Source organism: Arthrobacter sp. 18067 (genome assembly GCF_902706295.1).
In the GTDB taxonomy this organism is placed as follows: Bacteria; Actinomycetota; Actinomycetes; order Actinomycetales; family Micrococcaceae; genus Arthrobacter.
This window is the reverse complement of record NZ_CACSJJ010000016.1, coordinates 1-55,407: the sequence shown is the minus strand read 5'-3', so window position 1 is coordinate 55,407 and position 55,407 is coordinate 1. Positions and strand designations below refer to the sequence as shown.

At 63.9% G+C, this 55,407-nt stretch carries 57 protein-coding genes and 1 pseudogene (1 of these 58 only partly in view); 34 read left to right on the top strand and 24 right to left on the bottom strand.

What is annotated here, in order from left to right:
* From GVL04_RS16075 to GVL04_RS16065, 3 genes are all read left to right on the top strand, one after another.
* Positions 1–57: the end of a GlsB/YeaQ/YmgE family stress response membrane protein gene (locus GVL04_RS16075; protein ID WP_159706385.1), read on the top strand. It extends 213 nt beyond the left edge of the window; 57 of the gene's 270 nt are visible here — the last part of the coding sequence; the start codon falls outside the window, past its left edge; the stop codon is at positions 55–57.
* Positions 50–310: a hypothetical protein gene (locus GVL04_RS16070; RefSeq protein ID WP_159706383.1), complete on the top strand. Its 261-nt coding sequence runs from the start codon at positions 50–52 to the stop codon at positions 308–310. The genes GVL04_RS16075 and GVL04_RS16070 overlap by 8 nt, the downstream gene beginning before the upstream one ends.
* Positions 311–471: 161 nt before the next feature.
* Positions 472–1,335 (top strand): AraC family transcriptional regulator, encoded by an 864-nt coding sequence (locus GVL04_RS16065; RefSeq protein ID WP_159706381.1) that lies wholly within the window; start codon positions 472–474, stop codon positions 1,333–1,335.
* Positions 1,336–1,353: 18 nt separating this feature from the next.
* Here GVL04_RS16065 and GVL04_RS16060 read toward each other — a convergent pair whose 3' ends face one another.
* From GVL04_RS16060 to GVL04_RS16050, 3 genes are all read right to left on the bottom strand, one after another.
* A complete protein-coding gene (locus GVL04_RS16060; RefSeq protein ID WP_235036325.1) occupies positions 1,354–2,157 on the bottom strand; it encodes a DUF1206 domain-containing protein in 804 nt (267 codons plus the stop codon).
* A gap of 119 nt (positions 2,158–2,276) precedes the next feature.
* A complete protein-coding gene (locus GVL04_RS16055) occupies positions 2,277–2,471 on the bottom strand; it encodes a hypothetical protein (protein WP_159706377.1) in 195 nt (64 codons plus the stop codon).
* Positions 2,472–2,592: 121 nt separating this feature from the next.
* Positions 2,593–4,494 (bottom strand): DUF2264 domain-containing protein, encoded by a 1,902-nt coding sequence (locus tag GVL04_RS16050; protein ID WP_159706375.1) that lies wholly within the window; start codon positions 4,492–4,494, stop codon positions 2,593–2,595.
* Positions 4,495–4,690: 196 nt separating this feature from the next.
* Here GVL04_RS16050 and GVL04_RS16045 point away from each other — a divergent pair, with 196 nt between their 5' ends.
* The 13 genes from GVL04_RS16045 (at position 4,691) to GVL04_RS15985 (ending at position 14,201) form a co-directional block, all read left to right on the top strand.
* The gene (locus GVL04_RS16045) at positions 4,691–5,185 is read left to right on the top strand and encodes an Asp23/Gls24 family envelope stress response protein (RefSeq protein ID WP_159706373.1); all 495 of its coding nucleotides are present in this window, start codon (positions 4,691–4,693) and stop codon (positions 5,183–5,185) included.
* Entirely contained in the window at positions 5,182–5,373 is a 192-nt protein-coding gene (locus GVL04_RS16040) for a DUF2273 domain-containing protein (protein ID WP_159706372.1), read from the top strand. The genes GVL04_RS16045 and GVL04_RS16040 overlap by 4 nt, the downstream gene beginning before the upstream one ends.
* Positions 5,370–5,762: a hypothetical protein gene (locus tag GVL04_RS16035; protein ID WP_159706370.1), complete on the top strand. Its 393-nt coding sequence runs from the start codon at positions 5,370–5,372 to the stop codon at positions 5,760–5,762. The genes GVL04_RS16040 and GVL04_RS16035 overlap by 4 nt, the downstream gene beginning before the upstream one ends.
* The gene (locus GVL04_RS16030; protein ID WP_159706368.1) at positions 5,759–6,340 is read left to right on the top strand and encodes a hypothetical protein; all 582 of its coding nucleotides are present in this window, start codon (positions 5,759–5,761) and stop codon (positions 6,338–6,340) included. The genes GVL04_RS16035 and GVL04_RS16030 overlap by 4 nt, the downstream gene beginning before the upstream one ends.
* Entirely contained in the window at positions 6,337–6,942 is a 606-nt protein-coding gene (locus tag GVL04_RS16025; protein WP_159706367.1) for a hypothetical protein, read from the top strand. Before GVL04_RS16030 ends, GVL04_RS16025 begins: the two co-directional genes overlap by 4 nt.
* A gap of 75 nt (positions 6,943–7,017) precedes the next feature.
* Entirely contained in the window at positions 7,018–7,602 is a 585-nt protein-coding gene (locus tag GVL04_RS16020; RefSeq protein WP_159706365.1) for an RNA polymerase sigma factor, read from the top strand.
* The gene (locus GVL04_RS16015) at positions 7,599–8,192 is read left to right on the top strand and encodes an Asp23/Gls24 family envelope stress response protein (RefSeq protein ID WP_159706363.1); all 594 of its coding nucleotides are present in this window, start codon (positions 7,599–7,601) and stop codon (positions 8,190–8,192) included. The genes GVL04_RS16020 and GVL04_RS16015 overlap by 4 nt, the downstream gene beginning before the upstream one ends.
* Positions 8,189–8,572, top strand: a complete 384-nt coding sequence (locus GVL04_RS16010; protein ID WP_235036324.1) for a hypothetical protein — start codon at positions 8,189–8,191, stop codon at positions 8,570–8,572. Before GVL04_RS16015 ends, GVL04_RS16010 begins: the two co-directional genes overlap by 4 nt.
* 84 nt (positions 8,573–8,656) lie before the next feature.
* Positions 8,657–9,757, top strand: coding sequence for a substrate-binding domain-containing protein (locus GVL04_RS16005; protein ID WP_159706361.1), 1,101 nt, complete (start codon positions 8,657–8,659; stop codon positions 9,755–9,757).
* A 201-nt stretch (positions 9,758–9,958) separates the two neighbouring features.
* Positions 9,959–11,272 (top strand): sugar ABC transporter substrate-binding protein, encoded by a 1,314-nt coding sequence (locus tag GVL04_RS16000; protein WP_159706359.1) that lies wholly within the window; start codon positions 9,959–9,961, stop codon positions 11,270–11,272.
* 60 nt (positions 11,273–11,332) lie between these two features.
* Positions 11,333–12,289 carry a carbohydrate ABC transporter permease gene (locus tag GVL04_RS15995; protein WP_159706357.1) on the top strand — a complete coding sequence of 319 codons (957 nt, stop codon included), beginning with the start codon at positions 11,333–11,335 and terminating at the stop codon, positions 12,287–12,289.
* The gene (locus GVL04_RS15990; protein ID WP_159706356.1) at positions 12,286–13,200 is read left to right on the top strand and encodes a carbohydrate ABC transporter permease; all 915 of its coding nucleotides are present in this window, start codon (positions 12,286–12,288) and stop codon (positions 13,198–13,200) included. The genes GVL04_RS15995 and GVL04_RS15990 overlap by 4 nt, the downstream gene beginning before the upstream one ends.
* A complete protein-coding gene (locus GVL04_RS15985; RefSeq protein WP_159706354.1) occupies positions 13,197–14,201 on the top strand; it encodes a hydroxyacid dehydrogenase in 1,005 nt (334 codons plus the stop codon). The genes GVL04_RS15990 and GVL04_RS15985 overlap by 4 nt, the downstream gene beginning before the upstream one ends.
* Positions 14,202–14,339: 138 nt before the next feature.
* On the opposite strand, the gene GVL04_RS15980 is transcribed toward GVL04_RS15985, so the two are convergent.
* The 5 genes from GVL04_RS15980 to GVL04_RS15960 all read right to left on the bottom strand — a co-directional run bounded on the left by GVL04_RS15980 (position 14,340) and on the right by GVL04_RS15960 (position 17,906).
* The gene (locus GVL04_RS15980) at positions 14,340–14,837 is read right to left on the bottom strand and encodes a hypothetical protein (RefSeq protein WP_159706352.1); all 498 of its coding nucleotides are present in this window, start codon (positions 14,835–14,837) and stop codon (positions 14,340–14,342) included.
* A gap of 78 nt (positions 14,838–14,915) precedes the next feature.
* On the bottom strand, positions 14,916–15,821 hold the full coding sequence (locus GVL04_RS15975) for a cation transporter (protein WP_159706350.1): 906 nt from the start codon (positions 15,819–15,821) through the stop codon (positions 14,916–14,918).
* Positions 15,821–16,915, bottom strand: a complete 1,095-nt coding sequence (locus GVL04_RS15970; protein ID WP_159706348.1) for a DUF998 domain-containing protein — start codon at positions 16,913–16,915, stop codon at positions 15,821–15,823. The genes GVL04_RS15975 and GVL04_RS15970 overlap by 1 nt, the downstream gene beginning before the upstream one ends.
* Positions 16,912–17,295 carry an STAS/SEC14 domain-containing protein gene (locus GVL04_RS15965; RefSeq protein ID WP_200846868.1) on the bottom strand — a complete coding sequence of 128 codons (384 nt, stop codon included), beginning with the start codon at positions 17,293–17,295 and terminating at the stop codon, positions 16,912–16,914. The genes GVL04_RS15970 and GVL04_RS15965 overlap by 4 nt, the downstream gene beginning before the upstream one ends.
* A gap of 257 nt (positions 17,296–17,552) precedes the next feature.
* The gene (locus GVL04_RS15960) at positions 17,553–17,906 is read right to left on the bottom strand and encodes a hypothetical protein (RefSeq protein ID WP_159706346.1); all 354 of its coding nucleotides are present in this window, start codon (positions 17,904–17,906) and stop codon (positions 17,553–17,555) included.
* Between the two features lie 128 nt (positions 17,907–18,034).
* Here GVL04_RS15960 and GVL04_RS15955 point away from each other — a divergent pair, with 128 nt between their 5' ends.
* Positions 18,035–18,661, top strand: coding sequence for an isochorismatase family protein (locus GVL04_RS15955; protein WP_159706344.1), 627 nt, complete (start codon positions 18,035–18,037; stop codon positions 18,659–18,661).
* Here the strand turns inward: GVL04_RS15955 and GVL04_RS15950 are convergent.
* The gene (locus GVL04_RS15950) at positions 18,658–20,070 is read right to left on the bottom strand and encodes an MFS transporter (protein WP_159706342.1); all 1,413 of its coding nucleotides are present in this window, start codon (positions 20,068–20,070) and stop codon (positions 18,658–18,660) included. The genes GVL04_RS15955 and GVL04_RS15950 overlap by 4 nt on opposite strands.
* A 77-nt stretch (positions 20,071–20,147) precedes the next feature.
* Between GVL04_RS15950 and GVL04_RS15945 the strand changes: the two genes are divergently transcribed.
* The gene (locus tag GVL04_RS15945; protein WP_159706340.1) at positions 20,148–21,377 is read left to right on the top strand and encodes a GAF domain-containing sensor histidine kinase; all 1,230 of its coding nucleotides are present in this window, start codon (positions 20,148–20,150) and stop codon (positions 21,375–21,377) included.
* Positions 21,378–21,463: 86 nt separating this feature from the next.
* The gene (locus GVL04_RS15940; RefSeq protein ID WP_235036323.1) at positions 21,464–22,933 is read left to right on the top strand and encodes a polysaccharide deacetylase family protein; all 1,470 of its coding nucleotides are present in this window, start codon (positions 21,464–21,466) and stop codon (positions 22,931–22,933) included.
* 63 nt (positions 22,934–22,996) lie between these two features.
* On the opposite strand, the gene GVL04_RS15935 is transcribed toward GVL04_RS15940, so the two are convergent.
* Entirely contained in the window at positions 22,997–24,328 is a 1,332-nt protein-coding gene (locus GVL04_RS15935; RefSeq protein WP_159706338.1) for a serine/threonine-protein kinase, read from the bottom strand.
* 224 nt (positions 24,329–24,552) lie between these two features.
* Positions 24,553–25,194, bottom strand: coding sequence for a TetR/AcrR family transcriptional regulator (locus GVL04_RS15930; protein ID WP_159706336.1), 642 nt, complete (start codon positions 25,192–25,194; stop codon positions 24,553–24,555).
* Positions 25,195–25,306: 112 nt separating this feature from the next.
* Between GVL04_RS15930 and GVL04_RS15925 the strand changes: the two genes are divergently transcribed.
* Genes GVL04_RS15925 through GVL04_RS15905 form a run of 5 tightly spaced genes read left to right on the top strand, consistent with a single transcriptional unit; the run spans position 25,307 to position 31,249 of the window.
* Positions 25,307–26,764: a cytosine permease gene (locus GVL04_RS15925; protein WP_235036322.1), complete on the top strand. Its 1,458-nt coding sequence runs from the start codon at positions 25,307–25,309 to the stop codon at positions 26,762–26,764.
* The gene (locus GVL04_RS15920; protein ID WP_159706334.1) at positions 26,761–27,969 is read left to right on the top strand and encodes a serine hydrolase; all 1,209 of its coding nucleotides are present in this window, start codon (positions 26,761–26,763) and stop codon (positions 27,967–27,969) included. The genes GVL04_RS15925 and GVL04_RS15920 overlap by 4 nt, the downstream gene beginning before the upstream one ends.
* Positions 27,966–29,645, top strand: a complete 1,680-nt coding sequence (locus GVL04_RS15915; RefSeq protein ID WP_159706332.1) for an amidohydrolase — start codon at positions 27,966–27,968, stop codon at positions 29,643–29,645. Before GVL04_RS15920 ends, GVL04_RS15915 begins: the two co-directional genes overlap by 4 nt.
* 16 nt (positions 29,646–29,661) lie before the next feature.
* On the top strand, positions 29,662–30,618 hold the full coding sequence (locus tag GVL04_RS15910; RefSeq protein ID WP_159706330.1) for an alpha/beta fold hydrolase: 957 nt from the start codon (positions 29,662–29,664) through the stop codon (positions 30,616–30,618).
* 37 nt (positions 30,619–30,655) lie between these two features.
* Positions 30,656–31,249, top strand: a complete 594-nt coding sequence (locus GVL04_RS15905) for a histidine phosphatase family protein (RefSeq protein WP_159706328.1) — start codon at positions 30,656–30,658, stop codon at positions 31,247–31,249.
* A gap of 31 nt (positions 31,250–31,280) precedes the next feature.
* Here GVL04_RS15905 and GVL04_RS15900 read toward each other — a convergent pair whose 3' ends face one another.
* The 4 genes from GVL04_RS15900 to GVL04_RS15885 all read right to left on the bottom strand — a co-directional run bounded on the left by GVL04_RS15900 (position 31,281) and on the right by GVL04_RS15885 (position 33,511).
* The gene (locus GVL04_RS15900) at positions 31,281–31,826 is read right to left on the bottom strand and encodes a hypothetical protein (RefSeq protein WP_159706326.1); all 546 of its coding nucleotides are present in this window, start codon (positions 31,824–31,826) and stop codon (positions 31,281–31,283) included.
* Entirely contained in the window at positions 31,823–32,386 is a 564-nt protein-coding gene (locus GVL04_RS15895) for a hypothetical protein (RefSeq protein WP_159706324.1), read from the bottom strand. Before GVL04_RS15895 ends, GVL04_RS15900 begins: the two co-directional genes overlap by 4 nt.
* 178 nt (positions 32,387–32,564) lie before the next feature.
* Positions 32,565–32,849, bottom strand: a complete 285-nt coding sequence (locus GVL04_RS15890; RefSeq protein WP_159706322.1) for a hypothetical protein — start codon at positions 32,847–32,849, stop codon at positions 32,565–32,567.
* A 17-nt stretch (positions 32,850–32,866) separates the two neighbouring features.
* The gene (locus tag GVL04_RS15885; protein ID WP_159706320.1) at positions 32,867–33,511 is read right to left on the bottom strand and encodes a TetR family transcriptional regulator; all 645 of its coding nucleotides are present in this window, start codon (positions 33,509–33,511) and stop codon (positions 32,867–32,869) included.
* A gap of 113 nt (positions 33,512–33,624) precedes the next feature.
* Between GVL04_RS15885 and GVL04_RS15880 the strand changes: the two genes are divergently transcribed.
* Both GVL04_RS15880 and GVL04_RS15875 read left to right on the top strand, forming a co-directional pair.
* On the top strand, positions 33,625–35,202 hold the full coding sequence (locus tag GVL04_RS15880; RefSeq protein ID WP_235036321.1) for an APC family permease: 1,578 nt from the start codon (positions 33,625–33,627) through the stop codon (positions 35,200–35,202).
* Complete coding sequence (locus GVL04_RS15875) at positions 35,203–36,105, top strand: carbon-nitrogen hydrolase family protein (protein WP_159706318.1); 903 nt, start codon at positions 35,203–35,205, stop codon at positions 36,103–36,105.
* Between the two features lie 77 nt (positions 36,106–36,182).
* Here GVL04_RS15875 and GVL04_RS15870 read toward each other — a convergent pair whose 3' ends face one another.
* Both GVL04_RS15870 and GVL04_RS15865 read right to left on the bottom strand, forming a co-directional pair.
* Positions 36,183–36,413, bottom strand: a complete 231-nt coding sequence (locus GVL04_RS15870) for a DUF6458 family protein (protein WP_159706316.1) — start codon at positions 36,411–36,413, stop codon at positions 36,183–36,185.
* Positions 36,414–36,534: 121 nt separating this feature from the next.
* Complete coding sequence (locus tag GVL04_RS15865; RefSeq protein ID WP_159706314.1) at positions 36,535–37,431, bottom strand: SDR family oxidoreductase; 897 nt, start codon at positions 37,429–37,431, stop codon at positions 36,535–36,537.
* Positions 37,432–37,546: 115 nt separating this feature from the next.
* Here GVL04_RS15865 and GVL04_RS15860 point away from each other — a divergent pair, with 115 nt between their 5' ends.
* Together GVL04_RS15860 and GVL04_RS15855 are read left to right on the top strand one after the other, a co-directional pair.
* The gene (locus GVL04_RS15860; RefSeq protein WP_159706312.1) at positions 37,547–38,170 is read left to right on the top strand and encodes a helix-turn-helix domain-containing protein; all 624 of its coding nucleotides are present in this window, start codon (positions 37,547–37,549) and stop codon (positions 38,168–38,170) included.
* Positions 38,171–38,220: 50 nt separating this feature from the next.
* Positions 38,221–39,093, top strand: a complete 873-nt coding sequence (locus GVL04_RS15855; RefSeq protein WP_159706545.1) for a DMT family transporter — start codon at positions 38,221–38,223, stop codon at positions 39,091–39,093.
* Between the two features lie 55 nt (positions 39,094–39,148).
* Here the strand turns inward: GVL04_RS15855 and GVL04_RS15850 are convergent, their stop codons facing one another.
* Complete coding sequence (locus GVL04_RS15850) at positions 39,149–40,201, bottom strand: NAD(P)-dependent alcohol dehydrogenase (protein ID WP_159706310.1); 1,053 nt, start codon at positions 40,199–40,201, stop codon at positions 39,149–39,151.
* A gap of 124 nt (positions 40,202–40,325) precedes the next feature.
* On the opposite strand from GVL04_RS15850, the gene GVL04_RS15845 reads away from it, so the two are divergent.
* Both GVL04_RS15845 and GVL04_RS15840 read left to right on the top strand, forming a co-directional pair.
* On the top strand, positions 40,326–40,991 hold the full coding sequence (locus GVL04_RS15845) for a TetR/AcrR family transcriptional regulator (RefSeq protein WP_159706308.1): 666 nt from the start codon (positions 40,326–40,328) through the stop codon (positions 40,989–40,991).
* Between the two features lie 10 nt (positions 40,992–41,001).
* Positions 41,002–42,861 carry a glycoside hydrolase family 15 protein gene (locus GVL04_RS15840; RefSeq protein ID WP_159706306.1) on the top strand — a complete coding sequence of 620 codons (1,860 nt, stop codon included), beginning with the start codon at positions 41,002–41,004 and terminating at the stop codon, positions 42,859–42,861.
* Here the strand turns inward: GVL04_RS15840 and GVL04_RS15835 are convergent.
* On the bottom strand, positions 42,830–43,030 hold the full coding sequence (locus tag GVL04_RS15835) for a hypothetical protein (RefSeq protein ID WP_159706304.1): 201 nt from the start codon (positions 43,028–43,030) through the stop codon (positions 42,830–42,832). The two genes, GVL04_RS15840 and GVL04_RS15835, sit on opposite strands and share 32 nt — an antisense overlap.
* A gap of 132 nt (positions 43,031–43,162) precedes the next feature.
* Here GVL04_RS15835 and GVL04_RS15830 point away from each other — a divergent pair, with 132 nt between their 5' ends.
* Both GVL04_RS15830 and GVL04_RS15825 read left to right on the top strand, forming a co-directional pair.
* Positions 43,163–44,563 (top strand): glutamate decarboxylase, encoded by a 1,401-nt coding sequence (locus GVL04_RS15830; protein WP_159706302.1) that lies wholly within the window; start codon positions 43,163–43,165, stop codon positions 44,561–44,563.
* Positions 44,564–44,581: 18 nt separating this feature from the next.
* The gene (locus GVL04_RS15825) at positions 44,582–45,448 is read left to right on the top strand and encodes a class II glutamine amidotransferase (protein ID WP_159706300.1); all 867 of its coding nucleotides are present in this window, start codon (positions 44,582–44,584) and stop codon (positions 45,446–45,448) included.
* 179 nt (positions 45,449–45,627) lie between these two features.
* Here the strand turns inward: GVL04_RS15825 and GVL04_RS15820 are convergent, their stop codons facing one another.
* Entirely contained in the window at positions 45,628–46,395 is a 768-nt protein-coding gene (locus tag GVL04_RS15820) for a response regulator (protein ID WP_159706298.1), read from the bottom strand.
* Positions 46,392–47,420 carry an ROK family protein gene (locus tag GVL04_RS15815; RefSeq protein WP_159706296.1) on the bottom strand — a complete coding sequence of 343 codons (1,029 nt, stop codon included), beginning with the start codon at positions 47,418–47,420 and terminating at the stop codon, positions 46,392–46,394. Before GVL04_RS15815 ends, GVL04_RS15820 begins: the two co-directional genes overlap by 4 nt.
* Before the next feature lie 248 nt (positions 47,421–47,668).
* Between GVL04_RS15815 and GVL04_RS15810 the strand changes: the two genes are divergently transcribed.
* Positions 47,669–48,823, top strand: coding sequence for a LacI family DNA-binding transcriptional regulator (locus GVL04_RS15810; protein WP_159706294.1), 1,155 nt, complete (start codon positions 47,669–47,671; stop codon positions 48,821–48,823).
* A gap of 9 nt (positions 48,824–48,832) precedes the next feature.
* Here GVL04_RS15810 and GVL04_RS15805 read toward each other — a convergent pair whose 3' ends face one another.
* The 3 genes from GVL04_RS15805 to GVL04_RS24700 form a co-directional block, all read right to left on the bottom strand.
* Entirely contained in the window at positions 48,833–53,164 is a 4,332-nt protein-coding gene (locus tag GVL04_RS15805) for a hypothetical protein (protein WP_159706292.1), read from the bottom strand.
* 413 nt (positions 53,165–53,577) lie between these two features.
* Positions 53,578–54,225 (bottom strand): HAD family hydrolase, encoded by a 648-nt coding sequence (locus tag GVL04_RS15800; protein WP_159706290.1) that lies wholly within the window; start codon positions 54,223–54,225, stop codon positions 53,578–53,580.
* A 196-nt stretch (positions 54,226–54,421) separates the two neighbouring features.
* A complete protein-coding gene (locus GVL04_RS24700) occupies positions 54,422–54,631 on the bottom strand; it encodes a hypothetical protein (protein WP_235036320.1) in 210 nt (69 codons plus the stop codon).
* 217 nt (positions 54,632–54,848) lie between these two features.
* Between GVL04_RS24700 and GVL04_RS24695 the strand changes: the two are divergent.
* Positions 54,849–55,407 (top strand): annotated as a pseudogene (locus GVL04_RS24695) (HNH endonuclease); the annotation flags it as partial.

Here is a 55,407-nt window from a genome sequence, read left to right as displayed (position 1 = left end):
CTCATCGTGCTGCTGGTCTACGGGCTGGTCACCAGCCGCAGGGCGCACCATGGCTAACAACCAGAACCGCGACGCGAACGGCGACGAACTCGAAGGCCAATACTCCGAGGGCGATTACGGCGACACCGGCGTGTCACCTGAAACCCTGAAGGATGACGCCGGAGGTGACTACACCGAGGGTGATTACGCTGAGAAAACAGTGCCTTCGGCTGACGCCGAGTTGGACGAACAGAACACAGAAGAGACCCCAAAGGACCGGCCGTTCTCCTCAGAACCGGATGACGAAGCCTCTGGCTCCAGTCGGCCGTAGGACCTGAACGCCATACCCTCCACGAGATCCAAGGACCCGGAGTGCTGCAACTGCAGCCTCCGGGTTCTTGCCTTGTCCGGACCCTGATAATTTCGGGCAAGGATTGTTGGGCCATCACCGCCGGGGCCCGCGTAGCGTCGGTGCAAGGAATGGAGGCGACTGTGCACGAATGGAACAGGGCCGTGGAGCTGATCGAGCATGACCTGACCGCGCCCGTGGAGGTGAGCACCCTGGCCCGGACCGCGTTGACGTCCGAGTATCACTTCCGGCGGATGTTCTCCTCCCTGGCGGGCTTTCCCGTCTCGGAGTACATCCGCAGGAGGCGGCTGACGGCGGCCACTGCGGAAATCCTGGAGGGCGGAACAGTCCTGGACGTTGCGGTCCGCTACGGATACGGCTCAGCTGAAGCGTTCACCCGGGCCTTCAAGGCCATGCACGGGCTGACGCCGTCTGAGGCCAGACAGCCTGGCGCCATTCTCCATTCCCAACCTCAGCTGAGGTTCCATCTCCGAGTCGAAGGGAATACCGACATGAAGCACCGCATTGAAGACAGGCCTGCTTTCCGCCTTATTGGATTGAAAGCACGCGTCCCCTTGGTCCACGAAGGGCCCAACCAGGCCATCATCGATTTTCAAAGGGGCCTGGACCCCAATGTCACCCAGCGCATGCTCGGGTTCGCAGACATGGATCCTGCCGGACCGTTGTCTGTCACTGACAACATCGAGGAGCAGCGGACCGAGGGAAGCGAATTGGACTACTGGCATGCTGTGGCATCCAGCCAGGCAGCACCGGAAGGTTTGGACGCCCTTGAAGTGCCGGCGGGCCTGTGGGTCGTTTTCGAAACCGAGGGGAAGTTCCCGGAGGTCCTGCAAAACATGTGGGCGGACGCGGCAACAGAATGGTTCCCGGCCAACCCCTACAGGTGGGCGCCCGGACCTGAAATGCTCAGCGTCCGAGTGGAGGCAGGCGGCACGCACGGACGTGGGCAGTTGTGGATTCCCATCGAGAGGGACGAAGCAAGGTGATGGGAGTCCGCGTCGAGGCTAGGTCCGGAGCGTCCGTGCTTTGACCATCAGGAACAGGCCGTAGGCGATGAGCCCCAGCGCGACGGCCGCCAACAAGTACACCCCATACGGCTGTTCCCGCAGGGCTTTCAAACTGCCATCGAGCCCGGTTGACTGCTCAGGCTCGGCACGGACCGTAGCGATAATCACCAGCAGGCCCACCAGGAAGAGGGCGATCCCCTTGGCAATGTAACCCACCATGCCAACACCGAGTTGGAATTTGCGCACGGACTGGTGGGAGGACAGCGAGAGGTCCTTGGTGAATTTCTGCCGAAAGCCCCTCACTGCGAACACAATGCCGGTGATCGCGATCCCAGCCCCGATGGCGATCAACAGGAACATCCCGAACGGTGCCTTCATGAGCGTGACGGTGAAGTCGCTGGTGGACTCCCTGCTGTTCTGGCCCCTGCCTGCGACGAACGAGACGATGGTAGCGGCAAGGCCGGCGAAGACGATCGCCTGCCCTACGGCGGAGAGTCTCTTGGTGAGCTTGTTGCCCGAACCGCCCCGGTAGCCAAGGAACGCGTTACCAAGTTGCCACAATGCCAACGCCGCGCACGCTGCAAAGCAGGCCCAGAGCAGGAACGGACCAGCCGGTTGGCGGGCCAGTTCCGTCACGGCTCCGCTGACATCGGCCTCACCGCCGCGGCCCACTGCGAGTTGCAGGGCGATAACACCGATCAGCAGGTGCAGCAGTCCGCTCACCACGTAGCCGGCCCGGGCGACAGCGGCAAAGGTACGCGAATTCGCGGCTTCCTCGGCCACATCAGCGGCCTTCCTCATCTCTTCCTTGATGACAAGCCTCCTTATTTCCGCACTGGACTCCATCGTCCCTTAAACGACCCCGGGCGGGCACCTTTCCGAATGAAAAGGTGCCCGCCCGGTTCAAAGTTTATTGGGTCCTAGAATCCGACGACCGATTGCGGCCAGATGCTCCGAAGCCCCACGCCAAGCGGGTTGAACTGCTCACGGACAGCCACCACGGCACGGTTCTGACCGAGGACCTCCCCAGCATGGCGGACGGCCTCGGCAGTGCCCGACAGGGAATCGCGGGCTGTGCCGGCGTTAGCGGACTTGGTGGAGATCTGGTCAGTCATTTCGGTGGTCCTTCCTGGAAGCTCCCATCAGCAGATTGGCTGATGTTTCAACCATCGGATGGACTGCTCAAGAAGGACGCCGGGTCATCTCAAGATTCGCTCAAGATTCAAACCGTCAAATTCAGAAGGCGAACAACACCTCCAAGACCTGCCCCGAACCCAGAGTAAGGCGCGCGCTGATGCGACGGTCGTCGTCGAGCACGTCAAAAACTGGAGGCCCGACGACGGGAGGAACCCAAGCGGGAGGCTCACCACCGAGGTACACCAGTGAAGCGAAGCAGCTGCGTTCGCCGGACAGTTTGCCTTCCAGATAGCCGCATGCGGCCAGCTCGCCCAATGGCGACGCGCCTTCGGCCCGGAAAGTGCCGCCGCCCGTGTAGCCGTAAAGAGGCCATATGGCGGTGTGAAGCCGGCCGTCGCTGAGCACGTCATTCCGGCTCTCCACCGGGCGGCTGCCGGCCAGTGCGTAGCCGCCATCGCGGACGGCCAGGCCGGAGCCAACCTGGGCCACCACTGCGTGGACCCGAAGTTCGTACCCGCCTGCCGCGGCGGTTCCCGTTGCTACCCGCCAGGGTGAATCGGCGGGGTCGTCGGTGTCGTTCCACACGGGGGCATGCCAACTGGCTGCTTGCTGATGCCAGGCCTTGAGCCGGTGGATCTTCGCCCGGCGACTGGGCGTGCCGAAGTCGTTGAGGATGGCGAAGTGGTTATCAATGGGGTGCGTGGTAAACAGTGGTGCCGTGTGGCTTGAGTAAGCGAGGCGGCGGTAGAGAGGATCGTCCGGTCCCGGTGCGTAGTATTTGTCGCTGCCGTGGTTGAGCAGGCGGGCAACGCCGTCAGCGGCAGTGGAGTGGAGCAGGTAGTTGGGTCCCTCCGCGTGCTTCAGGCTGTCTTCCCTCTCCAGCGGCGAGGGTTCCTCCACGGCGGTCCACACGGGGTGGTCGGCGGGCAGGAGCAATCCTACGAATGCCTTGGACGTCCAGTACGGCGAGGCGGGGCCCGAGTATTCCTGGGTCATCGGCTCGAAAGCGCCGAACCACCCAAGTGACGGCAGGCCGTCGTCGTAAGCGCCGCCGTCGAGGAAGTACTTCGCCGCACCGCTGGCGATCCTGCGGGTCTGGCCGGGATTGAGCGGCGTCGCGCAGATCGCCTCACCCATGAAGAAGGGCGCGACGGCGGCGTAGCGGTAGATCAGGGAACGGCCTTGAAAAATCGGGGCACCGTTGGAACCGAAGAACCTGACGTGATCCTCCAGGAAAGCCGAGAGCCGGGTCCGGTAGACCTCCAGCCGGTGGTCGGCGTCGGGGTGCCGACCGGCAGCAAATTCGGCCCAAAGGATGGGGTAGAGGTGCATGGCCCAGCCGCAGTAGTAGTCGAAGAAATCGCCGGTACCGCCATTGTCCCCGTCCCGGTACCAACCGCCGCCGGCGTACCAGTCCTCCAGGCGCTGCAGGCCGTGTTCGATCTGGCTTTCGTTGTGCTCGAACCCCGCACCGGCCAGGAACTCGGCGATCATCACTTGGAAGAGCACCCAGTTGTTGTCCACACAGGTGCTGCGCGAGGAGCCCTGCAGCCACGCGGCAACCTGGGCCTGTACGTCGCCACGGAGGGTGTCCCACAGCCAGGGCTTGGTGATCTGGAGCCCAAGGACGATGGATGCAGCTTCCACCATGGGTTGCGAGCGATCAGTAATCGGCAACCACGCTTCAGGACCGTCCACGTGGGTCCCCTGAAGCAGGCCCTCGCGGTAAAGGTCCAAATGGCCGTGGGGATCATCGCCGCCGTCGCCGGCCACACGGAAAGCGGCCATGAGGAACGTTCGGGCGAATCCTTCCAGGCCGTCGGACGAAATTCCCGACGACGACGGGCGGCCGCCCAGCCGGATACTCGCCTTATGGGCGGAGAAGCAGGGTCGCGCCGCCAGGAGCTGCTGATCGGCGAAGGCAACCCAGTGCTCCCTCGTCCAGCCCGTAATGGGGCTGAGGTCAAAATCCGGGGCGGGCATGGTGAAGCCGATTGCCATGAGTCTCCTGCGGGGGCGTAGTTCCAGCCTCATTACAGTAGGTTGTCCGCAGCTGGATCGGGGTGAGTTGAACAATAGTGAACGCATAGTGAGTGATGCAGCTCACAAATATTTCACCGTGAGGATCCTTCACTTCGTTGCGTCCTATTCATGACGGCGCAAAAACGCCGCACACCAACGGACAGGAGTAATTGCCATGACGATCCAGACCCACACCCCCGCAGACGTCCCCGCAAAGAACACCCCGGCGCGGGTCCAGGACAATCCAATCCAGGACACGGCGGCCCAGGGCAAGGGCAAGGACGGCCGTGGCGCTACCACTGTGGCCGACGGCGTCGTAGCCAAGATCGCCGGCATCGCCATCCAGGAAATCCCCGGCGTCCATGCCTTGGGCGGCGGCGCGGCCCGGGCCATCGGCAACCTCCGCGAAAAGGTTGGCCAGAAGGACCTCACGCAGGGTGTCAGCGTCGAGGTTGGCCAAACCCAGGTGGCCGTGGACGTCACCCTGGTTGTTGAATACCCCCACCCGCTCCAGGAAGTCGCGGACAACGCCCGCGATGCCGTCTACACGGCTATCGAAGACCTGGTGGGCATGGAAGTTACCGAAGTGAACATCACCATCACGGACATTCACGTACCGTCGGAGGATTCCGACGCCGATGATGCCACACGCGAGCCGAGGGTCGCATGAGCCCCACAGCCACTGGCGTCACCATAGGTGCGGTCCTGGCCCTGGCGGTGCTGGCGTTTGGATTCTGGGGCCTGCTGCTGACTGCGTTGTTCATGGGAATCGGGGCGGTGCTGGGCCGCTCCGCCGAGGGAAAGCTTGACCTGGGTGGGGTGCTGGATGCCCTGCGGGGCAAGCGCTCCTCCTCATGAGCCACGCACCCGCCGGCCCGGCAACGGGGAACAGGGCCGGGCACAGGGCCGGGCACACCCGCATAGCCCGCACGGCGCTCCGGAAAACCGTGGAAACCCTGACCGCCCGGGCTTTCCAGGTGGGCGGGAGCAACGTGACGGCTGAACTGGAAGACGACTCCGGCAGGCTGGGAGTCAGGGTTTCGGTCCAGTTGGCACTCCCACCGCTCTTGGGGCCGAGGAAAGGCGGCGTCACCGTTTTCGAACAAGCACGGGCCGCGCGGGCAGAGCTCGTGGCCCGCAGCTTGGAACTCACCGGCATGGAACTAGGCCGTGTGGACATCAGGCTCAGTGGAGCAAAACAGGCGCAATCCAAGGAAAGGCAGCCCCAGGAAAGGAGGGTGCAGTGAAGCAGGACCGAACCATCCGGCGCATGATCCGCAGGGAAACGCATTCTTCCAGGTCCGTCCCGTCCATGGTGGCAGCCTCCATTCTCCTGGTCACGTTCCTCTGGTTGGCGCTGGAATCCGTGCTGTGGCTGCTCAAGGACCAGCCGCTGCTGGCCGGCCCGGCCCAGCTGCGCGAGTGGCTCGTCGGGCTTCCCGCCAACACCATCCCGGCGGGCATGACCGCAGCCGGGGTGGGCGTGGGAACCCTGGGGTTGCTGATCACCGGCCTGGCGGTGGGCAGGGGGCGCCGGCCCAGGCGCGCGCTGGCCAGCGACCGTTCCGCCACGGTGGTCGACGACGACGTCATCGCGGCAGCCATCTCCAGCCAGGCCCGGCTCGCCGCAGACCTGGCGCCCGGGCAGGTGACCACCACCGTCGGTGGACGGTCCGTACGCGTCCAGGTGCGTCCGACGTCGGGCGTTCCACTGGACCTTGCGTCCATCAAAACAGCGCTCGACGGCGAACTGGCCGCCTACGCGCTGGATCGGCCAGTGACGTCCAACGTCCGGATACTGAACGAAGGAGCCGTGGGTCAATGAGAAGGACCAACCGCGCAGTGAACCGTATCCTGCTCGCCGTGTTGGGGATCGCCCTGATGGGTTCCGGAGCCGCACTCATCGCGGCCGGAACCCTGCCAGGCGCGGCGGATACGTGGGCGGCGGTCGGCTCCGCTGTGACTGATCAGGCCCGCAATCTTGCAAGCAGTGCATCCGGACCGGGACCGCTCCGGAGCTGGTGGCTGGCCGCTGGGATTGCCGTACTGCTGTTGGGTGCTGGGCTCAGCGCCGCCTGGCTTGCCTCCCAGGGCGGCGGCCGAACACCCCGCCTGGCAGAACAACGTGACGGAGCCCAAGGTCGAACCGTGATCGACGTCGGGCTTATCTCAGCAGCCGTCCAGGAAGCCCTCAACGGGAACCGTAGTGTCGTCGCTGCCTCTGTTTCGGCCTGGGAATCGCGGAGCGGGACAGCGCTGCGGCTCCGCATGGAAGCCCGCAAGGGGACCTCCCCACGGGAGCTGGCCGACACCGCCGAACAACTCATCCAGGGAATCGACGACTGGCTGGGCCATCCAATACCGGTCCTGGTCCGAATCACCAGCGGCGTGCGAAGCCGGACGTCGGATTCACGGCGCGCCAAATGACACACGCGCCACCATCGACCGATTCATCAGCATCGCTCGACTTTGCAGCACTATGCACCGCGAAAGGCAGGAAAAGTGACTGGTTCACCCGCAGCGCAGCACCAACTGGACCTGGTGCCCGATGCCCTGCTGGCCGGCAGGGCCGCAGATGGTGACACCGCCGCCTTCGAGGCACTCGCCAGACGTCATGGCCCGCTGATGCGGGCCACAGCCCGGCGGTTGACCGGCTCCCTGACCGACGCGGACGACGTCGTCCAGGAGACACTCGTCCAGGCATGGAAACAACTGGACAGCCTGCGGGACCCCGCGGCGGTGAAGGGTTGGCTGCTCCGGATAGTAGGCAGCCGCAGCATCGACCACCTCCGGAAGCGCCGCAACCACGTGGACCTTGACGACGTGGAAAACGCAGTGGATGCCGGTTCCCGGCCCCGGAACAAGGACCCGGAAAACAACGCCGTCAACAGCTCCCGGATTGAAGCACTGAAGACAGCTCTCGCCAAGCTCCCGGAGGAACAAAGGCGCTGTTGGGTGCTCAAGGAATTCAATGACCAAAGCTACGAGGAAATCGCGCTGACGTTGAACATCAGCCCGGCCAGTGTCCGCGGACGCCTGGCCAGGGCACGGATCACGCTTGCGCGCACCATGGAGGAATGGCGATGAAGACCACCGGCGACACCCTCGAATGCGGGCACAGCCTTGCGGAGCTGAGCGCCTACCTGGACACAGGGCAGATTGACGATCCCGCCCACTTGGACTCATGCCCCGAATGCCAGGCCGGGCTGGCCTCGCTGCGGCACCTTTCCGAACTGGGCAGCGACTTGCTCAGGTCCGATGTTGCGGCTGCCGGCTCCGGCAATGATGACTGGATGCAGTCCATCCTGGACAACCTTCGGCTGGAGTTGAGGCCGGGACGCAGCATTCCGTTGCAGTCCGAAGACGCCCATGACACCCTCTGGGAAACGGAGGGCTCCATCTCGGCCCTCATCCGTTCCGTGGCCGACGCCCTTCCGGGGACCGCCGCAGGCAAATGCCGCTTGCACGGTGACGTGACCACGCCGGGAGCCGGGATCACCGTGGAGGTGGACATAGCCGTGGTCTACGGACACGCCATGGAAGAGCGCGCTGCAGTCCTACGCCAGGAGCTGGCAGAAACGCTGGCCTTCCATACGGAGCTGGCCATTCAAACCATCAACATCACCGTCACCGATGTGCTGGAACCGCCCACCCCAAGCAAGGAGGAGCAGCCATGACCGAGTCCCTGGAGGCCGGGGACTCCCAGCCTGCCGCCGCCGTCCCCGCAGCCATCTCAACCGCCGCAGCCACGTCAGCCGCCTTGGCTGAAGAACTGCTTGGTGTCGTCCAGTCGGTGGAGGGTGTCAGTGCGGTCTACCCTGCCCAGCCGCTATGGCAGTCCATTGCCGGTGCCGCGTTGTCCGCACTGACCGGGGAGTCCCCTTCACTGATCACCCTCACTGACGATGCCGGGGTGCTGGCAGTGAAGACGCGGATCGCGGTGGTCACGTCACGTCCAGCTCCCACAGTGGCCCGCGAAGTAGCCCAGGCTGTGCGCCGGCACCTCCTTCCCCGGCCTGCCGCCGTCGACGTCTCAGTGGTGAAGGTGGGCACATAAGACGTAGTGGATCCGCGCCGGCGCCCTGTTCTGGTTCATAATGAACAAACTGAACACAAGTGAACTTGATAGGCGGAGACCTGCATGCTGTCCGAGGATCGTCAACAGCTCATCCTGAGGGAGCTTGCACTCCATGGCTCCCTCAATGCGGGGGAATTCGCGGCCAAGCTGGGGACGTCGGGGATGACGGTCCGGCGTGATCTCGCTGTGCTCGCCGAGCAGGGCCTGCTGGAGCGTGTGCATGGCGGCGCTGTTTCCACCGGCGGTAAACCCGCTGGCCCGGCCGCCCCGCAGTCGACGTCGTGGCGTCCCGGCGGAAGGCGTCCGTTGGCGACGATCGGCATGATCGTACCGTCGGCGTCGTACTATTTTCCGGGCGTGATCCGCGGCGCCGAAGCCGCCGCCCAGGAGGCCGGCGTGCGGCTGGTCCTGGGCGTTTCCAACTACTCGGCGGCGGAGGAGCGGCGGCAGCTGCGGCGGCTCTACGAACACGGCGTGGACGGGATCCTCATCACGCCCAGCGAGCAATCATTGGCCAAAACCGAGACGCTGGACCTGCTCGCCGAAGCGGACGTTCCGGTGGTGGTGGTGGAGCGGTCCATCGACGACGCATTGGACCACGGCCGGCTCGAATCCGTGCGGAGCGACCATGTGCGCGGCTCGGAAATCGCAGTTAACCACCTGTTGGGACTGGGGCATCGGAAGATCGCCATCTGCCTGCGTGAGAACAGCCCCACTGCGTCGCAACTCATCGATGGTTTCCACCTCGCCATGCAGCGGGCCGGCCATGACCGCGATGACTCGATGGTCCGTGCCATGTCCCGCGCGCAGAACGATCCCCAGGCCCACCGGGTGCTGGTGGATGCGATCCTGGACTGGTGCGCCGCATCGGACGTGACGGCCGCTGTTGTCCACACCGATGAGGATGCCCTGCAGTTCGTGAGCGCATGCCTGGAGCGACAGATCCGAGTGCCGGAGGACTTCGCGATCGTCTCCTACGATGACGAGATCGCCGCGCTCGGGGCCGTTCCGCTCACCGCCGTGGCACCGCCGAAATACGACGTCGGCCACCAGGCCTTGGTGATGTGCCTGAACCGGATTGGGGGCAGGCGTGGGAGCAGTTCGGCGCTTCAACGCGTGAACCTGTCCCCCGCCCTGGTGGTCAGGGACTCAACGCAGGTGTAGCCCCCCCCCTGCCGAGGTGGCATTTGATGCCAATGTTGGGCCGCATCATTGGCATCAAATGCCATCTCGACGGACTCGGGATTGTTTACTTCTGTTCACTTTATTGATGATGTTCATTTTTGTGGATTTCATAGTGCGTAGTCCAAAGGTGCCCCCAGAGCACACCACGACTTCGCATCGTGAACTTCAAAGGAGAACAGAATGAAGCGTCGCCAGCTTCTGCTTGGAGCAGTCAGCCTCATGGCCAGCACTGCCCTCATCACCGGCTGTGGCAGTACCCCGGCTGCCACCCCAACCCCCACTGCCACCGAAGACCCCAGCGGCACCATTACCTTCTGGTCATCCATGGCCGGCATGGACAAGGTTGCCGCCGCGTTCAACGCGAGCCAGAGCAAGATCAAGGTCAACTTCGAAACCATTCCCAACGGCGGCGCCGGCGGTTACGCCAAGCTGTCCACCGCGATCACCGCAGGCAACGGCCCGGACGTCGCCACCATCGAGTACCCGCAGTTGCCCCAGTTCGTCAGCAACGGTCAACTGCAGCCGCTGGACGGATTCATCAACAAGGCCGACACCGTGGACAAGCTCTCGGACGAGACCAAGGCCCTGGTGCAGTTCGGCGATCAGACCTACGCCCTCCCCTACGATGCCGCGCCGATGATCATGTGGTACCGCAAGGACATGCTGGACAAGGCCGGTGTCTCCACACCCAAGACCTGGCAGGAATTCGAAGAGGCCGGCAAGAAGCTCAAGGCCGTAGCGCCGGAAGCGCACCTCGCCAGCTTCAACCCGAACGAAGCCGCACTGACTGCAGCCCTGTCCTGGCAGGCCGGTGCCAAGTGGTTCGGCACCGAAGGTGACAGCTGGAAAGTCGGTGTCAACGACGAAGCCACCAAGAAGGTCGCCACCTACTGGCAGAAGCTGATCGACCAGAAGATCGTCAAGGTCCAGCAGTCCTTCAGCGACGAATGGTCCGCAGACCTGGCGAGCGGCGCCGTCGTGGGTGTCCTTGGTGCCAACTGGAGCGCAACCGGCATCCAGAAGCGTACGGAAGCCAGCGGCCAAAAGGGCCAGTGGATCGCAGCCGAGGTACCCAACTGGGGAACACCGGCAGACGCTTTCTACGGCGGTTCCAGCTTCAACATCACCAAGAGCAGCAAGAACCCGGCAGCTGCGGCCAAGTTCATCGAGTTCCTGGCCACCAGCAAAGACGCGATCACCGCCCGCGGCAACACGGGCTCTGCCTTCCTCGCCTTCCCGGGCCTGACCCCGGTAGCGCAGAAGGCGTTCGACGCCAGCTACTTCGGCAACGACATCTACTCGGTCTTCGACAAGGCCTACGCCTCCATCACTCCGGGCTGGCAGTGGGGTCCCAACTGGGACATCACCAACACCGCCCTCAAGGACGCCTACGGAAAACTGACCAGCGGCGGCAAGGTCCTGGAAGCCGTTGACACGGCACAGGGCGCCACGGTGGCCGGACTCAAGCAGAACGGCCTCTCCGTCAAGGAGTAGCCCGCACGGCGGGGCGGCTTTCGTGACTGCGAAGCCGCCCCGCCAGCGAGGAGATTAATCATGGTCACCCAAGCACCCACCAAGCCGTCCATCGCCGGCCAACCCAAGATCCGGACACAGCGTAAAGCCCGCGCAATGTCCGGAACCGGGGGCCGCACCGCCGCACTGTTCCTGACTCCCTTCTTCACGATTTTCGCCCTCGCAATGGTTGCGCCGGTCATCTACGCGATCGTGCTCAGCTTCTTCGCACAGCAAAAGTCCGGATTGGGCTTTGGCGAGGCCAAGACGTCGTTTGTGGGCTTGGAAAACTATTTGCAGGTCCTGCAGTCCGAGAGCTTCGTAGGCGGCATTGGACGCCTGGCGCTGTACTGCCTGCTCTACATCCCCTGCATGGTGGGAGGTGCCCTGGCGTTTGCCCTCCTGATGGATGCAGCAGTCGCCCGGGCACGGAAGCTCTTCCAACTTCTGGTCTTCCTCCCCCACGCAGTGCCCGGAGTCATTGCCGCATTGATCTGGGCTTACCTCTACACGCCCGGTGTCAGCCCCATCGTCTCCGCTTTGGAAACCGGCGGAATCTCCCTGAACTTCCTGGACAACCAGATGATCCTGCCGTCCATCGTGAACATCGCGGTCTGGGAGTGGACGGGCTACAACGTGATTGTGCTCTTCACCGCGCTGCAAGCGGTTCCGAGGGAGATCCTGGAAGCGGCCCGCGTGGACGGCGCCGGCGAAATCCGTGCAGCCATCAGCATCAAGTTGCCCCTGATCCTGCCTGCGTTGAGCGTGATCATGCTCTTCACGGTGATTGGCACTCTCCAGCTGTTCACCGAGCCGTCCATCATCTCCAAGGCCACGGCGTCAGTCACCAGCACCTGGGTTCCGAACATGTGGGCCTACGACGCCGCTTTCAACCGGCATAACCTCAACCAGGCCGCAGCCGCCTCCATCATCATCGCGCTCATGGCCGCCGTACTGTCCTGGGCCGTTACCCGCTTCAGCTCAAGGAACAAAGCATGAGCACCTCTACGATGTCCCGCACCCGCACCTCAGCACCGGCACCGAAGCCCAAGCGCCGCCGACCTGTTGCCCGTGCCGGCGGCTTGGGAAGCACTTTCACCGTAAACGCCTTGCTGATCCTGGGCTGCGCCTACATGGTCCTTCCCGTGGTGTGGCTGTTCTTCGCCTCCACCAAGAACACAGCGGATCTCTACGGCACAGCCGCCTACGCCTTGGGAGAGCCTGCGTTCTTTGAGAACATCATGGCGGTCCTGAACCAGGATGGCGGAATGTTCCTCCGCTGGATGGCCAACTCCATGTTCTATGCAGCATTCGGAGCGATCCTTGGCGGTCTCATCTCAGTCATGGCCGGCTACGCATTCGATAAGTTCCAGTTCCGTGGCAAGGATTCTTTCTTCGGAATAGTCCTGGTGGGCGTCCTGATTCCCAACACGGCCACCGTGCTGCCCATGTACCTGTTGGCCTCGGTCTTCGGTATCACCAACACCATCTGGGCCATCCTCATCCCGGTGCTGTGCAATCCGTTCGGTGTGTACCTGGCCCGCGTCTACTCCGCGGCTTACGTTCCGGCCGAAACCCTTGAGGCTGCCCGCGTTGATGGCGCCGGACCCATCCGGTCCTTCTTCTCCCTGGGCCTGCCCATGATGATGCCCGGCTACATCACCATCGCCCTGTTCCAGTTCGTGGGCGTGTGGAACAACTTCATGCTCCCCTTGGTGATGCTCCAGGACCAGCAACTCCTGCCCGTCAGCGTCGGCATCTCCATCTGGCAGGGCTACTCCATCCCCCAACCCGAATTCACGCCCATGGTCATCACCGGCTCATTGCTCTCGATCATCCCGCTGCTGCTGGCGTTCATCATGCTGCAGCGGTTCTGGAAGTCCGGACTAACAGCAGGGAGCGTCAAATGAGTTTGAATGTTGCCTTGGCCATGCCGTCCCATACGGCGAGGGCGGTGTTTCCGCCACGGAGCCTGGACCCGTTGGAGCCCGCACTGACGCTCTTGAGCCGGGAACCCATCCAGGACTTCACCTCAGCGGAGGGCCGCTCCATGCTGGCAGAGGCAGACATCCTCCTCACCGGCTGGGGCTGCCCGATGATCGACGACGCCGTCCTCGATGCAGCACCCCGCCTGCGCTACGTCCTGCACGCCGCCGGGAGCGTGAAACACCATATCGGCGAGGCCTGCTGGGAACGCGGCATCCAGATCAGCTCCGCGGCCGATGCCAACGCCATCCCGGTGGCCGAATACACCGTGGCCATGATCATCCTTGCCAACAAGCGGGTCCTCCAGATCGCCCGCGCGCTGCACACCACCCGGACCGACGTCCTGGCCGAGCAGCTCTTTCCGGACATGGGCAACTACCGCAAGCGTGTGGGCATCATCGGCGCGTCAAAGATCGGCCGGCACGTCATCCGGCTTCTTGCCCCGTATGAACTGGATGTCGTGGTTGCCGACCCCTACCTTTCCCCCGAGGAAGCCGGCGTTCTGGGCGTCGGGCTGGCCACGCTGGATGAACTCGTGGCGAGCAGCGACGTGGTCAGCCTCCACGCACCGTCTTTGCCGTCCACCCGGAACCTCGTGGACGCCGGACTGATCGAACGGATGCGGCCCGGTACCACGTTCATCAACACGGCACGCGGTGAGCTGGTGGATCAGGATGCGCTGCTTGCACGGGTGGAGCGCGGCGATCTGTACGCGATCCTGGACGTGACAACGCCATGGGTGCTCCCCTCGGATTCCCGGTTCTACACGCACCCCAACGTGCTGCTCACCCCGCACGTGGCGGGGTCCCTGGGCAACGAGCTCGAGCGTATGGCGGCGAGCGCCGTGGACGAGGCACTGCGTCTGTCCCGCGGCGAACAGTTGCGGTTCCGAGTGAAGCTGGAGGACCTGGCGTTTACGGCCTAGGTGACCCGGCAGCGTCCTGACCCAAGCGCGCGTCCTGACGCAAGGCGCGCGTCCTGACGCAAAGCGCACCTCCTGGCGCAAAGCGCACGACGGCGACCTCCCGCCGTCGTGCGCTTGTTTCGTTTTATTTGGTGCGGCTTAGCGCGCGTCCTTCTTGGCTTGGCGTTGGGCACCCTGCGAGCGGCTGGACGCGTCCCGCTTCACTCCGCCCGTGGTTTTCTGGTGCGACCTGGCCGGCCCCGAACCAGTGCCGGCTTTGGTACCTGTTCCTGAGCTGTCCGGCCCGGAAGACTTGCCTGCGCTGGCACGTTCCAGGCGCTCATCCTTCAGTTCCTCGGCGGCCTCGTGGGCCACCCGGGCAAGTTCCGTGCTGATGATCGAGAGTGCTTCTTCGAACACAAAGGCCCGGGCACGGGCTTTGTCTGACTTGTTCGCTGCGGCTCCGCGTCCACCGGCCTCCAGGACTTCGTCTGCCGCTTTGCGTCGATAGTTGGTGGTGTATTTGTTGCGGGCCCGCCGTACCCGTTTATGCAAACTGAGCAGGCCTTCTTCGTCGAGCAGTTCAAGCCTGGCCGGCTCCAATTCGCGAATCAAATCAAGTTGATCTTGCTTCAACACCCACAGATATTGGTCCATTCGCCGATAATTCCATACCTCCCTTCCAGTGGATAGGGAGTTGGGGAGTTCTCACTCGAAGAGGGGGATGATCCCGTGTTACTCGAAGAGCTCCGGCGATGCGGTGAGTGCAACATATGCCCAAACGTCCAGGCCGAGGGGCTCGAGGGCCGTCAACACTGCCCGGCGGACGGCGTCTTCCTGGGCTACGTTCCAGTCCGATCCGGCCACGACGAAGTCAACCTCAACGTAGAGCTTGCGGCCCACCTTTCCTGACCTCACCAGTGGTTCCTGCAGCCCGTATTCGTGCCTCACAACCTGAACGGCGGCGGTGATGGCTGCGTCGAGTTCCTTCGATGGCGCGCCTTCAAGAAGTTCGTTCAAACCAGCCCTGATCAGTCCGATGGGGATGTAGGCGAGGACCAGGCAGGCCAGCAGTACAAGCGCCGGGTCCACATAGAGGGCGACGTCGTCCAGGCCGAAGCGCTGGAGCACCAGGGCCACCGCTGCGCCTACGAGCATCATGACGCTGAGGATCGCTCCTGCCCGCCACTGTGCAATTTCGGCTCCCACCAGGTCCGAGTCAGGTGCCGAGCGGCGCATCCACCAGGCCACGACGAATCCGATAGCGGCAGTGACCGCCCCATAAATGGCGATGATGGTGGGGCTGACCGGGGAACCGCCGTCGCGAATAACAAGCACGGCATCACCCGCGGCCACCAGAAGCGTGGCTGCCACAGCGATTCCCTGGATCAAGACAACCAAGGGCGTCAGCGCGTCCCGGCCGAAGGGAAACCGCCGGGTGGGACCGCCGGCGGACGCGGAGGACGCTTTCAAGGAGATACCGGACAGCACCAAGCCAATCCCCATATAGGCGCCATCGAACACGATGATCCTCGTCCCGCTGAGCAGGCCCACAATGAGCGCTCCGGCAGCGGTGGCGGCGGAAACCCACAACGAAACCCGCAATGTGCGCGCCTCTGCCATGACCTCCGGGACGACCATTAGTCGTTGCCGGTAGCGAGGGCGTCGAGCAGGCGGATAAAGACGGCGATCCAGCCATAGATGATCACGAAGGCGATGAGTTCAAAGGCTGTGAGGTTGAAGTAGCCCACCGGGAAGAACAGGACGAGCGAAACGACGAGGGCGGCCAGGAACGCGCCGCACAGGAGGAAGAAGCGGCGCGGCATGCCTCTCAGAACAAAGGGCGAGGCCAGCAGCAGGAGGATGAAAACAACGGCCATCCCGGAAGCGAACAGCGTATGCACCAGGAAACTGACGGACAACGGAACCCCGCCCACCCCGGCGAGGAGAAGACCCATGGCCACAAACGCACCCGAGCAGACGCCCGCGCTCCAGGTGTTGACGAGCACTCCGCGCGCGATGAGTGACCGGAGGTCGCGGTCCAGGTACACGGCAAAGGTGGTGATGAAGAAGCCCGCGACTATCAGCGAGAGGTTGAACAGGCCACTGGATGCTCCACCCAACGTGCCGAGTTGGCTGAAATGGTACTCCCACCATTTGGGGTCCTGGGAGGTGGCCATGCTCGCCACCGTGCTCGTCACCATGAACAGGACCAGAAGGCCGGACAACTTGCGGGTGCTGATGTCATACACCGAGAGATAGATCCAGTACACGGCCAGTCCGGATCCCACCGCCATTCCCACAGTCGCCGCGTAGATGTCCACGGTGAGTCCTTGGAAGCTGCGCTGCAGGAGGAGGAAAGTGGCGATGGTTGCTATGGCCGCGATCAAGGCATGGACCAGGGCCACGGTTGAGGAGTCAACGATGAACTTCCACGGCGGAAGGTTGAGCCGCCAATGCTGCTCCGGGAGGTACCGCGAGCGCCAGTAGCCCACGTAGGCGGCGGACAATCCGAGTATCAGAACCGCGCCCGCCGTCACTATTCCAAGGGACACGCCTCCCCACAGTGGCGGGGTGCGGCCGAAGAAGATGAGCAACGCGGCCAAGCCGGCCACGACCGCCGCAGAGGCCGCTGCCAGAAGGGCTTCGGACTCGTTGGCAACCCGGCGTTGCCGGGTTGCATTCCCGGGTACGGGCGCCGCAGCTTTGGTAGTGCCCGACGCCGGTTCCGTCATGGTGCGGCTCTTCCGCCGGAATCCTTGAGCCAGGCCATCGCTTCCGTTTGGGATGTAAAGAAACGGGTGGGGCACGGCGGCTCCTGAACGGCCAGTTGATAGTCGGCCAGCATCCGGTCCACGGGATTGTTTCCCAGCAAAGCAATCCGGGAGGCCGCACAGGGTTCAACGAAGACATCGCGGGCTGCACGGCTGAGGTGTCCTGTGTCGGCCATCTTCACCAGGAGCGGATACCGGCCGCCGGCAGCGACTTCGTTTACCGCTTCGACTGCTGCCCGGGCGTTGTCGGCTTCAATGCGCACACCCGGTTTCCACGCCAGGAACAGGACGTTGTCAGGCTCGAAATGGATGACGTAGTCACTGGGGTCCTGCTGAGCCATAGAACCGTCTCCATCTCTGTAGGACTGCCCGCGCACCACGAGCTGACTCCACCCTGCACCTGCAGGCAATCACCCGGTCTCATCCGATACTAGTGATCTTTCACTCCCAGGTGGGCGCGCGGCGCCAACATTGGGGTCACCGTCAGCCCGCGGGGGAAGGGGATGCTCGATGTACTGGGCCTGTCCACCCTCCCGGTGCGGTGCGATGACGAGGCTGCGGGCCACCTGATTGGCGGCCTCGGCTCCCAAACGGCCCCTCACGACATGCAGGCAGGCGCGTCTGCAACAGGGATGGCTCCGAGGCAGAGACCCACAATGGTCGCACCTCGTCCGTGAGCCCGCCGGAGGACGTCAATGAAGGCGTCACTGGGCTTGCGTTCGTCGTCGTACCAGGAGGGGACCACCACGATGTCAGCCTCTTCAGCCGCTGACGGACCGTCGATCTCCCCCAGCGAATACCCCTCGGTCGTGCGGATGTGACCCGCCTGGTCAGAGAAGAGGACAGTGGTCCACTGGCCCAATCCCTGGCGTGGGACTTCGTCGAAAACCATTTGTGGTACTGCGAGGTGGAACATCGTCACGCCGTTGAAGGCGTACACCGCGATCCTCATGGGCACTCCACTCTACGTTTGGCCTGAATCAATCGTATATAGGCATACGTGCCACTGGTCCCCGCCAGCCAATGGCCGAATGATGGAAGAACAGCCAACCGGCCGCCTCATCACTTTGGGAGAACATCATGAGCACACCCCGCCGCGCCCTGATCCTTGTCGACATCCAGCAGCAATACTTCAATGGGCTTCTTGAGATCCGGTACCCACCGCATCAGGAGTCGCTTCCGATGATCGTGAAGGCTATCGACGCTGCGACTGCCGCCGGCTTGCCGATCGCGGTAATCCAGCACACCGAAGGAGAAGGTGCACCCGTTTTCGCCCCGGGAACCCGGGAATTTGATCTCCACCCCGACGTGGAGGCCCGGAGAACGGGAGCATGGAAAGAGGTCATCAAGCAATACGGCTCGGTCTACGCCGGCACCGAAGTAGCCGGTTGGCTGCGCGAGCACGACGTCGACACCGTCACCTTGGTGGGTTACATGACCAACAACTGCATCCTGGCCTCCGCCGTTGAAGCAGAATTCCTTGGTTTCTCCTCTGAAGTCCTTTCGGATGCCACCGGTGCCATCAACCTCAGCAACGATGCAGGAACCGCTGACGCGAAGACCGTGCACACCACCCTGATGGCCCTGTTGAACTCCAACTGGGCTGCTGTTGCAACCACCAACGAGTGGGCCGGGGCCGTTGCGTCCGGGCACGCCCTGCAAAGGAGCGATCTTGGCAGCTCAGCCATGGCGGGAGCCGCACTCTAATGTGACGGCGTGTCCGCGCCTTCGCTTAGCTGTTCTTCCGCAGCCGTTTGCGCGTAGGAGGCCGAGACACGGCGGTAGACGGGGGTCAGGAAGGCGATCAGCGCTACGACGATCATGATGACGCCAGCTGCCAGGAACACCAGGGCAATGCCGCGGGAGATGCCCTCACCCAGCAGTGGTTCAAGCTGGGCCGCACCTTCCCCGGACCGCGCGTAGGGGATGAGCCAGAACTGGGCGATCGGGGCAATGAGGAAAGCGGTGATCGGCGCTGCCGCGGACTCGAAGGCCATGGCGAAGCCAAACACCCGGCCTTGCCGGGGCAGGGGGACAACCTTTTGGATGACGGTCTGCTCAGCTGCCTCCACCACGGGAACCAGCGCCATGTAGAGCCAGATCCCGACGATGTAAAGCCATGCCCACTCCCGGACGGTGAACAGGGCACCAATGACACCCATCAACGCAACAGCAATGAGCATGGTCCGCAACGGGTTGGACCCGAGACCAAATTTTCCGATCAGTGCGCCGCCCAGGATGAAGCCCGTGGCGCCTATCGCGAAGACAGTTCCCCACATCTCCACTGAGAACATCTCCAGGCCGTAGGGGTCCATCAGGGCCATATAGACCCCGCCGATGAAGTTGTTGAAAGTGGAGAAAAGAATCAGCGCGAAGAGCCCGGAAATAGCCATGACGGCAGCCCATGAACCGCGCAGGTCGAATCCACCCTGGGCGTCGGAGGCGGCAGCCCGTACTTCCTCCGGCAGGCGCAGCGTGAGCAGGTGCCCGAAGGCCAGGGCCGTGAGGACCAAGGCGACAACCACTGTCCATCCCATGCCCAGCAATCCCACCGATAGCCCGGAAAGCACCGAGGTGACAATGAACATGAGTCCCTGCACCATGCCCACCAGCCCGTTGGCGTTGGCCCGCCGATCCGGCTCAATAAGGATGGTGACGGTGGTTGAAAGCGCGATGTTGCGCATGTTCTCCACCACCGCGCCGATCAGGATGATCATGGTGAAAATCCAGAACCATGGTTGTGTCAGGTCCAGTAGCGCCTGCTCCGGTGTCAGCAGGAACATGACTCCGGACAGCACGAACATCACCAGCGTGAAGGCGGCGGCGAAGCGCATGACGGCCAGCTTGCGGTAGCGGTCAACGAAGGTGCCGAAGCTGATGCTGGAGAGGGCGATCAACAACATGTACGCGCCGCCGATCACGCCCGTGGCGATCACGTTCCGGGTCTCCAGGTAGACCCAGAAGGTCAGCGCGAACCACAGATAGCTCGTGGTGATGTTGGCGAGCGCGGTGTTGATCAGGATCCCGGTGAAAGTGCGGGATCTTTGCGCGGGGGTTCGCACGGAAAGGTCGATGTTGTCAGTAGACGCAGCGGAGGCAGGTTCCTGCTCGGTCATGCGTCCCAGTAAACCACCGGGGCCAACCTCCCGGTAGTATCGGCAGGGAATTCACGAGACTCTTGGGGGATTGTTCTATGACGGAAATTCAGGGGCAGTTGTCCTTCACGAAGGACGCCGGCCGGGACTTGGAGCTCCAGGAATATGGTCTTGATCCGAAAGTGGATTCCACCCTTCTTCCCAATGCCGCGGTCATGAGTGCCCTGCAGAACCTCGTGAGGCTCGCAACGGAGCTTTGCGGCGCTCCGTTCGGCGTGGTCAACATCATCAGCGCCGAGTACCAGCACCAGATCGGCGCGTGGGGCGTGGACCCAGGGGTGTGCTCGCGTGAGGATTCCATGTGCGCCAAGGTGTTCCTCTCGCGTGAGAGGACCGTGGTTGCGGATGCGTCCCAGGACCCCCGTTTCGCGGACAACCCCTTTGTCACCGGCGAAATCGGCAGTGTCCGCTTTTACGCATCCGTTCCGCTCCAGACCGATTCGGGATTCGTCCCCGGAACGCTGTGCGTTTTCTCCGACAAGACCAAGGAGCTGCGCCCCGAACAGGTCAGCATGCTGGAGGTCCTGGCCAAGCAAGTCGTAGAGCTGCTTGAACTGCAGCACCGGACGGTCCAGTTGGACCGGACCTACTCCGAGCTCAGGGAAAGCAACGCCAAACTCGCCGGGTTCGCCGGCCGGGTGAGCCATGACCTCCGCATCCCGCTGACCACCATCCTCGGGTACGTGGAGTTGGTGGAAGATGACCCTGACGTAGAGCCGGAAAGCACCGCTGCACGATACCTGGACCGCATCGGTGCCAGCGGACGGCGGATGCTCGGCATGCTCGAAGACGTCCTGAGCTACTCCCGCGTGGGTGGCGGAATCCAGCCCGTCGATGTGTCCCTACGAGAGATCACCGAGGAAGTTGCCCGCGACCTTGGCATGGAAAGCCAGAGCATCGTTGACGTTGAGGAACTCAGGCTCCACGCGGACCGCGGCCAACTCCGCACCCTGCTGCAGAACCTCCTCTCCAACGCCATGAACTACCGCAGCCCGGATCGCGGGCTCCGCATCCGCATCAGCGGCGTCTCCAACTACCACGGGGCAACCATTTACGTTGAGGACAACGGCAAGGGCATCAACCCTGAGGACCGTGCCAAGGTCCTGGAACCTTTGGTGCGCCTGCGCCGACAGGGCGACGGCCCCGGCTCCGGTCTGGGCCTTGCCACCTGCAGCAGCATCGCCAAAGCCCACGGCGGCGAACTCAGCCTTGCAGAAACCCCCGGCGGTGGAACCACCGTCGCAGTGAGCTTTCCAGCCGGGCTTTAGCCCCTCCGGAGTGTCTCCGGGTTTCGCGGGGTTGCGGCTGTCATCATTCGAGGCATGACGACCTCGCATTTCTTGTAGAGGAAACCGTGAAGCGGCCCGCCCCCGTCCGCTCACTGCTCGCGATCCCCCTCATGGTTATCGTGCTGTTCATGGGCGCCTGTGTTCCTCTGCCAAGCCAGCCGGGAGCACTTTCGCAGCCAGCCTTCGCGTTCATCGGAGTGGCTCCGTCAAAGATCGCCTTCGGGACGCTGTCCGCCATTGACATGACGACACGGACAGCCGGGGCATCACCCACAGTTGCGACGTGGCAGTACATCAGCGGTGCGGAGTCCTTCAACAGCAAGCTGGACACGCGGCTGCTCAGCATTTTTGATGACCGTGCCGGCGGGCGCCACAAACCCGAGGCCCTGCCGCCGACCCCCTCTGCGCTCCTGTCCGGCGGGGTTTCGATCACCCACGAAATCATCCTGGCCACCGGCAGTGTCGTGGGGTCCAGGTTCGTGCAGACAACAATGGCCAACGGCGTCCGGACTGCGCGGATTGACCAGATCACCTATCAGGACGTCAGCACAGGCGTTGTCACAGACAGTGTCGCGTTGATCAACCCGGCCATGACCGGCACTTTAAGAACCATCCTGAAGGACGCCATGGGGCCGGCGTCGCCGGACTCTGTCCAGACCACAACGCCGCTTTCCGACGCCGACCTGCTTACCGCTGTCGCGCTGACGCCGGCCGGGAATCTCAGCGTGACCATCCAGCATGATCCCGGAACAGGAGCCGCGCTGGCCGGGCCGGTTACCGTGGAGCTCAGTGCCGAAACCACAGGCAGACTCATTTCGTCCGCAGGCCAAGCCCTTCGCACCACAGTCCTCGCGGCAACACCGTTCAATGCACCGACGCCTGCCCCGGCCGGCCAGGCGCACATCAACTGCGACCTCGTCGCCTGCGCGGCCCTTACGTACGACGACGGACCCAACGCCCAAACCACCCGGCTCCTGGGGATCCTCGAAAAGCACAAGGTGTTTGCGACGTTCTTCCAACAGGGCGGTTATGTCAGGGCCAATCCGAGCGTGGCCGCGTCGGTGGCAGCAGCGGGCCACACTGTTGCAAACCACACGATGAGCCATCCGTACCTGGCAAAGCTTTCATCCGCCGGCATTGCGGGCGAGATCAACGGCGCCCAGAACGCCATCGAAAAGGCGACAGGGGTGGTGCCCGCCTACGTGCGGCCACCATATGGAGCCACCAACAACACGGTTGCGGCTTCCGTTGGACTGCCGCAGGTCATCTGGGATGTCGACTCATTGGATTGGCAGTCCAAGAACAAGGCCGTGTTCATCCCGCGGATCATGAGCCTGGTCAAGCCGGGATCGATCATCCTCCAACACGACGTTCACGCGTCAACGGTGGACGGCCAGGATGAGCTGATCACGCAACTCAAGGGCAAAGGCCTTTACCTGGTGACCCTCCCGCAGCTCTTCGCCGGGATCGACCTGAAACCCGGAACAAGCTACAAGTGCCGCGGCACCGCACCGGGCTGCGTGCCCGGCCGCTGAATTTCCAGAACCAAGGCACGACGGCGGGAGGTCGCCGTCGTGCGCTTGTCGCGGAGTCTTGGACTACTTGCCGGAGCCCTTCCCATGGCTCTTTTCCGCCTTTTTGTCGCTCTTCTTAGCTGCGTCTTCCTTGACCGGTTCCGGCACGGGAGCGGGCACGGGCTCCTGAACCACGGCGGCGGGAGCGGGCTCCTGCAGATTGATCGGATCTGCGGGCACAGCTTCCGCAGGTGCCGGCCCTGCAGGGGCAACCGGCACGGCGGGGACAGACGGCGTGATGGGCTGCGGCTCCGCCTGGGAGACGCCGGTATCGGCAGGCCGGGACGGATCAGTGGTGTTCCCGGGAGGAGCAAGCCCTTGGGAAACAAGGAACGCTGCGATGGGTAGGGTCACGGCAGCAGCGGCTAGACCGCGGACAGTCTTGGGCCGCCGCTTGGTAAAGGCGCGGATGCCGGTAACCGTCGACTGCTTCCGGGTCGGCGTTCGAAGAGGGAGCCGGGAAGGCACCGACGGCAGCACCGCAGTCCTCCGCCCCGATTGGATCCCCTCAGCAGAAAGGGCCTGCTCGACGTCGTGCGCCCCCGGGCGCTTTTCGGGATCCATGTCCGTCATTGCCTCAAGGAGCGACCGCAGCGGGGCCGGCAACTCCAACGGGACCTGCGGTGCCCGGTGCAGGCGGGCCGATGCGGTTTCAATAGGTGTCCCCGGAAACTCCGCCCTACCCGTGAGGCATTCCAGGAGCACCAGGCCCAGCGAATAGATGTCGCTCGCGGGAGTCAGGGCCAGGCCCTGTGCCTGTTCCGGGCTGAGGTACTGCGCAGTGCCTACGGTGAATCCGGTGGCGGTGAGGCGGTTGTTGTTCATCACCAGTGCCACGCCGAAGTCCGCCAGTTTCACCGACTCACCCAGCCCGTCGTCGTCGGATACCAGGATGTTGGCTGGCTTGATGTCGCGGTGGATGACTCCTTGTGCGTGAACCTGAGACAGTGCCCCGGCAAGCAGGACCCCGATGCGCGTGGTCTCAGGAACGGTGAGGGGTCCCTCGGAGAGCACGGCCCGCAGGTCCCGGCCTTCGGCCAGTTCCATGACCAGGTACGCGCGCTCTTCGTCGTTCCTCGTGTCGACGCCGGCATCCAACGCCGCCACCAGCCCCGGGTGGTCAAAGGCAGCCAGAAGCCTCATTTCGGTCTCTTGGCGGGCGCGGAAAGAGTCGTCTCCCGAGCCGGGCAGGAAGATTTTGATGGCCACCTGGCGGCCGAGCAGCAGGTCTGTCGCCTGGTACACGGCGGACATGGCACCCCTGCCCAGGATTGCTCCCAAGTGGTAGCGGCCGTCCAGTGTGTCGTCGATGGAATCGGGGACGCGGGAGTCCACGGCCTCGTCATTGTTGCCCACGAATTGTCACGCCCTTCAGGCCCACTTGGGTGTCACGGACCTGGGTGCTGTCCTTCGATACCAAGCAACGCCGTCATACAAACTTTCACGGTAGTCGCTCGGCCGCCTGCTTCAGCCGCTGCGACCTGAGCAACCCCCAGCCCGATACAGCATCATCCGGTTTCGCCGGATCAGTCATCAGGATACTGATTAAACAGCCGGAAGGACAATGCGACGGCCCAGCATCAGGCCTCGCGCAGCCGGTCAACGGCCGCACGGAGCGTGCCCTCGCGCACGCCCAGCGACCATTCGGCCACATCCGTGACGAACCGCGTGAAGGCTTCGTAATCGAATGAACCCGCATTGTTCGCATAGGAGCCGACGCCGTCGATCGCCACCCAGATCCGGATGCAGGCCGCGAAGGGATCCTCCACCACGAAGTCGCCGGAGGCAACGCCATCCTCAATGAGGGCGGTCAGCCGGGTGCGGTCCAGGTATTCCTGAGCCAACATCGCCTCCCCCAAGGCCGGAGTGAACCGGCAGAGGTGCCTGGCGTTGAGCCACAGACGGGTGAGCTCAAGGGCGCCACTTCCTTCGATGCGCGAAATCAGGTGGGCCATGCGCCGGAGGGGTGTCCCGGCATCGGGAAACAACTCTTCCCGCTCCTCCGAAACGGCGCGGACGAAGGCCGCGATCACCAAATCCTCGGCGGCGGGATAGTAATGGCTGATCAATCCGGGCCGAACCCCCAGCTTGTCAGCGACGGCACGGAGGGTTATCCGCTCCAGCCCCTCATTCAGGGCGATGGAAGCGGCCTCGGTAAGGATCTCGGCGCGGCGTTCGTCAGGTAATTTTCGGACTCGTTGCGATGTGGGGCTTGACACCATGCCCCACATTCTATTGGATAAGTGACCAATAGCACGTTGGTCGCATGACCAATAGCGTCGACGGACCGGTATCCCAGCGTTGCGAGCCGGACCTTGCCCGAGAGGAACAGCGTTGTCCCAGCCCCATTTGACCGATCCGGTCAGTTACCCGGAACCACTTGCCCACCCCGAGACCCGAGGCATCGAACTCATCGAAGCCTCAGAGCGGCACGGCCGCGCCCGCGACCTCTTCCCTGTCTGGGCGGCCCCCAACGTCAGCGTCCTGAACTTCACCGTTGGCGCCTCGCTGATCCTGCTTGGCCTGGAACTTTGGCAGGCGCTCCTGGTCATCGTCGCCGGCAGCCTCCCCTGGATCCTTACAGGAATCGTGGCCACGAGTGGCCCGGCCGCAGGAACATCAGGATCCGTCATCACCCGCGCCATCTACGGAATCCGCGGTAACAGGGTTATTGTCGCCTTCTTCGGCTGGTTCATTTCCGCCGTCTTCCTGGCCCTGAACTGGCTCGCGTCATCGTTCATGGGCGCTGAACTCCTGGCACAACTTGGCTTCACGGATCCCGTGGCCGGGCCGGTGCTCGTCACCATCGTCGTTGCCGCAATCACCGTGCTGGTAGCGGTATTCGGGCACAGCCTGATCCTGCGCAGCTACCCCGTAGTGGCGTCGGTACTGTTGGCCGTGTTCCTGCTGGTCACGGCCTTCGTCCTGCCGCACGTGCAATGGGGCTACACGGCCCCGGCACCCTTGGAAGGCGCACCGCTCTGGTCTGCGATGACCATCGGTTTCGCCATCCTGGCCTCCACGCCGCTCTCCTACACCAACAGCCCCGACCTCGCGCGCTATCTCCCGGAGACCACCAAACGGTCACACATCATCGCGGCCACGGCCCTCGGCGGCGCCCTTCCCTGCATGTTCTTCACGGCCGTGGGTGCACTTCTGGCTACCGGCATCAGCGCAGCGGCCATGGACCTCGGCATCGAATCGGCACTCCTCGCCCTGCTCCCGGCATGGCTGGGTCCCATCTTCGTGGTGGGGGTCATCATCAACACCATCTCGCTGAACGGCATGACCACCTACACGGCGAGCATGGCGTTCCAGTCCATCGGCGTCCCGATCCGGCGCATCCCGTCCGCGATGGTGGTCGGAGCGATCGGCACAGCACTGACCATCTACCTCGTGATGTCCACAAGCCTCCTGGACGCCGTCAACCTGATGTTGCAGCTGCTGGTCCTCATTTCCGGGCCCACCATGACGATCTTCGCCGTGGACGTCATCCTTCGCCGCAACCGCTACGACGGCGAGGAGCTCTTCAACGAGAAGCCCGGCAGCCCCTTCTGGTACAGCGGAGGCTGGCACATCCCCGGTTTGCTGGCCGTTCTGCTGGGCGCCGCCGTCGCATCGCTGTTCCTCACCAACGCCGTGTTCACCGGTCCCATCGCTGCGGCCATGGGCTTCCTGGACCTTTCCGTGCCGGTGTCCGTGATCGTCACCGCCGGGGTGTACATCGCCCTGGTCCCCGCCCTGCGCCGCACCCGCGGCAAAACACCCGTCCCCGAAGGAGCCCGAGCATGACCACCACTGGAACCCATCCCGCGCGATACCCCGGCGCCGCCGGCCAACCCACCCTGGACACCTGGCAGGAGGGACCGCACAACCGCTGGACGTTCGCGCACCTGGGCGAGCTGCTTCCGACGGCGTCAGTCTCCCGCCGCTTCCCGGCCGCCCCTGTTGAGGCTACTGACAGATTGGATGCGTTGGCGCTCCCGGGCCTGGGGCGCCGGCTCGAAGAGACGTATACCGACGCTTTCCTGGTCCTGCACCGCAACCACGTCATCGCGGACTACTACAGCCCCGGCTTCGCCCCGGATGACCGCCATCTGGTGATGAGCATTTCGAAGTCGATGTGTGGCCTGGTTGCCGGTGCATTGATCGACTCCGGAGAGATCATCCCCTCCGCCCGCGTGGTGGACTATGTTCCCGAGCTCGCAGGATCGGCCTACGACGGACCCACCATCCAACATGTGCTCGATATGGCCATCCACCTCAACTACAGCGAGAATTACGTGGACCCGGCCTCTGAAGTGCAGACCCACGACCGCTCCGCCGGATGGCGAACCCGCCGCCCGGGCGACCCCGAAGACACGTACGCGTTCTTGACCACGCTCACCGGCAACGGCACTGTGGGCGAATTCCAGTATTGCTCGGCCAACACGGACGTCCTCGCTTGGATCATCGAGCGGGTCACTGGCCTCCGCTATCCGGAGGCACTCTCCACATACCTGTGGTCCAAGCTCGACGCAGACCTGGACGCCACCATCACGGTAGACACCTCCGGCTTCGGCTTCGCCAATGGCGGCGTCTCCTGCACGGCCCGCGACCTCGCCCGGGTGGGACAGTTGATGCTCGACGGCGGAAAAGGTCCAGGCGGCAGGGTGGTGTCCGAGGGGTGGGTCCGCAGCATCCTCGCGGGCGGGGACCCCCAGGCCATGATGGATTCCTCATTCACCGCGATCCACCCTGGCGGTTCCTACACCCGGCAGTGGTGGTGCACCGGCAACGAGCGAGGCAACGTGACGGGGATAGGAATCCACGGCCAATACCTTTGGATCGACCCCCTCACGGATACCGTGATCGTGAAGCTCTCCACCTGGCCGGAGCCGGAAAGCGATCAGCTCCACGAACTTCAGAACCAGTTGCTGCTGGAAGTCAGCCGATCCCTGGATCAGCCTTCCGCAGCAGCAGAAACAGCACCGGATAGCAAGGAAAACGCAGCGTGACCACCCAGCTCTACACCAACGCCCGCATCTTCACCTCCGATACCCGCCGCTGGGCCGACGCCTTGCTGGTCCAGGATGAACGGATCCTCTACGTCGGTGACGCGGACACTGCCGCACGCCTGCGCCCGGACGCCGAACGCCTCGACCTTGAGGGCCGCTTGGTGGTGCCCGGCTTCGTGGACGGCCACGCACACGTGGTCGGCACCGGCGAAGCCTTGGGACAGGTCAGCCTGTGGGGTGCCAAGTCCGTGGCAGAGATCCAGCAACGGATCAAGGCACGCGATACTGAGCGCCCGGACTCGGACCGGATCCTCGCCACCGGTTGGCTGCATGGCGCAATCCCGGGCGGTGTACCTGACGCGGGGATGCTTGACACGGTCGTCCCGGACAAGCCCGTCTATGCTTTCGCCTACGACTTCCACTCCGCGTGGGTGAACACCGCGGCGCTGGCTGAACTCGGAATCGATGACCACACGCCCAACCCCCACGGCGGCACCATCAGGCGCGATGCCCACGGGCACGCCACGGGCTATATCGACGAGAACGCCTTCTATGACATGGTGCTGCCATTCCTTGATGCCCAGGTCAGCGAGAGCGAACACACGTCCAGCATCGCCGCCGTCCAGCAGGCTTACCGCGAAACCGGCGTGACCACCGCCTGCGACATGGGCTTCAACGAGACCGACCTTGAAGCCTTCAAACGCGCTGACAAGGACGGCACACTGACCAGCCGCCTCATCGCCTACTGGCGGGTGAACAACACCGGATCCGCGGAGGAAAACATCGCCCAGGTCCAGCGGGCGGCGAGTCTCGCCGTCGAGCATGAATCTCCTTTCCTGCGCGTGGTGGGCATCAAAGTGATCATCGACGGCACCATCGATGGCTGCACTGCCACCCTCGGGATGCCGTACGCCGACGGATCGAACGCTGAACCGATCTGGAGCCTCAAGGAACTCGCGCCGGTGGTTGCCGCGGCCGACGCTGCCGGTTTGAAGGTGGCCATGCACGCCATCGGGGACGAATCGGTGCGGATCGCGATCGGAGCCGTGGAACACGCCGTAGCGGAGAATGGCCCCCGCGAACGCCGTCACCGGATTGAGCATCTTGAGTTGGTGGACAGGGCCGACGTCGATCGCCTCGCCGCGCTGGGAATCACGGCCAGCATGCAACCAGTCCACGCCGATCCTGCCATCAGCGAAAACTGGGCCGCCAAGCTGGGCGACGATCGGGTGGAACGCGGATTCGCGTGGCCGTGGATCACGGACGCCGGCGCCCGGCTCGCTTTCGGCACGGACTCCCCCACGTCCCCGCACGCGCCGCTTCCCAACATGTATGTGGCCACCACACGCGCGTCGGCATTGGATGCCTCGGCGGGCACCAACGTCCCGGAATTCGCACTGCCCCTGGCCGAATCGATCCAACACGCCACCCGTGATTCCGCGTGGACGTGCGGGGCGGAGAATGACATTGGCCGTCTTGCCGCCGGCCTGTACGCAGACTTCGTGGTTCTGGACACCGATGTTTTCGCCGCAGACAACGCAGGAGCACTCTTGGAAGCAACGGTCCTGCGGACGGTAGTGGGCGGTCGCACGGTCTATGAAAAGGACCAGTCGGCCGCCTGGGAAAGCCCTGCCGATCCAGAACACCCGCTGCTCCGAATCACAGTCAAAGGGTGAGGAGCAGCGGGTGGTCATGGACGTTCTGCAGCAAAAGGCGCCATCGGGCAGTGCAGGGTTATCAGGCAGTGCAGGGGTATCGGGCAGCGCAGCGTTTCAACGCGAGGTGATCGACACCGAACTGGGCCCGTGCGCTGTCCGCCTACAGGAAGCCCCGGAGGCGCGCAGCCACATCGCCGATGTGTACCTTCATGGCGCTGCGGGATCGTGGACAACGTTCCTGCCGCTGCTTTCCGCCTCTCCCGAACGCGACCGTGTCCTCATCGACCTGCCCGGCTGGGGCGACTCCACCGAAGGCGCGCGGCTTGGGTCCGCGACCGTCGAGGCCATGGCCGGTGCCGTCGTCGAAGTCTTGAACGGCCTCGGTTACCGCAGCTGGAACCTTGTGGGCCATTCCATGGGTGGCGTCATTGCCCTGCATATTGCTGCGGACTGGCACGAGCGGACCCTCAGCGTTGCGGCGATTTCGGCCACCGCATTTGGGGTGGCCGAGTCGATCCGGCAGCCATCACGGGGGCTGTTCAGGCTGCCTTTTTTCGTTGTCATGGTCCTTCTCATGCGCTCCACCGCAGTCTTCGGAAACGCCGGGAGGGCACTGATCCGGCTGGTGGGGAACACGCCGTTCATGCGGCTGCTCCTGTCGCCGCTGTTCGCGGACCCGGCAGCCATACCCGCGCACTTCATCCGTAGGCTCGCGCGCGAGTCCCGTCCCGCCGCGTTCTGTGCGGCAACGTGCGCCGTCGCGGGGTACGACTTTGCCCAGTGGCGCAGTATCAGCTGCCCGGTCCTTGCCCTGCGCGGGGATGGCGATGCGTTCACGCCCCAGTCAGACCTGGATCAGTTGGCTTCCCTTGGATCCCACATCCGGACAGTGACAGTGCAGGGCTGCGGACACTTCGCGATCGCCGAGCGGCCCGCCGTCGTTCAGCAGCTGCTGGACGAGACGTACAGAGACGTGAGGTACGGGACGTGACGTACCGAACTGCGGCCGGGCAGGCCCGCAAGGCACAATGGAAAGCATGACCCTCACAACTTTCGCCCTCGTCCGCCACGGCCAAACCGACTGGAACGCGGAGCGCCGGTTGCAGGGTTCCACCGATATTCCGCTGAACGACGTCGGTCGCGGCCAGGCGCGCGACGCCGTCGCCGTCCTGTCGGATCGCCAGTGGGACGCAGTAGTGTCCTCACCGCTGGGTCGCGCTGCGGAGACAGCGGAGATCATTGCGGAGGGGCTCGGCCTGCAGGTTTCCCGGTTGGTTCCCGAGCTCACCGAACGCAGCTTTGGGCCCGCAGAGGGACTGCAAGCAGGTCCCGAGCTGGAGGCCCTGCGCATTCCCGGTGGTTTCCGCGGCGGCGAAAGTGATGACGCCGCCGCCGAACGGGGCATTGCTGCCCTGGAAGAACTGGCTGAAGAATTCGCCGGCAAGCGTGTGCTGGTGGTTGCACACGGCACGTTGATTCGTTTGACGCTCAACCGCGCTATCGGACGGACCCTGGACAGTGTCCAGAACGCCGCCCTTAATTTGGCCCACCACGATGCTACGGACGGCTGGCAACTGGAGTACTTCAACGGCGAGCGCGTCACGGCCGACGTCGGGGCCTGATGGTGCACCGGCGGACAGCGACTCGACGGGACTAGTCGTTGGTGGGTCCCTGGGCCTGCCCGCTCAGAGTTGCGGCCAGCAACCGGTCAAAGCTGGCAATTCCGTTGCGTGGGGAGACGGCCGTGATGACTGCACGCCATCTCTCGGGAGCATCGTCCTCGACGGCAAGGACCCTTTGCACCTGGAGCCGCAGCCCGGGCGTCCCGCTGACCAACAATGGAAAGGCCTCGCCGCTCCTGGCCAGATGGCGGAGTTGCTTCGCCGACAGGCCTTCATGGGCGCTGCCGGTGACCTCGTGGATCGTGTCATTGATCCACTTGGTGAGGCGCCGCGTGAAGCTCCTCTGAGCTGCCACCGCGGGGACCGTGAGGATGCCGGCGAAGGTCACCGTGAACAGTGTCAGGGCGCCGAAGTTCCTGAGTCCCGTCAAGAAAACCATCATGGTCAGCGCCACCATCACCCCAAGAACGCTGAAGAGGACAAACCTGATAACCGGGTTGTCGCCAGGCTTCCTCTCCCACCACACAACGGTGACGGCGTCTTTAGGTGATGGCTGGCGTGCTGGATTCTGCATCATCGGGGTCCCTTCACTTCCATGAGTGCTTCGGCAAGGATGACTGCCTCGCGGGCTCGCCTCAGATCGCTGATCAATCCGGGATCGGGCGCTGCTTTCGCGGACCCCCGCGGACCGGCGAGTTCATAAAGGGCCCTGTTCAGGTTGTGCCGGTCTTGCGACAACCTCCTGGACGTCTTCAGGGTGGTTCTGCTGGCCCCAAGCTCACCGAGTGACTGCTGGATGGCATCGCGTTGTCCTTGCATGAGGTGCAACTTTTCGGCGATTCGCAGGGTCTGTGAATGGTGAAGCGTCACCATTTTCACGGCGGTATCGTGGAGTTCGCCCAGGGCTGCGTAGGTCTCCGGCCCACCCGCATGACGGTCCAGTTCCTCACTGACGCGGGCCCGGCGTTGCTCCCACTTCAGCGATGCCGACTGGTACTTCTCCAGGAGCAAAGTGACCGCCGTGAGTGCCTTGTCCACTGATCGGAGCCGGGTGGTGAGGCTGGCTGCGGCGTCATCCAGCCGTTCGAGGAATGCAGCGTAGTTGTCCGGGGGCGGAACGTGGTCCTGTGGGTTCATGGGCCACCCCGCCCACCTCGACGATGGTCCTGCGTCAGCCCGCCGGAAGGTTCGGTCCCGCCAATGAAGCGGGAGCCTGGCAAGGAAAACGCTCCCCGAACGCCCATGTCACGAGGATAGAGGCTCTGCGTCCCTTGTCATAGGCCTGGGCGTTCGCCTGTGGTCGCCGGCCCAACTACTACCTGGCTTCGAGGCGCGCCTTCAGCTGTTCCGTGTAGTCCGTGTAGGCGGCAGCGATCTCTTCGAGGTCAACCGTCTGGGGGAAGTCAATCACTGGCTGGTGTTCGGCCAGATACGACGTGGTTTCTTCAACAACACGCTGCTCATCGAAGCCATCCAAGCCAACCTCGGCCAGGAAATCCGGGTTGGTGTGGACCAGGGATACCCCGGTTTGGCCTTCCGAGGCCCACCGCACCAAGTACTCGTTCTGATTGACCAGTTCAATGTCGAATGACTTCTCCATGGCAGCAGCCTACGCCGTTACGGAGCAGGTGCTGACACGCCCCGGGCCGCAATGAGCTCGAGCAGGTTCTCCGCTTTGAAGCCCAGAAGAGCAGCCGCGAGGCTTCCCATCAGGTCAAGTACGTACTCGCTGCTGGCACTCCCGGCCAGCACGTCCATCACCAGGCCGTCTTCCTGTGCAACCAGGGTCCGGGCGATCTTGTCCGGGTGCAGAAGGGGCGAGAATTCGCCCGAGCGGGTTCCGGCGTCGATGATTTCACGGTAGACGCGTTCCTGGGCGCTGGTGAGCTGTTCCTGGATACGGCGCTGCTCGGGGTCGCGCAGCATGTGGGGCCAGTACTCGTAGAGGATGCGGGAGACGTCGTCATCGAGGCCCGCAGTGGTTCCCGCGCTGATGACGGCGGCAAGCCGGGCTGTGGGGTCCATTCCCGGATCAACAGCTTCTGCGAGCTTTTCCAGGAACCTGTCCGAGGATGCGTGCACGGCGGCAGCGATGATCTCGGCGTGGCTGCCGAAGTAGTAGAGCACGGCGTTCGCGGCCATACCGGCTTCGGCGGCGATGGCGCGCAGCGTGGCCCCCTCGGCGCCGTCACGCGCGGCCACAGCCTGGGCTGCAGCCACGATTTCCTGTCGCCGGATTTCCTTCTTGTCGACCCTTGCCACTGCCGCTCCCCCGTGGACTCTTGAAGATTTCTGTTGACATTGACTCTAGACGGGTATTGAATGGCATTCAAATTTGAATGTGATTCAAATTACTGATTCAACGAGGAGTCTCCGTGTCACATCCCCCTTCCCCACCCATGGTCACCAAGGACCCAGCACACAAGGATCCCGCCCCTGGGGACCCAACCTCCAAGGGCCTCAAAGCCGGGTCCATCGGCATCGGCCCCACTGTCGCGCTGGGCCTGGCTGCCGTAGCTCCCGCCTACAGCCTGGCCGTGACGCTCGGCTTCGTGGTCCTGGCCGTTGGCGAGAGCACGCCGGCAGCTTTCCTGCTTGGATTCGTCCCGATCCTGTTCACGGCGCTCGCCTTCAGGGACCTGAACAAGGAGATGCCTGACTGCGGCGGTGTATTCGTCTGGATTACCCGCGTTTTCGGTCCAGCGGCAGGCTGGTTCCTCGGCGGCTGGGTTCCCCAGGTGGCCACTTTCATTGCGAGCGCGGCGCTGGCCCAGGTGGCCACCACCTATCTGCTCAATTTCTTCGGCCTGGCATGGATCGCCGCGGAGCCCATTGCCGTTTCTGCCATTGCGTGCGGGCTGGTCGTCCTGAGTGCATGGATCGCGGCGAGGGGAATCGAGCTTTCCGCTTGGGTCCAGTACGCGCTGATCGCCCTGCAGTTGGTGGCGCTCGGCGGCTTCTGCGTCGCGGCCTTCACCGCGATGGCCGCGGGGACCTCCGCCGGAACGGCAGGAGGCGGCGCCGAACAGCCAAGCCTGGCCTGGTTCAACCCGTTCGCATCCGGCGACGTTTCCGGACTCGTGTCCGGCGTCATCCTTTGCCTCTTTATCTACTGGGGCTGGGACGCGCTGATAGCCGTGAATGAAGAAACCACCGACCGCAAGGGAACGCCTGGCAAGGCCGTTGTCATCACTACCATCATCCTGCTGTTCTTCTACGTCGTAACCGCCACGGCCGCCGTCGGATTCGCCGGAACGGCGGGGATCACCGATCCGGAAACCGTCTCGGACGTCCTCTCGATCCTCGGCCCGCAAGCTGCCGGCGAGGTGTTTGGCCAAGTCATCATCCTGGCTGTAGGTCTCTCAGCGTTGGCAGCCCTGATGACCGTGGCCGTGAGCACGCCCCGGACCTGGCTGAGCATGGGCACCTACGGCGCGCTCCACCGGGCAACCACGCGGATGCATGCCAAACGCGGAACCCCCACCATCTCCATCATCTGGTGGGCGGTCATCACCATGGCAATAACGCTGGGATTGACGGCCATCAGCGCCGACTTCATCGGACTGGCCATCCTGTCGGTGGGCTTGATGATCGCGGCGTACTACGCAGCCACCGCACTGGCCTCGGTGGTGTACTTCGCACCGCTGATGCGCACCTCTGCATCCGCCCTGATCCTGAAGGGCATCCTTCCGGGCCTCGGCGCCATCCTCATGATCGGCGCGTTCGCGTACAGCGCCGTGGACATGCTGTCCCCGGAGTACGCCGGCCTGTCCTGGCTGGGCATCGGCTCGGTGTTCTGGATCGGCATCGGCGCCTTGGCCCTCGGCCTTGTGGTCACCGCGGTCTTGAGGCCCAGGCTCCGTCCCTTCTTCTCCGGCGAAACCATCCCCCGAGGGAACGTCACCACCCGCCACCAACTTCCAACAATTCTCAGCAACGAAACCGAGGCATAAATGCGCATCCTGTCCATCGCAGCAATCCAGACCAACCCCGTCCCGCACGACCTCGAGGCCACGTGGGCGCGGTTCGAGGCCCAGGCCGAGTCGGCCAAAAGGCTCGGCCCCGACGTGGACGTCATCGTGGTTCCGGAGCTCCTGCTCTCCGCACCAGGCGAGTTCCTGATGCCGGACCCGGAAGGCGAAACCCGCTCCGCCGCGCCCATCCCCAGCCCACTGACCGACCGCATCTCGGCACTGGCCCGCAGGCTCAACGTGTGGCTCGTGCCAGGCTCCCTGCTGGAAACAGACAACGGGAACACCTACAACACGGCCATCGCCGTATCACCGCAAGGCGAGGTCGTGGCCCGCTACCGGAAGCTCTTTCCTTGGCGGCCGTTCGAAACCACCACACCCGGGGATTCATTCGTCACGTTCGACATCCCCGGCTGCGGACGCATTGGCCTGGCCATCTGCTTCGACGGCAGCTTCCCGGAAGTGGCGAGGCAGCTGGCCTGGCTCGGCGCCGAAGTCATCATCCAGCCAACCCTCACCACCACACGGGACAGGGCCATGGAGATTGTCATGTCCCAGGCCAACGCCTTCGCCAACCAGGTCTACGTGGTGAACGTCAACGGCGCGTCCCCGTCCGGGGTTGGCGAGAGCGTCATCGTGGACCCCGAGGGCACCATCATGCAGCACGCCCGGGGTGGGGAAGAGATCCTCTTTGCCGTGCTGGACCTGGACCGCGTTACCCAGCTGCGCCGCTACGGCACCCACGGCATCAACCGCCCGTGGACCCAACTCCGGGACCAGGAAGGCCTGTTGTCCTTCCCGATGTTCGGCGGAGCCCACTTCCAGTCCCCGGATTGGAACGAGCCCAGCACGGCGGGCCAGCGGAGCACGGCTGCACCGGCCTGACCGGCCGAGGCTTTAACGGAAGAAGCGCACGACGGCGACAATCGGCGTCGTGCGCTTCTTTGCGTTAACAGCGGCTGCTAGACCTCGGGGCGCCGCTCGACAACTGTTTCAGGGGCGGTGCGCCGCTCAACTACCGTCCGGCGGGTCCTGCTGGACATCGCAATTGAAATAATGAGGCCGAGGACACCGACCACCATCAGGATGTAGCCCACCAGGACTTGGTCCAGGAAGGGGATGAGTCCGGGGGCGAGCGCGAAGGCCAGAATGGCTCCAACGGCAATCAGGGCAATGGAAGAACCGATTCTCATAGCGTGCTCCTCGTATCCGTTCGGCGCATGGTCAGGGAACTGTGGCCGAATCTGTACCGTCAGGATACTTATGATCTATGGGTCCCGCCAGCCACCCGAGCGCCTCCGGGGAGCCAGGGCCTCAGTGTCCGTAGCGAGCGGCCAGCCTGGCGATGGCATCTTCCGGGGTTGGCACGGGCCCGAACACCTGCTCCTGGCGGGTGGTGTCCGCAACGTACTTTCCGGTCTCGAACCACGCCACCATGCTTGCCATATCGCCAACCAGCGGAAGGATCTTCGCGGTCACTTTGCCGAGTCCTGCGATGGCGCCCGCCGGTATGGTCATCACCTTGATCGGCTTGCCTGCCCGGCGCCCCGCCACCTCCGCAGCTTCCTGGATGCTTACGGGACGGCTCCAGCCAATGTCGATGCGCTCCCCCTCGACAATGTCCGCGTCGACAGCCTCCGCGAGGTACCGCGCTACGTCGCTGGCCAGAACGAACGTCAGCCGCGCGTCCTTCGAACCCAGCCACACGAATCGCCCCTTCGCGAAGGGGTCACCGCCCATCCCAACCGCCTGGTCAAAGAAGGCGCCCGGCCGGAGGGCAACGAAGGGAACACCAAGCTCCTCGAATTTATCCTCGGCGAGCTTCTTGTTCCAGAAGTGCGGGATCTGCGGAGTCTGGTCGCTGGTGACGATGCTGATCAGCACGAAACGGGGCACGCCGGCCTGCTTTGCAGCGACCGCGAGGTTGCTGTTCCCGTAGGTATCGATCGCCTTGGCGTTCTTGTCGTTCCGGGTATAGCCGGCCGCCGTAGACACCGCCGCGGAAACTCCCGTCATCGCGGCGACCAAGGAGGCGGCGTCCAACATGTCTCCGCGCGCGATCTCAACGCCTTTGGCCTCAAGCTTGGCGGCCTTCGACTGAGGCCTCACCAGCGCGCGGACCTTCTTACCTCGTTTGAGAAGCTCGTCCACCACTTGGCCACCCAGGAATCCCGTGGCACCAACAACAAGGACAGGCAGGTCTTCGGCCACAATTTCTCCTTAGGGGTTTTGTTCCTACGGTCAGTGGTAGCACGGGGCCGGGATCCCGGCTAGACCCCAACCCGCCAGAACAGTCAGTGCACTCCCAGTGCAGTATTATGCACTTATGGACGAAAGCGCCACCACCCTCTCATTGGCTATAGGCGCCAGGGTCAAGCAGGAACGCCAAACCCGCGGCTGGACCCTTGACCAGCTGGCCGAGGCCGCCGGCGTGAGCCGCCGCATGATCGTCAATGTGGAGCAAGGTGCGGCGAACCCCAGCATTGGCACGCTGCTTCGCATCAGCGACGCCCTGGGTGTCGGGCTTCCGGCACTGGTGGAGTCGCCACTTCCGAAGCCGGTCAAAATCACCCGGAGCGGCGAAGGCGCCACACTGTGGACCAGCCCGGAGGGCGGCCAGGGAATACTTGTGGCCGGAACCGAGTCGCCGGACGTGGTGGAACTGTGGGACTGGACCCTGGGTCCCGGCGACAGCCATGGCAGCGAAGCGCATTCACAGGGCACCAAGGAACTCCTGCAGGTTCAAGCCGGCACCGTGACCGTCGATGCGGGGGAACAGGTGGTGACCCTCGAAGTGGGCGATTCCATGACCTTCCCTGGCGACATTGCCCACTCCTACGCCAACCAGGGCAGCGGGCCAGCCAGATTCATCCTCGCAGTGTTTGAACCGGGCGTAGGTTCGGGGCACCGGCAAGACGCCGACAACCCCGGCCTGGGAACCAGCTCGTGAGCGCCCCCAAAAGCGGCCCCATTCCGCCCTGGGGACTCGCTGTAGCAGCGATGCTCTCGGTGCAGCTGAGCTCTGCCTTGTCCGTGGGGCTCATCGCCGAGGTAGGCCCGGCTGGAACGGCATGGCTGCGGCTCAGCCTGGGAGCGGTCATCTTCCTGGCCATCGCCCGGCCACCCCTGCGCTCCGTTCGCCGGCACGACGTCCTGCCCCTCCTGGGACTTGGCATCGCTACCGGACTCATGACCATCATGTTCCTCGCCGCCGTGGAGCGCATCCCGCTGGGCACCACGGTCGCCATCGAATTCCTTGGCCCGCTGATTGTCGCGGCGGTCCGCAGCCACAACCGACGAGCACTGGCATGGCCACTTCTCGCGCTGCTGGGAGTCGTCCTGCTGACGGAGCCCTGGCACGGCCAAGTGGACCTGCTGGGCGTCATGTTCGCGGCCATTGCCGCGGCCGGATGGGGCGCATATATCCTGCTGACGCAACTGATCGGCGATCGCTTCACGGGCATCGGGGCGCTCTCGCTGACGGTCCCGATTGCCGCCGTGACGGCCGCCGTCGTCGGAATCCCGCAAGCAGTTGGCCACCTCGACTGGGGCATCCTCGCAGGCGCACTGGGCGTAGCCATCCTGATGCCGGTGCTGCCGTTCGTGTTGGAGCTGAAGGCGTTGCGCCGCATGACCTCCACGGCATTCGGGACACTGATGTCGCTGGAGCCGGCCTTCGGAGTACTCCTGGGGTTGTTGGTGCTGCACCAGCAACCGTCCATCATCCAATTCATCGGCATCGCGCTGGTTGTCTTCGCAGGCGCCGCCTCCCAGCGTGGCGGCAACCGGAACACGCCGCCCCTGGCCGAGCCAACCACTGTGGCACCCGCGCCGGCGGCGACATCAGCCAACCGCCCCACCAAGGAGGCATGACGCACGACGGCGACCTGCCGCCGTCGTGCGTTCCTTGCCTTGGGCGCGGTGCGCCTCAGATGGTGATGGCCACCTTGCCACGCACGTTGCCTGCATCGAAGTAACGCATGGCTTCGGGGACCTGCGCCAGGGGATAGGTGCGGTGGATGGCCGGAGTGATGGTTCCGGCTTCAAGAAGGCCGGCAAGGAACTCAAGATCCGCGGCCTTCTGCGTGCCCACAATCATGGTGAGCCGCTGCCGGATGAATGGCGAGAGAGCTGCTGCCCGCAGTTGCCTATCCATACTTCCCGTCCATGTGCCGCCTTCCTCGCCACCGGTGATCACTGCGGTCCCGGAAGGCGCGAGTGAGCGGCGGAGACGCGAAACCGAGGGGTTGCCCGCGATGTCGATGATGACGTCGTACAGCACTGATCCGTCAGCGAAGTCCTGCTTGGTGTAGTCGATGACATGATCGGCGCCAAGGGAACTCACCATGTCCACCTTCGCCGTACTGGCCACTCCGGTGACTTCAGCGCCGGCCGCCTTGGCGAACTGCACCGCGTAGCTGCCCACTCCGCCTGAGGCTCCGGTGACCAGGACTTTGACCCCCTGCGATGACGGGCCGCGGCCGGGGTCGATGCCGCCCGCACGCAAGGCGATCAGGGCGGCGCAGGCGGATACCGGCACCACTGCCGCCTGCTCGTAGCTGATGTTTTCCGGCTTGTGGGCCAACTGGCTTTCGCGGGCAGCGGAGTACTCGGCGAAGGTCCCCTTCCCTGACCCGAAGACCTGGTCGCCTGCGGCGAAGCGGGTTACTTTCGCGCCGACGGCCTCCACGGTGCCAGCGAGGTCCATCCCGGGAACAGGGTTCTTCGGGGCCTTGAACCCGTAGACCAGGCGCAACGCATACGGCAGGCCCGTCGTGACGTGCCAGGTACCGCGATCGAGCCCGGCGGCATGGACTTTCACCAGCACCTCGTTCTCTGCGATGGCGGGCCGTGGGACCTGTGCTTCATGGAGGACATCGGCAGGACCATAGCCCTCCTGCACGATGGCCCGCATGGTTGGACCGGGCAACGCCTGATCCTTGTGGCGACGTGATTCCTTGGCTTGCTGACCAGTGGTCATGGCCGGACCTTTCAGAAATTGTGGGGCTGGTACTGGGTTTACAGCTTTTCGTACGTTGTACCAATGAGATTACCGTACACTGTACTAAACTGCTAGAGGCCCAGCCCTGAACCCGAGGAGTCCCGTGTCCCCCGCAGCATCCCAGCGACTCCCCCTCAGCCGGGATCGAGTGCTTGAATGCGCCGTTGCACTCGCCGACGAGTCGGGCATAGCGGGACTGACAATCCGCACGCTCGCCCAGAGCATGGGAACCAAACCCATGTCGCTGTACTACTACGTGGCCAACAAGGACGAGATCCTGGATGGCATCGTGGACATGGTCTTCAGCGAAATCGAACTGCCGGCGCCCGAAGGAAACTGGCGCGAGCAGATGCAGCTGCGGGCCCACCGCATGAGATCTACGCTCAGGCGCCACCCTTGGGCCGTCGGGCTGCTGGAAAGCCGGACAGCGCCCGGCCCGGCAACCCTCAAGCACCACGAAGCAACGCTTGCGACGCTAAGGGCGGCGGGCTTTTCCGTGCAGCTGACCGCCCACGCCTACGCCCTCCTGGACAGCTACATCTACGGCTTCGCCGTCCAGGAAGCTGCCCTTCCTTTCGAAGGCCGCGACACCGCGGCCGAGATCACCAACCCCATCATGGAACGCTTCGCCACCGGTGAGTATCCGCGCATGGTGGAGATCGCCGTCGAACATGTCCTCAAACCCGGCTACGACTTTGGCGACGAATTCGGGTTCGGCCTGGACCTCATCCTTGACGGCCTCAGCCGCCTGGCAGGGAACGCGGACTAGGATCTGATCCATGGCCAGGATTGAGGACTACGCGATCATCGGGGACTTGAACACCGCCGCCTTGGTGGGGCGGAGCGGGTCCATCGACTGGATGTGCCTGCCACGGTTCGACTCTCCTGCCTGCTTCGCGTCCTTGCTCCACACGCCCGACGCCGGCCGCTGGCTCCTGGCTCCTGCCGGCACACCCGACGGCGGCAACAGCACCCGGCGCCACTACCGTGAGGACACCCTCATCCTGGAAACGGAATGGGAAGTGGACGGCGGCGCTGTCCGGGTCATCGACTTTATGCCGGTCCGCGATGACGCCGTGGACCTGGTGCGGATCGTGGAGGGCATTTCCGGCGAGGTGGACATGCACATGGAGCTGGTCCTGCGCTTCGACTACGGAAGCGTAGTGCCCTGGGTCCGGCACAGCAACCATGGAATCAGCGCCGTAGCCGGACCGGATTCCGCCTACCTCACCACGCATGCTCCTCTGGTCGGCCGGGACAAACGAACGTTCAGCAACTTCACCGTCCGCGCGGGAGAACGGGTCCCTTTCGTTCTGCGCTGGGCGCCAAGCCACCAACGTGAACCGCGCCGAATCGATCCCCTGCGGGCGCTTGAAGCCACGGAATCGTTCTGGTTGGAATGGATCGCACGCAGCGAGATTAAGGGCAAGTACAAGGAACCTGTCGAGCGGTCGCTGATCACCCTCAAAGCGCTGACGTATGCGCCTACCGGGGGCATCGTGGCCGCCGCAACCACCTCCCTTCCGGAGCAAATCGGCGGCCCGCGCAACTGGGACTACCGCTACTGCTGGCTGCGGGACGCCACACTGACCCTGCAATCCCTGTTGGCGGCCGGCTACACGGAGGAGGCGTCCGCGTGGCGGGACTGGTTGCTGCGCGCTATCGCCGGCGACCCATCGGAACTCCAGATTGTGTACGGGCTCGACGGCGCCAGGAGACTTCCGGAGGCAGAGATCCCGTGGCTGTCGGGTTACGAAGGTTCACAACCGGTCCGCACGGGCAACGCCGCGGCACCGCAGCTGCAACTGGATGTGTGGGGCGAGGTCCTGGATGGTCTCTCCCTCACGCGGGCGGCAGCTGCGGAAGGCATCGTGGACAACTCCTGGGACATCCAGGTCGCCCTGATGGAGTACCTCGAAGGAGCCTGGGACCAGCCGGACAACGGGCTATGGGAAGTACGCGGGCCGCGGCAGCATTTCACGCACTCCAAGGTCATGGCATGGGTGGCTGCCGACCGCATGGTCAAGGGCGTCCGAAGCTCCGGGCTCCCGGGCCCGGCCGACAGATGGGCCGCCCTCCGCAGCGAAATCCACAACGACGTCATGACCAAGGGATTCGACGAGGATCTCAACAGCTTTGTCCAGGCCTACGGCAGCAAGGAATTGGACGCGAGCTTGCTCCTGATCCCGCGCGTCGGGTTCCTTCCCCATCGGCATCCACGGGTCGCCGGAACGGTGGATGCCATCCAAAAAGGGCTGACCGACGACGGCTTGGTCATGCGGTACCGGACCCAGTCCGGCCATGACGGACTCCCCGGCGACGAAGGCGTGTTCCTTGCCTGCTCCTTCTGGTTGGTGGATGCCCTGCTGGGCATTGGCCGGTCAACCGAGGCAACCGGCCTTTTCGAGCGGCTGCTCACCCTGCGCAACGACGTTGGTTTGCTGAGCGAGGAGTGGGACCCCCGAACCCAGCGCCAGCTCGGCAACACCCCGCAGGCTTTCAGCCACTTCCCCCTCATCCACAGCGCGCTGCAGTTGCACCACGGAGAGGCCCACAAGAGCGATACTCCGCTCGGCCGCCCCAAACACCCGGGGCAATCGGGCGGCTCTAGCCTTCGGAATGATCCTCGCCTTCGTTAGGAGGCGTTTCGCCTTTATGGCTCGCTTCTTCCAGGTGAAGGTCCAGCTTGCGCTCGGCCTCACGCCGCCGCTGGCCGATGGTCCGCATCTGCTGGGTTGTGGGGTCTCCCCTGTCCTCCAACGCTCCGCCTGACGGCGCAGCGGGCTGCACATTCTCTTGTTCGCCCATAAGGAAATCGTCCCATCGCCAGTGCTTTTGCGATAGCGGCAATTGCTTGCTTGGGTGGCTGGCCCCCGGCGGGTAGCGTGAGCCCCAGACAGGTTGCCCCACTGCGAACGAACAATTCCAAGGAGCTGGCCCATGAGCAGATCCCACCGCGCGTCACACCACCAACCGGACACCGCCGTCGAACTCAACCCCCTGTTCAGCAGGCCCGGAGAATCCACCATCTTTCCCCGCTTCACCATGCCGGACGGCGAATCCCTCCCGGCCACGGCGTACCAGGTTGTCCATGACGAAGCCATGCTCGACGGGAACTCCCGGCTGAACCTGGCCACGTTCGTCGGGACGTGGATGGAGTCCGAAGCAGCGAAGCTCTATGCCGAGACGTTCGACAAGAACATGATCGACAAAGACGAGTACCCCCAAACGGCGCTCATCGAAACCCGGTGTTGGCGGATGCTGGCGGATTTGTGGAATGCGCCGGACCCGGAGAAGAGCATCGGCACCTCCACCATCGGTTCCTCCGAAGCCTGCATGCTGGGAGGGCTGGCCTTGAAGCGGCGCTGGCAACATGCCCGGCGGGCCGCAGGTGAGTCCACGGAGAAACCCAACCTCGTCCTGAGCTCCGCGGTCCAGGTGTGCTGGGAGAAATTCTGCAACTACTGGGACGTGGAGCCTCGTTTCGTCCCTGTCTCCGCCGAACATCCCACGCTGGACGGCCACGACCTGGACCACTACGTGGACGGGAACACCATCGGCGTTGTGGCTATCCTGGGCGTGACCTACACCGGACTGTATGAACCCGTGGAGCTGATCTCCAAGGCGTTGGACGACATCCAGGCACGCCGCGGCTTGGACGTCCCGATCCACGTGGACGGTGCTTCCGGAGCTATGGTGGCCCCCTTCCTGCAACCTGAAACAGCGTGGGATTTCCGGCTCCCGCGCGTAGCCTCGATCAACACCTCCGGCCACAAATACGGACTGGTGTATCCCGGCCTCGGATGGGTGGTGTGGCGGGACGCGGCGGCACTCCCCGAGGACCTGATCTTCCACGTCAGCTATCTCGGCGGGGACATGCCAACCTTTGCGCTGAACTTCTCACGGCCCGGCGCCCAGGTCCTGCTGCAGTATTACCTCTTTCTCCGTCTCGGCTTTGCCGGCTACAGGTCCGTCCAAGCTACGTCCCGGGACGTCGCGCTCTATCTTTCCAGCGAGATTGGAGCCATGGATGCGTTCACCCTATGGAGCGATGGTTCCGACATCCCTGTGTTCGCGTGGCAGCTCACCGACGGCCACACGGAGCACTGGAATCTCCACCATTTATCCGAGCGCCTGCGCATGAATGGGTGGCTTGTTCCGGCCTATCCCCTGCCTGACGGGTTGAGCGAGGTCACGGTGCAAAGGATCGTGGTCCGCAACGGTTTCACGCGCGATCTCGCGTCCAGTTTCCTGGCCGACCTCAAGAAGGAAGTGGACTACCTCGACAGCCTCACTGCACCGATGCCCACGGACAAGCAGGCCGAGGGCTTCCACCACTGACTTGGAAAGGAGACCTCCATGTGCCGACTCTTCGGACTGCACGCCGGTCCACGGCCGGTCCGCGCCACGTTCTGGCTCCTGGACGCCCCGGACAGCCTGTCCGTTCAGAGCCGGCGCGAGCCTGACGGCGCTGGCATAGGGACCTTTGATGCGGCCGGCAAGGCGCATGTGGCCAAGCAGCCTTTGGCCGCGTGGGAGGACCACGCCTTCGCCCGCGAAGCCCGCGACCTGAAGAGCACCACCTTCCTTGCCCATGTGCGGTACGCCAGCACCGGTGCGCTCACCATGGTCAACACGCACCCGTTCGAGCAGGATGGCCGGCTGTTTGCGCACAACGGCGTTCTCCACGGGCTTGGGCAACTCGATCAGCGCCTCACTGAACTCGGCGTGATGGACCTGGTGCTGGGCCAATCGGACAGCGAGCGCCTTTTCGCGCTCATCACGGCAGAAACCCGCCGCGCCGGCGGGGACGTCGGCGAGGGCATCACCCAAGCCATCGGCTGGATCGCCCGGGAATTGCCGGTGTTCAGCCTCAACTTCATCCTGACCACGGCAACAGACATGTGGGCGCTGAGATACCCGGCCACTCATGCGTTGTACGTGCTCAAGCGAAACCCTGCTGCACCGGATCCGGCAGCACCACTCGATGCCCGAAGCAAGCGGATCCATTCGCGAAGCACCGAGCTGTCCCGATCCCCGCACGTCCTTTTCGCCACCGAGCCCATGGACCACAATCCCGGCTGGCGGGCCATGGAATCCGGTGAACTGGTCCACGTGGGACCGGATCTGGCGGTGGACTCCACGCTGTCCTTCCCGGATGCGCCTGCACGGCTGCTCAGTCTGGCCGACCTTGAACCGACGGCGGCGGCGTCCCAGCAGCCTTGACCACCGCTGCAGGAGCCCGCACCAAACGCGGGCACCGCACGACGGCGAGCGGCCGCCGTCGTGCGCGTGTTGCCTTGCTGCGGTGTCAGTCTGAAACCGGGCGCTTGAGTAACACCGCCACGGTCAGGGCTGCGGCGAGGCAGAGGGCGGCGTTGACTGCGATGGCCTGCACAACGACGCTATACACATTCGCCTTCTTGGTGACCAGCCGTTCCTGAAGCTGGGCCCGCACACCGGGCGGCGGCCGCAGAGACTGACGGCCCTCCGTCCGGGCATCGGCAGTCGATGATGAGCAGGCCTTCGTCGATCAATCGTTGACGCACACCGAGGCGTGTCAGTTGTTCGTCCCCGATCCTGGCCTTCTGGTTCACGGCCATCAGCAGCTTCTTTGCTGTATGGACCGTGACGCCCATGATCGTTCCTACCTCGGCAGTTGTGACCCCTCCATCCGTGAAGTAGAGGGTGGCGGCTTCAAGTTCCCGGGCAGTCAGCCGTATCCTGAGGGGCGACAAACCGGGCGTGACCTGCGGCAGAGTGTGTTGTTCACCGCGGGCCGCGGACCTGATCGCTGCTAGCAGGGTGTGGATGGCCTCCGTTTTGCAAACGTAGGCCGATGCGCCCGCGTCGAGAACCTGGCGAATGACGGCGACGTCGGCAACTGCGCTGAGGACCACCACACTGGATCCTGCCGCGAGCAACACCCTGATCTTTGCCTGCAGCGGAATGGTGTCGCCGAGGAGAATATCCAGCACCACCACGTCGGACAGGGAATCGAGATCGGCCGAAGCCTCAGCCCAGGAGCCGAAACGGCCCACGACGACGATGTCCGGCGCCTTCATGCCGATCCAGGCCGAGAGGCACTCGCTGAGGACTGCGTGGTCTTCGATGATGTCAACCTGGATTCTCGGTGCTGCCACAACGTAGCGGTGGTACGCGAGTCCACTCATTGGTCCCCGCCCCAGCCGGAATCCTTGTGGTTCGATGCAGCGTCGCGGGAGGTCGAGTGCAGGTCCCACGCGGTGCCGATGCTTGGAGAACCAGCGGCCTGGAAGGCAAGGATCGCCGCTCCGAGCTGGGCGGCCCCCGGCCCCAGTTGCGAGGGCCGTATGGCTGGAACTCCACGCCAGGCCAGGAGTTCGGCCAACAGCGGTTCGAGTGAATCACTAAGCCGCAGCGCAGACCGCGATAGGCCGCCGCCGAGGATGATGGCAGCCGGATCAACCAAGAGCGTCAACGCCGCCAAGCCCAGCGCGAACGCCCGCAGTCCTTCATTCCAGACCAGTCCGCAGACGGGATCATCGTCCCAGCGCCGGGCGATGTCTGCGGGGGCAAACGTCGAGCCGCCTCCCCTCGCCCGGTAACGCCGAACGAGTCCCCTGCTGGAAAAGTAGACCTCAAGGCATCCTCGCTGCCCGCAACGGCACCACTCGCCGTCGGGCATCACCGGCAGGTGCCCCAACTCGCCGGCCCCGTCCGTGGATCCACGGACCAGATGACCGCCGGAGAAGATGGCGGCCCTAACCCCGGGACCCAGCTCAACGAAGGCCGTAATACCGGGTTCTCCCGGCACGGCGGCAAACGATTCCGCCAAGCCTATGGCGGCAACGGTGGTGTTGATGGCAACCGGCAACCCAAGATCCTCACGAAAGGCATCGGCCAGCCACAGGCGGGACCACGGCAGCGGTGTGTGCGTCCAGGCACCACGCGGCGCGGCTCCTATGGTCCCCGGGCCGGCAATGCCTATGCCCACCGGCACCAGGCCGTTTGCCCTCGCGTCCGTGGCAAGCGCCCGAAGAATGGCTTTGGTCCTGTGAACCACGCCATCGCCGGGCGGCCCGGTGGGACTGGACCGGCGAAACCGCGCAACACCGTCCATGCCGAACACTGCGCCCCTGATTGCTGCTTCCCCGATCTCGATCGCCAGGCCAACGGGTGCATTGCTCGAACGGCCGAAAAGGCGGCTTCCTATCATGGCTGTACCTATCTCCTTCCCTGCGGCGGCAGGATGAACAGGGCGACGCTGGGGCCCTGTGACATGGTGGAATGGCCTCTGACCATGGTCAAGTTCATATGCGCAATACGTTCAAGACGATCAATTAATGGCGTCCACCGGATTTCAGGGTGCGGCAACAATTGGACTTTGTCGGCGCTCACGGGCTCTTAGGGCGAGCTGGAGGATTATGATCGTTTTGATCAGCCAACTGTTTGAAGTGGGGTCTTGTGGGGCGCAGCGTCGAAGAACGACGACAGAACATCCTGGCAATTGTTGAGCGGGAGGGCACCCAACAGGTCCACGACCTGGCGGCGCGGCTCAACATCTCAGCTGTGACAATCCGGCGCGACTTGGAGGAACTCGCGGGACGGGGCCTTGTCCACCGGACCCACGGTTTCGTGGAACCAGCCAAGTCCCCCGGTCCTGTCGTCAACGACGGCCCCTTCACCATCGGCATGGTGGTTCCGCACAGCAACTACTACTTCGACGGCGTCATCCACGGTGCCAAAGCAGCGGCCGGAGCCGCTGGGGCGAAGCTCGTGCTAGGCGTCTCGGACTACGACAAGTCCACAGAAATGCATCAAGTTACCCGGCTGACGACCAAGGGCGTGGACGGAATTGTCATCGCCCCCACCCCTGACTTCGCCACAGGGGAACTCGATGCCGAACAACAAAAGTGGCTGGTCTCCCTCCCCGTTCCAGTGGTCTTGGTGGAGCGGCCGGTGTCTCCGTCCGGAGCCGCCTCGGTTTTGGACTCCGTCAGCTCATCACACTCGGCGGGGGCGGCCCTGGTTGTTCGCCACTTGGCTGAACTGGGCCACGAAAAGATCGCCTGCGTTTCCATCTCGGGGCCCAACTCGAACCGCATCCGGGACGGCTATATGGGAGCCGTGGAATCCACTGGCTTGACCTCGGTAGCTGTCATCGGCGAAGGAAACCCCGGCTCGGACGATGCCGCGGACGAACTCATCCGGGCGGTCAAGGATGGTGCCACGGCAGTGTTCGTGCACAACGATCAGTTGGCCGTGAAATGCATGATGTGGCTTGAAGACGCCGGCATCGAGATCCCCACCGATGTCTCCCTGGCCGGCTACGACGACGTCATTGCCGGCCTCGCCCACGTACAGCTCACCGCCGTCGCACCGTGGAAGAGCGAAGTCGGCCATCGCGCCGTCCAACGGCTCTTGAGCCGGCTGAGGCGAGGCTCCCGGGGCGGCAACTTTGCCCGCCTGGCCAGCGAGGCTACGGCCACCGAACATCTTCAGCTCATCCCACGGCTTCATATCCGCCAGTCAACAGCCCCACCCCGGAAAGGCTCGTTGGAGTCCCTGGCACCGGCCCAGCCGTTGGCCGAAGCAGCACCCGGGACCCCAACACCTTAGCTTTCATGGCTAGCGGCTGAACGTCCCTCCCCGGAAATCGTCGAGGGAACCCTGCACGGCGAGCAGGGACCAAATCCCTATCCGGCCGGGCTTGCCGGCGAAGAACTGCGCGTCCTCGGCACGGAGCGGCACGGTGGCCACCAGGCCACCGTTTCGGAAGACGGCCACCACACCCTTCTCATAGCGGGCTGTCAGTACATCGCCGGCCAGGAATGGTGCCGCAACATTGGAGTAGGGACGCCAGATCCCGTTGGGTGTTCCCAGAGTGGAGACCCGCACTGCCTTGGCAGTGGCGTCATAGACCACGGAGATGGCACCGTTGAGCACTGACTGGGTGGTCTCCGGAGTGGCGGGCTGGGCCTTCAACAGGACGCCCTGTGCCGCCGGGTTGGCGCCGATGGCTTTGAACGTAACGGACGCTTCCTGGTCCGGTCCGAAGGTCTCGTTCCAGATGAGGGGTCCCCCAACTACCGGCCGCAGCGATTTGTCCTTGATGGCGAAGTTGGCCACACCGTTCTGTCCCGTCCAGGTTCCACCCACGCGACCGTTGATCCGATCGAAGGCGTCCAGCACGGGTGTATGAACGTCGAAGGACATTGCCATGGCCGGCGCGGCCATGTAATCCGCTCCCCCGGTTTGGGAAGCGGTGATGGTGCAGGAGCCCGCTGACGCCAGGTGGACAGTGGATCCATCCACCGAGCAGGCACCGCTGCCGGCAAAGGTCACCGGCAGGTTCGACGACGACGTGGCGCTGACCGTGAAGTCCGCGTCCCCGAAGGTCTTTGCTGGCAGCGGCGCGAAACTGACAGTTTGGGCGCCCTTGGAAACGGCGAATGTTTGGGCTACCGGTTCAGCCGCCGCAAATTTCCCGTCTCCCTCCTGGGCGGCAGTGATGGTGCAGTCCCCCGCCCCGTTCAGGTGGACCACCACACCATCCACCGAGCAGGCACCGCTGCCGGCGAAGGTCACCGGCAGGTTGGACGACGACGTGGCGCTGACTGTGAAGTCCGCGTCACCGAACGTCTTGGCAGCCTGGGGCTCAAAGCTCACGGTCTGGGCCGTTTTTGCCGACGGAGCGGGCTGGTGTCCGCTCAAATTGGCTGTGTCGATGCTTGTTCCGGCGACGCTGACCTGCGACCCGGCTATCTCGGCGCCAGGGACTGCGGTTCCTTTGCCCAATGCCAGGACGATGTCGAATTCCGCGCTGGTTCCCGTTCGCGTTATCCGGAAGGAGCCGTCAGTGAACGCCGCCGTGGCGCCGGTGGCATTCAAGAGCCAGCCCCGAAGGTAGGAATCACCCTTGTGGAAAGTGAATTGGAGATTGTTTCCCACATTTTCGTAATCCACGGTGATCCCGGGCTCTGGAGCAAGCTGCCAGGACCACGAGTGGCCGGCGCCGTCCGCGAAGCGGTCACGGAAAGCGATCAGGGCTTCGGTGTCGCCGCGGTCCGTCAGGTCAACGGATGCTTCCCTGGTTGCGGTGGCTATTTGGAAGTTTCCACTGCCGTCCAGCGATACATAGCCACCTCCTTGACCGTCGTAGGCATGCGAACCGAGGGTCTTACCCTTGCCCATGGCCTGCGTTGCCTTGTTGTCCACAAGGACGCGGGAGTATTCGTTGGCGTTGGTTTGGTGCTTGCCTGGCTGCCGGGCCCAGTTGGCATCATGGCTGATGAGGGAAATTCCGAAGCTTTCGTAGCCGGACCAGCCGAGGTGGCTGTGGTTGCGGTTGTTGAGCTGTAAGAGGACGTCGTCTGCGTCGGTCAGACGGTTACGGAACGTATACGCTCCCGCTTCGTCATCGAGGACAGCCGGGTAGACCTTCGTGGAGTCATACGCCTGGCCGGGAGCGTACGATTCAGGCCAGTCGATCAGCCCCTGCGTGATAAAACCCGGCGAGTAGGACGGAGCTGCGGAACGATGGCCGACTGTCCTCTCAAACAGTTCAACCATTGGTGCCAGTTCTTCAGGCCCCGCTTGGTTCAGGTAGAGCGGGAAAGCAGTCGTCGACGTCGCGTTCCCAACTCCCCATTGGAGCCGGCTGGCGGGCTGCCGCAACGATACCGTGTGCAGGAGCAAATTGGCGGTCTCTGGCCTGTTCCAGGATGAACGAAGAGCTTCGATGCCGGCATCGAAGCTGCCCAGGATTCCGGGCAGGGACATCATTTCGGTGTAATCGAGGTAGTCGGGACCTTCCTGGAACCAGCCATGGTCCGTATGCGCGGCGTCAAGGTGCTGGCGCAACTGGTCAACAACCTTGCCGATTCGCGCGTCGCGCATGCCATAACCGGCGTCGCCCCTCACGGCGAGGTGCTGGGCAAGTTCCGCCCCTCGAACGACGGCGATCCAATTGCTGGCCTTGTCCGGCAGCGTCAAGTTGGGGTGGTTGGCGAACTCGAAGAACACGGACGTTCGCTGGAAGAAGTCCTGCGCATAGGCTCGCTGCGCATCTGACCAGCCGGTGTATGCCCAGTCGTAGGCGAGGGCAAGTTGGGAAACGGGGTTTGCGGTGTTGAGTTCCTGCTCTGCCGTGAACGGAGCTGCCGAAGCTGAAACAGTAAAAGCCTCGTAGGCAAGGTCGGCGTAGTGCGCGTCCCCGGTCACCTGGAAAACAAACGCAGCTTCGCGCGCATAGCGGTCTGGAGTGGAGGGGAATGCAGCCCTCCCCGCGTCCACACGGGCTTTAACCGAGTTCCACGCCTGCTGGGGAGTGCCCGGAACGTCGATGAGCCGGCGGATTTTCGCCAGTGACTCTGTGTTCAACCCGATCCTGGGGTGGGACAGTGTGGCACGGGATGCTGATGCCAGCAGGCCTCCATTGGCGTCGGTGAGCGCAAAGTAGGTGGCTTGGTCCGCCGTCGTGCTTCCGCCAAAGCGGGCCAGTCCGGTGGCGGCGTCGTGCGCGGCTGAAACGTTGCCTGCCGTGATGGGCTCGGAGTGGGCTACGACTTTGAGCGGCAATGCCGCGTCCCCGGCCGCCTTCCACCCCAGGTGCGTGCCGGACTCTTCCGTCGTCACGCTGAGGTAGTTGGTGTCAGTGGCGTCGGAGGAGGGTGAGCGGAGGCTGACTTCGTTGGTCCGGGCCACTTCGGTGCCGGCAGAGTCCTTGGCAACCACAACGTACTTGTAGTCCGTTGCCGGGAGCCATTCCTGGTCTGTTGCACGGGCCAGGCTGGCAGGCACCGTGCGGATCAGCGTAGTCGCGTCAACCACCAGCGGCGAACCGCCGGGTCCGCGGTGAATCTCCAAGGCGGCAGGGGTTCCGGTGGGCGCAACCATGGTCCAGTTGAGCCCGATGTCTCCAGCCGCCGTCGTCGACGTCGACAAAACTGCCGCGGACGCTGACGGCGAGATGCGGATTTCGTCGAGGTCCATGGTTCCCTGGACCGCGTCGTTGAAGGCATGCACCCGGACCTTGGTGGCTGCAGCGGGAACCGTGATCAGCCCTGAGGACTTTTCCCAGCCGTCCGTGGGGGTGTTCCGGCCAATGAAGGTCGATCCCCCGCCTCCGTCCATGATGTCGATCCTGACGCCTGCCTTGCCGTTGCCGGTGATCGAAGGAATCCGGTTGAAGAAGTCCACGGCAAACGTTCCGCCACCGGACGGCAGGGTGATGTCCTGCACCAGGGCCAGTCTGCTGGTAGGAGTATCCGTGGTGATTCGCAGTGCATTGGCACCCGCGTAGCCGGCAATGCGGCCGACGGATCCGGTGCCTGCTGCGTTCCACCTGCTCCAATTGTCCGGATCTGCGCCCGGGAAGGTTTCGAAGCCCCCATTGGTGGCCAGGTTTGAGGCGGCATCGTAGGCGGCGAGGCTGAGGTCATCGAGCTGCATGGAGCCCTGAAGGCCATCGACCATGGGCTCAACGCGGACAGTGGAAGCTCCCGTTGGAACGTCCAGGTAGCCCGTCACTTGCCTCCACGAGGCAGCCGCATCCAGCCCGAAGAACTGCGTCGGGGCGCCCGGGAAGGTGACCCGAACGCCGGCCTTGCCTGTACCGGTCAGTGTTCCCTTTTTCTGCAGGAACGTCAGCCTTAGTTTCTTTGCGGACGTAGGCAGCGCAGCGTCCTGGACCAGGAAACCGCGGCTGACGGTGGTGCCGGTGGCTATCTGAACGGCGCCGCTGCCATCCCGACCCGCCACTTTTGTGTAGGTGGCCGTTCCAGCCGGCGTCCACGTCCCCCAAGACGTGGGGCTGGACGGGCCAAATGATTCAAATGAACCGTTCACGGTCAGATTGGTGTCGTCCGCCGATGCCGGGGGCGCAGTCAAGGTTGAGCCAACGGCCAGCACGGCGGCAACAGCTACCAACTGTCGCAATGTTTTGAGTGGGGATTTCATATTTATCCTGGGGATGAGTCCGCCGGGGCGGATGTCCGGAGCGATTACCCGAGCGTTCGGCTGTTCTTTTGCGCGGTGGGATTACACGGTGGGTGGCGTGGTCGACGCGGAGACTGAACAGCCTGCAGTGGGGGGTGAACTGCATCACATTCGAGGTGCATGTCACCGTACAGCGTTGAAACGATCGAGATCAAAACAAAGTGATCATATGATCACTTTTCGTCTGCGGAATAGCTCAGTTCCCTTGCCTTCTCTGGCATATCTGGGTTTATCAATTCGATCGAAACGATCTTTACGATGTCCCCTGTTCGAACTCGACGCCTATATCCACGGCCTCCAGGAACCGGATCCTTTTGAGCTCAGGATTCTTGAATGGGCATTGGAAGACATGTTGGGCGGTTAGGTATGCGCGCTCATGTGGCAGACAGGACGACGGCGTTGATCACGTCCGCTGCAGTGGCGGCAGCCAGGTCCGGGGCCGCCAGGACTGCCGGCCATTTCCTGCCGCGGGATACCCAGCCAGTCTTCAGTCCTGCCGCACTGCCACCCGCTATGTCAGCCGTGGGGTGGTCCCCAATCATCCAGCCGCCCGACGTACTGGAGCCAAGGCGGCCGGCGGCGATGCGGAATATTTCGGCATCGGGCTTCTTCACACCAACGGCCTCGGAAATGACGACTGAGTCAACGAACGGGCCGAGGCCGACTTCGCGTACCTTCCGCGTCTGCTGCTCCGTTGTCCCGTTGGTAACGACGCCTATCTTCCATCCGGCCTCCCTGGCATTTTGGAGAGCAGTGGTTGTGGCAGCGTCCACGGTCATCTGGGTTACGTGGTCGAAAAGCAGAATCCGGACCAGAGTCTGAATCCCTAGGCCGCTTTCGAAACGCTCCTCGATGGCACGGGCCACTGATTCCCTTGGTTCGTAGCCGTCACGGTCTGCCGCAATGAGCCACGAAGTCTCAGTGGCGGATCCCCCAAGCGAGCGGACAAACCCGGACGCCCAGCTATTGAAGGCACCTGCCCTGTCCACCAAGGTGTTGTCCAGGTCGACGAGCAGCAGCATTCGCCCAGACTACCCATGATTTCGTTCGATGAATCTCATCCATGGTCCAGGCACTTTTCCACATAGCTCGTGGTATCCACATAGCGCCAAAAAGGGCGAAGAATGTCAGACCCTCATGACAGGGTTTACTTATGGGAAGCACCGGGCAGATCGTGACACGGCGGGCCAATTCGGCGCGCGCCAGTGAGCTGCTGCGTCAGCGGTCCGTGAGGTCTTTGGGCGTAGCTGCCCAGCTGGCGGATTTCAAGGGTTCGACGGCGGTAGGCACCCACACGGATCCGTCCCCAGGCGCTGGGCTGCTTCCCGGCATGGATACTGCCCACCGGGCTCCAAAGTCCTTGGCCAGGTCAGCAGAGTTCTTGGCTGCAGAGTTGGTCCCTTCGGCGGTGATTCCTGCCGGGCTCACGACTCCCGACGTCCAACTTCTGCAGTCGCCGCAGCCGGAACCCGTGCCTGCGAAATCTGTGCCCGCGTATGCCCGGCCGGTGGAACTACAACAGGAACCGGTGGAACTACGACAGGAGGAGGAGCCGGGATGCAATGGTGGCTTTGCTGCGCCTTGTGATTCCACTGCTGGCCTTGGGCCGAGCTTCGGGTCGATTGCCTCGCCGGGACTAGTGGGAGTGCTCGACATAAGCGCCGCGGCGGTGGAGTCCCTGCGTTCCTCTTCGGCCTCGGAAGCGCGCCTGTTCGGGTTCATGGAGGCCGCGGACTTTGCGGGCAGGGTAGAGGAGATCGCTAGGGCGCTGGAGTATGTGCAGGTCGTCGCGGCCCAGGCCGTGGAACGGACCCGCCAGGAAGCACAAAACTCCGAGCCCGGGAAGTCAACGGCGGTGACAGAGTGGCGGACCGGCTGGAACGAGCCGGAGCTGGGCCCCGAGACGGCGGCAGGTACCGTTGGCGGAACAGGTTCCAACAGTGAAGCAGGTTCCGTTGGCGGCGCGGTTTTCGACTGTGAAGCGGGTTCCGTTTCGGGCGCGGTTTCCGGCGGGCCGGCCTCCACTTCGAAGGTGAGCGTGCTGGATGACGGGTACCGGAACGCGGCGGAGTTCCTTCGGGCGCGGTTGCGGATCGGCATCGGGGAAGCCCGGCGCAGGCTCGCCCTGGCACCGGATGTCCTCCCCCAAACCGGGATGACCGGGCAGGAAATCCCGGCCCGCCGCGAAGTCCTCGCCGCAGCGG

Excerpts from the sequence above, each read along its gene's own strand:
- GVL04_RS15800 (WP_159706290.1), bottom strand. The coding sequence starts at position 54,225 with ATGCTGCTGCTCGTCGACCTGGACAACACCTTGGTGGACAGGGCAGGT.
- GVL04_RS15855 (WP_159706545.1), top strand. The coding sequence starts at position 38,221 with ATGCTCTCGGTGCAGCTGAGCTCTGCCTTGTCCGTGGGGCTCATCGCC.
- GVL04_RS15920 (WP_159706334.1), top strand. The coding sequence starts at position 26,761 with ATGACCACCACTGGAACCCATCCCGCGCGATACCCCGGCGCCGCCGGC.
- GVL04_RS15985 (WP_159706354.1), top strand. The coding sequence starts at position 13,197 with ATGAGTTTGAATGTTGCCTTGGCCATGCCGTCCCATACGGCGAGGGCG.
- GVL04_RS15890 (WP_159706322.1), bottom strand. The coding sequence starts at position 32,849 with ATGGAGAAGTCATTCGACATTGAACTGGTCAATCAGAACGAGTACTTG.
- GVL04_RS15955 (WP_159706344.1), top strand. The coding sequence starts at position 18,035 with ATGAGCACACCCCGCCGCGCCCTGATCCTTGTCGACATCCAGCAGCAA.
- GVL04_RS15840 (WP_159706306.1), top strand. The coding sequence starts at position 41,002 with ATGGCCAGGATTGAGGACTACGCGATCATCGGGGACTTGAACACCGCC.
- GVL04_RS16015 (WP_159706363.1), top strand. The coding sequence starts at position 7,599 with ATGAAGACCACCGGCGACACCCTCGAATGCGGGCACAGCCTTGCGGAG.
- GVL04_RS15975 (WP_159706350.1), bottom strand. The coding sequence starts at position 15,821 with ATGGTCGTCCCGGAGGTCATGGCAGAGGCGCGCACATTGCGGGTTTCG.
- GVL04_RS15860 (WP_159706312.1), top strand. The coding sequence starts at position 37,547 with ATGGACGAAAGCGCCACCACCCTCTCATTGGCTATAGGCGCCAGGGTC.
- GVL04_RS15850 (WP_159706310.1), bottom strand. The coding sequence starts at position 40,201 with ATGACCACTGGTCAGCAAGCCAAGGAATCACGTCGCCACAAGGATCAG.
- GVL04_RS16055 (WP_159706377.1), bottom strand. The coding sequence starts at position 2,471 with ATGACTGACCAGATCTCCACCAAGTCCGCTAACGCCGGCACAGCCCGC.
- GVL04_RS16050 (WP_159706375.1), bottom strand. The coding sequence starts at position 4,494 with ATGGCAATCGGCTTCACCATGCCCGCCCCGGATTTTGACCTCAGCCCC.
- GVL04_RS15825 (WP_159706300.1), top strand. The coding sequence starts at position 44,582 with ATGTGCCGACTCTTCGGACTGCACGCCGGTCCACGGCCGGTCCGCGCC.
- GVL04_RS15815 (WP_159706296.1), bottom strand. The coding sequence starts at position 47,420 with ATGATAGGAAGCCGCCTTTTCGGCCGTTCGAGCAATGCACCCGTTGGC.
- GVL04_RS15950 (WP_159706342.1), bottom strand. The coding sequence starts at position 20,070 with ATGACCGAGCAGGAACCTGCCTCCGCTGCGTCTACTGACAACATCGAC.
- GVL04_RS15990 (WP_159706356.1), top strand. The coding sequence starts at position 12,286 with ATGAGCACCTCTACGATGTCCCGCACCCGCACCTCAGCACCGGCACCG.
- GVL04_RS16025 (WP_159706367.1), top strand. The coding sequence starts at position 6,337 with ATGAGAAGGACCAACCGCGCAGTGAACCGTATCCTGCTCGCCGTGTTG.
- GVL04_RS15970 (WP_159706348.1), bottom strand. The coding sequence starts at position 16,915 with ATGACGGAACCGGCGTCGGGCACTACCAAAGCTGCGGCGCCCGTACCC.
- GVL04_RS15980 (WP_159706352.1), bottom strand. The coding sequence starts at position 14,837 with ATGGACCAATATCTGTGGGTGTTGAAGCAAGATCAACTTGATTTGATT.
- GVL04_RS16035 (WP_159706370.1), top strand. The coding sequence starts at position 5,370 with ATGAGCCACGCACCCGCCGGCCCGGCAACGGGGAACAGGGCCGGGCAC.
- GVL04_RS15830 (WP_159706302.1), top strand. The coding sequence starts at position 43,163 with ATGAGCAGATCCCACCGCGCGTCACACCACCAACCGGACACCGCCGTC.
- GVL04_RS15905 (WP_159706328.1), top strand. The coding sequence starts at position 30,656 with ATGGAAAGCATGACCCTCACAACTTTCGCCCTCGTCCGCCACGGCCAA.
- GVL04_RS15910 (WP_159706330.1), top strand. The coding sequence starts at position 29,662 with ATGGACGTTCTGCAGCAAAAGGCGCCATCGGGCAGTGCAGGGTTATCA.
- GVL04_RS15930 (WP_159706336.1), bottom strand. The coding sequence starts at position 25,194 with ATGGTGTCAAGCCCCACATCGCAACGAGTCCGAAAATTACCTGACGAA.
- GVL04_RS16040 (WP_159706372.1), top strand. The coding sequence starts at position 5,182 with ATGAGCCCCACAGCCACTGGCGTCACCATAGGTGCGGTCCTGGCCCTG.
- GVL04_RS16060 (WP_235036325.1), bottom strand. The coding sequence starts at position 2,157 with ATGAGGAAGGCCGCTGATGTGGCCGAGGAAGCCGCGAATTCGCGTACC.
- GVL04_RS16010 (WP_235036324.1), top strand. The coding sequence starts at position 8,189 with ATGACCGAGTCCCTGGAGGCCGGGGACTCCCAGCCTGCCGCCGCCGTC.
- GVL04_RS15960 (WP_159706346.1), bottom strand. The coding sequence starts at position 17,906 with ATGAGGATCGCGGTGTACGCCTTCAACGGCGTGACGATGTTCCACCTC.
- GVL04_RS16070 (WP_159706383.1), top strand. The coding sequence starts at position 50 with ATGGCTAACAACCAGAACCGCGACGCGAACGGCGACGAACTCGAAGGC.
- GVL04_RS15900 (WP_159706326.1), bottom strand. The coding sequence starts at position 31,826 with ATGATGCAGAATCCAGCACGCCAGCCATCACCTAAAGACGCCGTCACC.
- GVL04_RS15895 (WP_159706324.1), bottom strand. The coding sequence starts at position 32,386 with ATGAACCCACAGGACCACGTTCCGCCCCCGGACAACTACGCTGCATTC.
- GVL04_RS15995 (WP_159706357.1), top strand. The coding sequence starts at position 11,333 with ATGGTCACCCAAGCACCCACCAAGCCGTCCATCGCCGGCCAACCCAAG.
- GVL04_RS15835 (WP_159706304.1), bottom strand. The coding sequence starts at position 43,030 with ATGGGCGAACAAGAGAATGTGCAGCCCGCTGCGCCGTCAGGCGGAGCG.
- GVL04_RS15965 (WP_200846868.1), bottom strand. The coding sequence starts at position 17,295 with ATGGCTCAGCAGGACCCCAGTGACTACGTCATCCATTTCGAGCCTGAC.
- GVL04_RS15870 (WP_159706316.1), bottom strand. The coding sequence starts at position 36,413 with ATGAGAATCGGTTCTTCCATTGCCCTGATTGCCGTTGGAGCCATTCTG.
- GVL04_RS16045 (WP_159706373.1), top strand. The coding sequence starts at position 4,691 with ATGACGATCCAGACCCACACCCCCGCAGACGTCCCCGCAAAGAACACC.
- GVL04_RS16000 (WP_159706359.1), top strand. The coding sequence starts at position 9,959 with ATGAAGCGTCGCCAGCTTCTGCTTGGAGCAGTCAGCCTCATGGCCAGC.
- GVL04_RS15945 (WP_159706340.1), top strand. The coding sequence starts at position 20,148 with ATGACGGAAATTCAGGGGCAGTTGTCCTTCACGAAGGACGCCGGCCGG.
- GVL04_RS15820 (WP_159706298.1), bottom strand. The coding sequence starts at position 46,395 with ATGAGTGGACTCGCGTACCACCGCTACGTTGTGGCAGCACCGAGAATC.
- GVL04_RS15875 (WP_159706318.1), top strand. The coding sequence starts at position 35,203 with ATGCGCATCCTGTCCATCGCAGCAATCCAGACCAACCCCGTCCCGCAC.
- GVL04_RS16005 (WP_159706361.1), top strand. The coding sequence starts at position 8,657 with ATGCTGTCCGAGGATCGTCAACAGCTCATCCTGAGGGAGCTTGCACTC.
- GVL04_RS15805 (WP_159706292.1), bottom strand. The coding sequence starts at position 53,164 with ATGAAATCCCCACTCAAAACATTGCGACAGTTGGTAGCTGTTGCCGCC.